A 56971-nucleotide genomic window follows, 5' to 3' on the forward strand; every position below is an offset into this window, starting at 1 on the left:
AGGGGGAACATCGCGTGGGCGAGCTGGCGCTCGTCCAGGACACCGAGGACGTAGCTCTGGTCCTTGGCCATGTCGGAGGCGCGGTGCAGCTCCCGGCCGCCCCGCTCGTTCAGCACGACGGTGGCGTAGTGACCGGTGCAGACCGCGTCGAAGCCGAGGGCCAGCGCCTTGTCGAGCAGCGCGGCGAACTTGATCTTCTCGTTGCAGCGCAGGCAGGGGTTGGGCGTGCGTCCCGCCTCGTACTCCGCGACGAAGTCGTCCACGACGTCCTCGCGGAAGCGTTCCGCGAGGTCCCAGACGTAGAACGGGATGCCGATGACATCCGCCGCGCGGCGGGCGTCCCGAGAGTCCTCGATGGTGCAACAGCCGCGCGCGCCCGTCCGGAAGGACTGCGGGTTCGCGGAGAGGGCGAGGTGCACACCGGTCACGTCGTGGCCCGCCTCGGCGGCACGGGCCGCGGCGACGGCGGAGTCGACTCCGCCCGACATGGCGGCGAGCACACGGAGGGGGCGCTGGGGGGTCTGAGTCATAGCCTCTCCAGAGTACGGGGCGCCGGGAACCGAATGCTCGCCGATATGCGTTGACGACGTCGTGGAGACGAACAGGAGTGCCGGGCCGCCGGGGAAGCCCGGGCGCGGCATCAGCAGACGCGCGCTGCTCATCGGCGGTGGGGCGGCGGCCGTGGGCACGGCCGCGCTGGCCGTGGACGACATCCGCCGCGTCTGGTGGCGGGTTCCGGGCGTGGAGAAGCCCCGCAAGGCCGGTGAGCTGGATTACACGCCCGCGCGCTGGATCGCGGCCTCCGAAGCGAACTGGCGGCGCGCCGACCGCCCCGACGACTACGGCGTGGACCGGGTGATCATCCATGTCACCCAGGGCAGTTACGCCAGCGCGGTCCGTGTCTTCCAGGACCCCGCGCACCAGGCGGCGACGCACTACATCGTGCGGCAGAACGGCCGGGTGACGCAGATGATCCGCGAACTCGACGTGGCGTACCACGCGGGCAACCGGTCCTTCAACGAACGCAGCATCGGCATCGAGCACGAGGGCTTCGTCGACCGCCCGCAGGACTTCACCGCGACGATGTACGAGTCCTCGGCGCGGCTGACCGCGGCGATATGCGAGCGGTACGGCATCCCGGTGGACCGTGAGCACATCATCGGGCACGTCGAGGTGCCCGGCACGGACCACACCGACCCCGGACCGCACTGGGACTGGCCCCGCTACATGAAGCTGGTGCGCGCGGCATCCACAGGCGGTTCGCGGGCCAGCTGAGCCCGGCCCCGGCCCTCTGCCGGCCGGGTCCCGTCCGCGGCCGGCTCACGCGCCTGCGCGGGTCAGGTGAGTCCCGCCGTCCTGGCGCGCTCGACGGCGGGGCCGATCGCCCGCGCGAGTTCCTCCACGTCCCGCGAGGTCGAGGTGTGGCCGAGCGAGAAGCGCAGTGTGCCCCGCGCGAGTGCGGGGTCGGTGCCGGTGGCCAGCAGCACGTGGCTGGGCTGCGCGATGCCCGCCGTGCAGGCGGAGCCGGTGGAGCATTCGATGCCCTGGGCGTCGAGCAGCAGGAGGAGGGAGTCGCCCTCGCAGCCGGGGAAGGTGAAGTGGGCGTTGGCCGGCAGCCGGCCGCCGGGGGCCTGGTCCCCACCCGCGATCGCGTCAGGGACGGCCTTGAAGACCGCGGCGGCCAGCTCGTCACGCAGCGCCCCGATCTCACGGGCGAAGTCCTCACGCCCCTCGGCGGCGTGCCGTCCGGCCACCGCGAACGCGGCCACGGCGGGTACGTCGAGGGTGCCGGAGCGCACGTGCCGCTCCTGGCCGCCGCCGTGCAGGACGGGCACCGGAGTGTGGTCCCGTCCGAGCAGCAGCGCACCGATCCCGAACGGCCCGCCGATCTTGTGCGCGCTGACGGTCATCGCGGCCAGCCCGGAGGCGGCGAAGTCGAGCTCGAGCTGCCCGAAGGCCTGCACCGCGTCGGCGTGCATGGGGACATCGAACTCCTGCGCCACCTCGGTGAGTTCGCGTATCGGCATGATGGTGCCGATCTCGTTGTTGGCCCACATCACCGTGATCATGGCGACGTCACCGGGGTCGCGGAGCAGTGCCTCGCGCAGCGCCTCGGGGTGCACCCGCCCGTACGCGTCGACCGGGAGGTACTCGACGGTGGCGCCCTCGTGCTCGGCGAGCCAGTCCACGGCGTCGAGCACCGCGTGGTGCTCGACGGGACTGGCGAGGACGCGGGTCCGCCGGGGGTCGGCGTCGCGGCGGGCCCAGTAGAGGCCCTTCACGGCGAGGTTGTCGGCCTCGGTACCGCCCGAGGTCAGGACGACCTCGCTGGGCCGGGCGCCCAGCGCCTCCGCGAGGGTCTCTCTGGACTCCTCGACGGTACGGCGGGCCCGGCGCCCGGCGGCGTGCAGTGAGGACGCGTTGCCGGTGACAGCGAGCTGCGCGGTCATCGCCGCGATCGCCTCCGGCAGCATCGGCGTGGTCGCGGCGTGGTCGAGGTAGGCCATGATGGACCCGATTCTACGAGCCCGGGGCGCGGCCCGTGCGAGCGCGGCGCCCCGGCGCCGACGCTCCCGGCCGGAGACGGCCCCCGTGATACCGCCCGGGGCCCCCGGGACCGCACACACACCGGACCCCGACATTCATCCGGGCCACCTGACGCGGACGTGGCCCCGCCCCGGACGCCCGCCGGCCCCGGACGCCCGCCGAACCCTGATCGTCACCGAATCCCGACGGTCATCCGGGCCGCCTGACGAGGACGCCACCGGCCCTCGGACCCCCGCCGCCCTCCGGACAGCCACCGGTCCCGCACGCTCAACCGCCCCGCCGCACGCGAAGGAGCGCCGACTCCCTGGCCGTCCCCCTGCCGGCCCGGCGCCGCCGCAGGCCGGTGCGATGCCGGTCACCGGGCTCCGCCGGGGCGAGCATCGCCGGCGCACTCACCCGTCCGCCCTCAGAAGGCCGTCCAGCGCTGGGAGGCCGAGCCCGAGCAGCGGGTCGTCGTGACGCCCCCGTTGCCCAGGTCGAGACAGCCGCCGGTGCGGACGCTCACGAGGCTGCCTCCCGAGCCCGCGCGGAAGCGGCGGAGGTCGGACTCGTTGCAGGAGAGCATCAGCGTGCCTCCGTTGAGGATGCCCGCGCTCACGCACGACCGGCCCGACTCGTGGCCGAGCTGGAAGGTCCCGTCGGACAGCGGCATGACGGTCCACGTGGTACCCGCGCCGTCGCAGGCACCGGTGGACGCCGCGCCGCTGGACGCGGCGGCGAGACACTCGCTGTTGCCGCCGTTGCGGAAGTGACGGGTTCCGGACGGGGCGGCGCCGCCCCCGGAGCCTCCGGACGTGCTCGAACCGCCGGAGGAGCTGCCCGAGGTGCTCGAACCTCCCGATCCGCCGGAGCCATCGGAGGCAGAGGAACCACCGCTTCCGTCCTGGGAACCGCCCTCGGCATCACCGACCCCCGAAGCGGGGGTGGCCCCGTCGGACGCGTCGGCCCCCTTGCCGGCGTCCTCGTCCTTCTCCTTACGCGTCGGTGACTTCTCCGGCGACGCCGAGCCGGACGGGCTCGCGCCCGGGGAGGACGACCCGGCCACGGCCGGGGCCGTGGCCGTGGCGGTGGCCGACGGCCCGGCGGCGCCGCGGTCGTCCGCCCCGAAGGTGTAGGGCAGGAGCTGGAAGGCGAGGGTCGCTCCGCCCACCGTCACGACGACGGGGACGACGGCGAAGAAGACGCGGGTCCGGCGCCGTCGCTCGCGGGGCTCGCCGGTCGCCGGCGGCTTCCCCGGCCCGGGCGCCCTGCCCTTTCGTCCGAGGCGGCGCGTCTCCACGGACGCGGGCGGCGGCAGCTCGGGCTCCTGGACGTGGGCGGCGAACGCGGCCTTCTCCGCGAGGTCGCCCGCGATGGACTCCGGCCACAGCGGCGCCTCGAACGGCCCGTGCCCGTCCGCCCTGCGTACCAGCTCGGACGCGGTGGGACGGGCCCCCGCGTCCTTGGCGAGACAGGCCGCGACGAGGTCGGCGAGAGCGGGGTCGAGCTGCCGGAGCGCCTCCAGGTCGGGTTCCTCGTGCACGATGCGGTAGAGCACGGCGGGGCCGGACTCGTCGCCGAAGGGCGGGCGGCCACTGGCCGCGTACGCGAGCACCGAACCCAGGGCGAACACGTCGGCGGCGCCGCTCAGGTCCCGCCTGGTCGTCGCCTGTTCGGGAGCCATGTAGGCCGGAGTGCCGACCACCATTCCGCTCCTGGTCAGCTGGCTCTGCTCGGTGGCCCTGGCCACGCCGAAGTCGATGACCGTGGCGCCGTCGACCGTCAGCATGACGTTGGAGGGCTTGAGATCCCGGTGGACCATGCCCCGTTCGTGCACCGGCACCAGCCCCGCCGCGGCCTCGCGCAGCAGCAGCCACAGGGTGGCGGCGGGCAGCGGGCCCTTGTGGAGCTCAAGTGCCCTGCTCAGGGTGAGGCCGGGGACGTACGCGGTCGCCAGCCACGGAGGACTGGCGTCCCGGTCGCTGGCGAGCAGGGGCGCGGTGGCCTCCTCGGGCAGCCGCGCGAGGTTGTCCAGCTCGTGCCCGAAGCGGCGGACGAAGTCCTGCTCCTCACCCGCGACCGAGGGCAGCACCTGCTTGACGGCGACGTACCGCCCCTCGTGAACACCGAGGTACACGCGGCCCATTCCGCCGGAACCGAGCCGGCCCGCGAGCGGGATCCCCCCGATCTCCCGCGGCTCGTCCGGCCCGAGCGGTTCGGCACCGCTGCCCGTCAGGTCCCACACGCCCACACCGTCTCCCCGTGACACGCCTTTTCCGTTCCAGGGGAAGTCAGACCAGTGGATACTTGAGGAGGGAGCGACTTCTGGAAAGTCACTCCGGAAATTCACCCCGGATGACCCCCGCCTCACGAACCACAGGGACGGCCAGTCGATGAGCCCCAAGCAGCACCGCGGCGAGGTCACGTCCGATCTGCTCCTGGACGCCGCGCTGCGGGTGTTCGTCACGTCGGGCGAGCAGGGACTCACGGTCAACGCCGTCGTCCGGGAGAGCGGCGTCAGTCTGGGCAGTCTCTACCACCACTTCGGCAGCCTCGACGGCCTCATCGGCGCTCTCAGCCACCGCTGGCTGGACCGGCTGCTCGGCGAGCTGACCGGGGCCCTCCAGGGCGCGGACGGGGCGCGCGCGGGTGTGGCGGGCGCGGTGCGAGCCTATCTGGCCTTCGTCCAGGAGCACCCCGGTCCCGCCCTGCTGCTGCACTCCCCCCTCGCCGACCGCAAGGGCATGGCGCGGGGCAGGGAGTTCCGCGACGCACAGGAGGCCAGGGTCTCCGAAGTGGCCCGCTGGATACAGCTCGGTATCGATGCGGGGGAACTCGCCCCGCTGCCCGCGCCGTTGATCGAGTCACTGCTCATGGGACCCGTCGTCGCCGTCGCCCGCCGTTCGCTGTCGGGCATCGACGACGTCGACCTCGACGAGGCCGCCCGCCTCCTGCCGGACCGGATCTGGCGGTCGGTCGGCGCGTAGGTCCTCCGGGGCCGTCGCTACGGGGCGCCGGGGCGTCAGCCGGTGAGGCTCCAGGAGACCGTGCCGTTGCCGGTGACGAGGACGGCGAGGACGACCAGGTCGGCGACGCCGAGGGCGAGTCCGAGGAGCGCACGGCCACGGCGGGTGGTGGAGCGCGCGAGCGCGATCAGCGCCATGACGATGGCGACGGGCCCGAGCAGGATGTTCATCACCAGGAGGCCGAGCAGCCCGAGCACGAAGGAGGCGACGGCGAGACCGTCGGCCTCGCGCCCGGTCGTACGGGTACGGGTGGGACGGCTGGTGCGTGCGGTGGTGAGTGTCATGGTGCGGACTCCTTCGTCAGCGGGTGCGACGGGCGAGGTGCTCACGGACGCCGAAGACGGCCAGCCACAGGCCGATCACCGCCGCGGCGGTCAGGGTCAGAGGGAGGGGAAGGTGCGCCACCGCTCCGAGGACGACCCCCAGCAGGAGCAGTGCGGCGACGAGGACGAACATGTCCGGTCTCCTTTCCTCGAACTTTGAGAGTACGACTGTTCACTGACTTACGAGTCTAGACCTCCTACCCCTTCCGAGACTCGGAGAACGGTTGTTTACTGAATGGCATGAGTCACACCATCGGCGTCCGCCAGGCCCAGAAGCTGAAGACGCGTCAGGCACTGCTCGACGCGGCGCTGGGGCTGCTGGAGCACCAGAGCCTGAGCAGCCTGGGCCTGCGCGAGGTGACGCGCGCCGTGGGAGTGGCCCCCACCGCCTTCTACCGGCACTTCGACGACACGGCGGCGCTCGGCGTCGCGCTCGTCGAGGAGACCCTGGGCAGCCTGCACGGCATGATCGGCGCGATCCTCGCCGAGACCGGCGACAGCGAGGAACGGCTGGACCGCAGCGTCGGCCTGATAGCCCGTCACGTCACGGCGCAGCCGGCCCACTTCCGCTTCATCGCCCGTGAGCAGCACGGCGGAGTAAGCCGGGTCCGCGAGGCCATCGCCGCCCAGCTGCGCCTCTTCGCCCAGGAGGTGGCCCAGGTCCTGGGCGAGGAACCGGAGTCGGCGGGGTGGGAGAGGGAGGACCTGCTGATGCTCGGCGGGCTGTACGTCGACCACATGGTGCTCACCGCGTCGGCACTGCTGGACGCGGGCCCCGAGGGCGAGCGGGAGGTCGTACGGGTGGCGCGGCGCAGGCTGCGGCTGGTCACCGTGGGCAGGGCCCACTGGCTGGACAAGCCGTAGGGTCGGCCCCATGAGCGACTGGCCCCTGGACCGGACCTTCAGCAGTTCCTCCGGCGAGGTGCGCTGGGCCGCGCTCGGGCCCGAGCAGGCTCCGCCCGTCGTCCTGGTGCACGGCACCCCGTTCTCCTCGTACGTCTGGCGCTCGGTCGCCAGGGCCCTGGCCCAGGACCACCGGGTGTACGTGTGGGACCTGCCGGGTTACGGCGCCTCCGCGCAGTACGCCGGCCAGGACGTGACCCTGCGGGCCCAGGCCTGGGTGCTCACCGAGCTCCTGGACCACTGGGAGCTGGTGGAACCCGCCGTGGCCGCCCACGACTTCGGTGGCTGCGTCGCCCTGCGCGCCCGACTGCTGCACGGCGCCCGTTACCGGCGGCTGGCCCTCGTCGACCCCGTGGCGCTGGCCCCGTGGGGGTCGCCCGCCTACCGGCTGCTGGGCTCCCGGGCCGAGGTCTTCGAACAGCTGCCGCCCGCCCTGCACCGGGCCCTGGTGGCCGAGTACGTGAGCTCGGCCAGCCACCGGGGGCTGAGCTCTGGCGTGCTGGACCGGCTCGTCTCGCCCTGGTGCACCGCGTCGGGGCAGCCCGCCTTCTACCGGCAGATCACCCAGAACGACATGCGGTTCACGGACGAGATCCAGCACCGCTACGGGGAGCTGGACCTGCCCGTGCTGATCTGCTGGGGGACGGAGGACACCTGGATCCCGGTGGCTCGCGGCCATGAGCTGGCCGGGCTGATCCCCGGGGCGGAGCTGAGGCTGATCGAGGGGGCCGGGCATCTCGTCCAGGAGGACGCCCCGGCCGAGCTGACGGCGGCCCTCACCCGCTTCCTGCGTACAACTCCGTGACGGAGGCAGCGGCTTCGGCGAGGATGCGGCGCGCCCCGGACGGCGAGAGCACTTCGAGGTGGGCACCGAAGGAGAGCAGGGAACGCGCCCACCCGAGCTCGGGCACGGCGAGTTCGGCGCGCACCCACTCCCCCGAGGACTCCGCTTCCGGCTCGGGCGGCCCGGCCAGCACCGCCGTGTGGAGACGTACGAAGAGGTCCGCCCTGGACCGGTGCACCCGCACCCGCAGCCGCACGGCCCCCGGCCGCTCCTCCACCTGCCGGCGCAGCTCCTCCCATACGCCGGCGAGCTCCACGCCCGCCCTGCGCACCACGGGCTCATCGGTGAGGACCGCTCCTCACGCGGTCCGCACGGAAGAGGCGCGGCACACCGTCACGGTCTGCGACCAGGTACCAGACACCGGCCTTCACGACGAGGCCGTACGGATCGACGGTGTGGACGCGCGGGGCGTCCGTGCCGCTGTGCCGGTAGTGGAGCAGCAGCCGCCGGTCGGCGAAGACGGCGTCGTGGAGCTCGCCCACGTCGACGGCCGCGGGCGGGCCGCTCATCCAGCGGACCGGGTCCACCAGGATGCGGCGGCTCGTCTCCTCGGCGGCGGGCCGGTGCGGAGCCGGGAGCGCGGCCATCACCTTGCGCAGGGCGGAGCCGAGCGCGGCGTCGAGGCCGAGGGCGGCATGGGCGCCCTGGGACGAGAGGACGAACAGGGCGCGCGCCTCGTCGGTGGTCAGCCCGGTGACATCGGTGCGGAAGCCCGGCAGCAGCGCGATCCCCCCGTTGCGTCCCCGCTCGGCGTACACGGGCACCCCGGAGGCGGAGAGCGCCTCGACGTCCCGGTAGACGGTGCGTACCGATACTTCGAGGCGCTCGGCCAGCTCGCCCGCGGTCACCTGGCCCCGGGTCTGGAGCAGCAGCAGGATCGAGAGCAGCCGGTCGGACTTCACCGCACCATCATGGCGCGGGGCTCAGCCGCGCGGCGCGCGGGCCAGCTGGCGGGACTGCGCGACGAGCCGGCCCGCGCTGTCCCACACGTCCGCGTCCTCCTCCAGGAAGCCGCCCGCGAGGTTGCGGGTGGTGATGGAGACGCGCAGCGGCCCGGGGGCCGGGCGGCAGCGGACGTGGGTGGTGAGCTCGATGGTGGGCGTCCAGCCCTTCAGCCCGAGCTCGAAGGAGGTCGGCGGCAGCGCGTCCACGGTGAGCAGCAGGGAGAGCGGGTCGGCGTCACGGCCGTCGGCGAGCCCGAACCAGCCCCTCATCTCCCCCTTGCCGGACGGGGCGCCGACGGCCCAGCCGATCGTCGCCGGGTCGATCCGGACGTCGAGCCGTTCGGTGATGGCGGAGCTGCCGGGGATCGGCGCCGTGCCGTCTCCAGAACCGAGGCACTGCTCCAGCGGCGGCATGGCGGGCGGCTGCGCCGAGGTACGGATCTCCTCGCTGAGGCCGTCCAGGTCGCCGTAGGTGGCCAGCACCCGGATGCGCTCGATCTCGGTGCCGTCCTCCGCGAACTGGAAGAGCGAGGCCTCGCCGGTGGAGAGCGTGCGGCCGGTGCGCACGACCTGGGTGCGGATCACCGCGGGGCCCGGGACGGAGGCCGTGAGGTAGTGCGCGGAGACCGAGAAGGGGTCGGGGTGCGGAAGGGCCTGGCCGAGCGCGCGGCCGAGCATGGCCAGCAGATAGCCGCCGTTGACCGCGTGGATGATCGTCCAGCCCGCGGAGAGCTCGGCGTCGTAGACGCCCTCCTCCCGGAGCGTGACGGCGGTGTCGCGGTCGAACTCGCTGTCACCGATGGTCGCCTGTGTGCGCGACTCGTGCGCTGCTGCCTGTGCCATGGAGTGCACGGTACACCGATCGTATTACTGAGCGGTAGCTTTGTGTTGCGGTCAGATGACGGCCGGGCTCTCCTCCGCCCTCGCCGAGCGCCTGTTCCAGGCACGCGGGGCCCGCCAGTGGAACCGCATGGCCAGCAGCCGCAGCACGAAGGCGGTGACGACGGCGGTGCCGCTGGTGTAGGCGTTCAGGGCGTCGAAGCGGATGCAGAGCACCACCGTGGTGGCGCCGACGATCGCGGGCACGGCGTACAGGTCGCGGTCCCAGCGCAGCAGTGACGGCACCTCGTTGGCGAGCACGTCGCGCAGCACACCGCCGCCGACGGCGGTGGCGAGCCCGAGGGCGGCGGACGCGGTGAGGCCGAGGCCGTAGTCGTAGGCCTTGACCGTGCCGGATACGCAGAAGAGCCCCAGCCCCGCCGCGTCGAAGACGTTGACGCCGACCTGGATGCGCTCGACGTGCGGGTGCAGGAAGAAGACCAGCCCCGCGGCGAGCAGCGGCGTCGTGAAGTAGCCGAGATCGGTGAAGGCGGCCGGGGGGATCGCGCCGATCATCACGTCACGGAAGATCCCTCCGCCCAGCGCTGTCACCTCGGCCAGGACCGCGATGCCGAAGACATCGAAGTTCTTGCGTACGGCGAGCAGAGCACCCGAGATCGCGAAGACGAAGATTCCGACGATGTCGAGCGCATGCTGGACGGAGGGGGTGAAGAGTTCGTTGAGCACCGGGCAATTGTGCCGGTCCTACTCCTTGGGTTCCGCCTCGGTACCGGTGGACGGTGCGGCGGGGACCTCGTCCTCGCCGGAGGCAGCGCCGGAAGCCTTCTCCGGTGCGGACGCCTTCTCCGCCTCCGGTGCCTTCTCCGGTGCGGACGCCGCCTCCGTCTTCGCGGGTGCGACGGCCTCCTCGGCTGCCGTGCCCTCCTCGGCCGCGGCGGTCCGCGCGGGCTGCTCCGGAGCGGAGGACGCAGCCGCCTTGTCCGGCTCGACAGGCGCGGACGGCGAGGGCGCCGCCTTCACCGCAGCGGCCTCCTCGGCCACCGCGGCCGGCTCCGGCGCGGGCGTCGACTTCACCGTGATGACGTCGGCCGTCAGCGGCGCGTCCCCCGGCGCCTGGTCCTCGCCGTTCTCCGGGTGGTGGCACGCCACCTGGTGCCCGGTCTTCAGCTGGAGCAGCGGCGGCTCGGTCGTCGCGCAGATCTGCGTGGCCTTCCAGCACCGGGTGTGGAACCGGCAGCCGCTCGGCGGCGAGATCGGCGACGGCACATCGCCCTTGAGCAGGATGCGCTCGCTCTTGGCGCCGCGCCGGCGCGGGTCCGGCACCGGAACCGCGGACATCAGCGCCTTGGTGTACGGGTGCATCGGCGCCTCGTACAGCGAGGTGCGGTCCGCGAGCTCGACGATCTTGCCGAGGTACATGACCGCGATCCGGTCCGAGACGTGGCGGATGACCGAGAGGTCGTGCGCGATGATCATGTACGTGAGCCCGAGCTCCTCCTGGAGGTCGTCCAGGAGGTTCACGACCTGGGCCTGGATCGACACGTCCAGCGCCGAGACCGGCTCGTCCGCGACGACCAGCTTCGGCTTCAGCGCGAGCGCGCGGGCGATGCCGATGCGCTGGCGCTGGCCGCCCGAGAACTCGTGCGGGTAGCGGTTGTAGTGCTCGGGGTTGAGCCCCACCAGCTCCAGCAGCCGCTGGACCTCCGCCTTCACGCCGCCCTCGGGCTTGACGCCCTGGAGACGGAAGGGGGTGCCGACGATTCCGCCGACCGTGTGGCGCGGGTTCAGCGAGCCGTACGGGTCCTGGAAGATCATCTGGATGTCGCGGCGCATCGGCCGGAGCCGCCCCGCGGACATGTGCGTGATGTCGCGGCCCTGGAACTCGACCTTCCCGCCCGTCGGTTCGAGCAGGCGGGTCACGAGCCGGCCCATGGTCGACTTGCCGCAGCCCGACTCACCGACCACGCCCAGGGTCTCCCCCGGACGCACGTCGAAGGTGAGCCCGTCCACGGCCTGCACCGCGCCGACCTTGCGCTTGAGCACGCCCTTGGTGATCGGGAAGTGCTTGACCAGGCCCTCGACCTTGAGGAGCGGCTCCGACCCGGATCCGTCCGACCCGGCCGCGGTGGACGCGGGAGTCTTCTTGTTCAGATCAGTCACAGCTTCGGCGCAATCTCTTCGGTCCAGATACGGTCACGCTGCTCGCGCGACATGTGGCACGCGGAGTAGTGCCCGTCGCTGACCAGTCGCAGCTCAGGACGCTCGGTGCGGGTGATGTTGTCCGGCGGGACGTCGGCGTACGGGCAGCGCGGGTGGAAGGCGCAGCCGGACGGGACGTTGATGAGGCTGGGCGGCGAGCCCTTCACCGGGATGAGCCGCTCGGTCTGCTCCCGGTCGATGCGCGGCATCGACCCGAGCAGGCCCCAGGTGTAGGGGTGCTGGGGCTCGTAGAACACCTTCTCGGCGCTGCCGCGCTCGATGCAGCGTCCCGCGTACATCACGAGCAGGTTGTCCGCGATCTCGGCGACGACACCCAGGTCGTGGGTGATCATGACGACCGCGGAGCCGAACTCCTTCTGCAGGTCGCGGATGAGGTCGAGGATCTGCGCCTGGACGGTGACGTCGAGGGCGGTCGTCGGCTCGTCCGCGATGAGCAGCTGCGGGTTGTTGACCAGGGCCATCGCGATCATGGCGCGCTGGCGCATACCGCCGGAGAACTGGTGCGGATAGTCGTCGTAGCGGCGGTGCGGCTCGGGGATGCCGACGCGGTCGAGCATCTCGATCGCGCGCTTCTTCGCGGTCTTCTTGTCGACCTTGTTGTGGACCCGGTGGGCTTCGACGATCTGCGCGCCGATGCTGTAGTACGGGTGCAGGGCCGAGAGCGGGTCCTGGAAGATCATGGCCATCTTCTGACCGCGCAGCTCCCGCACCCGCTCCGGTCCGGCGCCGATGAGCTCCTCGCCGTCCAGCCAGATCTCGCCCTTGATCCGGGCCCGCTCGGAGGTGTGCAGACCCATGATGCCGAGCGAGGTGACGGACTTGCCCGAACCGGACTCGCCGACGATGCCGAGCGTCTGACCGGCCTTCAGGTCGAAGCTCACGCCGTCGACGGACTTGACCAGCCCGTCGTCGGTGTCGAAGTGGACGCTGAGGTTGCGCACGGACAGGAATTCGTGGCCGTCGCCGGACCGCGGGGCGGGGACCGTGTCCGCCGCCGGGGAGTCCGTCTTGCTTACCTCGCTCATGAGAGCCTCACCCGGGGGTCGATCGCGGCGTACACGAGGTCCACCAGCAGGTTGCAGATGACGATGAAGAAGGCGGCGACCAGGGTCACGCCCATCACCTTGGGCAGGTCGGCGGTGGTCACGCCCTGGATGGCGAAGGCACCCAGCCCCTGGAAGGAGAAGACCCGTTCGGTGATGACCGCGCCGCCGAGCAGCAGCGCGAAGTCCATGCCGAAGATCGTGACGAGGGGGGTGAGCGCCGAGCGGAGCCCGTGCTTCACGACCACCTTGCGTTCCTTGAGGCCCTTGGCCCGGGCGGTTCTGATGTAGTCCTCACCCATCGTCTCCAGCATCCCGGCCCGGGTGAGCCGGGCGTAGAGCGCGGAGTACAGCAGGGCGAGGGTGCACCAGGGCAGGACCAGGCTGCCCGCCCACTCGACCGGGTTCTCCGCGAACGGCACGTACTCGCCGTTGCCGAACAGCGCCAGGACGACGAGGCCGGTGAAGAACATCGGCAGCGAGACGCCGGCGAGCGCGACACCCATCGAGAGGCGGTCGAAGAACGAGCCCCGCTTGAGCGCGGAGACGACGCCGATCGCGACACCGGAGACGACCCAGATGACCGCGGCACCGACGGCCAGCGACAGCGTGACCGGGATGCGGTCGACGATCTGCGGCCAGATCTCGGTGTGGGTCTTGAAGGAGTAACCGAAGCACGGGGCGTTGCAGGTGACCGGGTCGGGGCCGAACTGGTAGTCGGCGCCGACGACGATGCCCTTGATGAAGTTCCAGTACTGGACGTAGAGGGGCTGATCGAGCCCCAGGTTCTTCTTGACCGCGGCGATGACGTCCGGGTCGGGGCTCTTCCCGACGTACTGGGCGGCCATCGAGTCGAGGGTCTGCCCACCGAGCCGGGGGACGAGGAAGAAGATCGCGAACGTGACTGCGCTGACCACCAGCAGCAGCAACACCGCGGCGAATACGCGTCGGATGATGTACGCAGCCACAGCCGTGCGGCGCCGGGCGGGCGGACGGGGTACGCCCGCCGGCCCGGCGCCTTCACCTGCCTTTCAGGGGATGCTGTCGATGAACAGGTGTTACTTGCTGGAGGTCATCAGCACGTAGTCGTACATGCCGAGGTACGCGTCCGTGACCGTGACGTTCGCCGCGGAGTCCGGGCGGTAGAGCAGGTTCTTGCGGTAGACGAGCGGAACGAGGGAGGCGTTCTCCATGACCTTCTGGTCGACCTCGCCCCAGGCGGCGTTACGCGCAGCGGTGTCCACCGTGCCGATGCCCTTGACCAGGGCCTCGTTGACACCCTTGTCGTCGAGCTCCATGAGGTTCGTGCCACCGGACGGCTTGATGGCCGAGCCGTTCACGATCTGGTCCAGGAAGCCGAAGCCGGTCGGCCAGTCGGCGCCCCACTGCATCATCATCATGCCCGCGTTGTTCTTGTGGACCCACTCGGGAACACCCGCGAAGTCGGTGAAGTACTTGTCCGACGGGAACTGCTTGATCTCGGCGGTGATGCCGATCGCCTTCAGGCTGCCCTGGAGCTGCGTGGCGGCGGTGATCTCGTCAGGACGGTCCGAACGGGCCGTCAGCGTGGTCTTGAAGCCCTTGGGCTGACCGCACGCGGTCAGGTGCTCCTTCGCCTTGGCGGCGTCGCCCTTGCTGCCCTCGGTCGGGTACAGGTCGAACTTCTTGTAACCGGCGACGGTCGGCGGGATGACCGTGGTGGCCGGGTCGCCCTTGACGGAGCCACCGATGGAGTCGATGAGGCTCTGCTTGTCCACGGCGTACTGGACGGCCTTGCGGCACTCGATGTTGTCGAACGGCTTCACGTTGACGTTCAGCGCCAGGTACTGCAGGACGCCGGCGTACGGGTTGTCCGTCTTCGCCTTCTCGGCGGCCTTCACCAGGACCTTGGGCTGGGTCTTGGACTGCAGACCCGTGCCCGCGACGTCCGCGGTGGTGACGTCGTTGAGCAGGTGGTCGTCGACCGTGGTGGGGTTGACGTTGAGCTTGAGCTCGATCTTGTCCGGCAGAGCCTTGCGGATCGGGTCCGTCTTCGGGTCCCACTCCGGGTTGCGGACCAGGGTCGCGCCCTTGCTCTCGTCGTACGCCGAGAACTTGTACGGGCCCGAGGAGACCATCTTCTGGACGTAGCTGGCACCCGTGTCGGCCTTCTGCGGGACCGGAGCGGTCTGCGAGAAGGCGGCGAGGTAGTCCATGTCCGCGAACGGCTTGTTCAGCTTGAAGACGATCGTGTAGTCGTCCGGGGTCTCGATGGACTTGAGGCCCTCGGGGGACTTGTCCTTGTACGGACCCTTGTACTTCTCGCCACCGTCGAGGTAGGCCTTGAAGTAGGTCGGGCCGTTGGACAGCGCCTCCGGCGCGAAGTTGGAGCGCTCGACGGCGTACTTGACGTCCTTCGAGGTGATCTCCGTGCCGTCCTCGAACTTCACGCCCTTGCGGATCGTGTACGTCCAGGTCTTGGCGTCGTCGCTGGCCTTGCCGAGTCCGGTGGCGAGGTCCGGGACGATCTCCAGGCTCTCCTTGCCGGCGGCCGGCTTGAAGGTCACCAGGGAACGGGCGTACAGGCGGGAGAAGTTCTGCACCCAGCCGTAGTACGTGTTGCCCGGGTCGAGGGAGTCCGGGCCACTGGAGTGCTCGTACGTGACCGTCCCCCCCTTCTTGTCGGACGCGTTCACGATGCTGGTCAGAGCGGCGTCCGCCTTGGCGTTGCCCCCGCCGCCACTGCCGTCGCTGCCCGAGTCACTGCTGCTGCAGGCCGATGCGCCGAGCGACACCGCTACGGCCACGGCTATGGCAGCCGCTGTCTTTCTGTTCTGCATGCTGAGGAAAGCCCCCTCGCTAGTCCGGTGCGGCACTGCCTGCCGCGATTACTTGCCACGAGGGTCGAGTGCGTCACGCAGCCCGTCCCCCAGCAGATTGAAGGCCAGCACGGTGATGAAGATCGCCATGCCGGGGATGACCATGAACATCGGGTCCACCTCGTAGAGGTCGACCGCCTGGGTGAGCATGCCGCCCCATGACGCCTGCGGCGGAGCGATACCGACGCCGAGGAACGACAGGGAGGCCTCGAACAGGATGTTCGTGGGGATCAGCAGCGTCGCGTACACGAGGATCGGCGCGATCAGGTTCGGCAGCAGCTCGCGGAAGAGGATGAACGGCCCGCGGGCGCCGAGCGACCTGGCCGCCTCGACGAATTCGCGTTCGCGCAGCGACAGGGTCTGCGCGCGGACGATACGGCCGATGTAGGGCCAGCTGAAGAAGCCGATCACGAAGATGAGGACCGCGATCCGCAGCGTGAGCCCTTCCATCCCGAAGGCGTTGCCCTGCAGGGAGGCGGAGATGGAGATCGCGAAGAGGAGCAGCGGGAAGGCGAGGAAGGTGTCCATCAGGCGGCTGATGAAGCTGTCGACCCAGCCGCCGTAGAACCCGGCCACCACGCCCATGACGACGCCGATGACGACGGAGAGCAGTGTGGAGCCGACGGCCACCACCAGGGAGACCCAGGAGCCTTCGAGGATGCGGGCCAGGATGTCGCGCCCGGTCTGCGGTTCCACGCCGAGGGGGTGGTCCCAGCTGATGCCGCCGAAGGAGCCCTTGGGCGCCAGCAGGACGGGGTCCACCAGGCTCTGGTTGAACGCGTTGGGGTCGAGCCCGAGGAGCGACTGGAGCGGCTTGGACAGGACGGCGGTGAGGATCAGCAGCACGACAACGATGCCACCGGCCATCGCGGCCTTGTCCCGCTTGAAGCGGGTCCAGGCGATCCGGCCGAGCGAACGGCCCTCGATCTCCTTGCGCCCGGCGCCTTCCAGCACCGTTTCGGGCCGCGCGTCCGCCCCGGTGGTCTCGATCGGTGCCGTCATTGCGCTGGAGACCCCTCTCGGCCGGCGGATGGCCGGCCTGTGACCGCCGCTGTAGCGGCTCGTACGAAAACGTGACACAAGTGGCGGTGTATGGCCGAACGGACCCTGTTTGAAAGAGGGGTGCGCCGGGCAGGGACCACCTGCTGTGTGGAGTCTTCAACCACTTTGCGATCACCCGCCAGACCTGACGGGGAATGTTTGCATAAACGTGATGCTGCCAAGGGGCTTCCGTTATCCGGACACCCGTGCTTACTGAGCGGACCTCTCGGCCACTAATCCGCTATAACGGACATGGCGCCCAACTGCGTGGATCAGGTCATCAATTGACCGTGCGCCGGGCGGTCCTCAGCTCGCGCGCGGTCCGCCGGACACCGCCGACGGGCGGTCAGTAGGCGCGCGGGGCCTGGCCGGTGGGGGGCGGGTAGCCGTACCCCGGGGCGGCGGGTGCCGGGGCGTGCGCCTCACGGTCGTAGAACGGCCGGGAGTTGGCCTTCAGCCACATCGCGACCGGGTCGTACTCGTCGGACATCGAGACCGTGGAGACGGGCAGCCCGTCGGGGACCGCGCCGATCGACTGCTGCATCATCGCCCGGACCGCGTCGACGGACGGGCGCCCGGTGTCGTAGAGGTCGAGCCCGATGGCGAGGTAGGGGACGCCGAGTGCGGGCTGCACCCAGGCCCGGCGCAGCGCCCTGACGGCGGGGGTGCGGTGGGCGTTCTGCGACAGCAGGGCGTAGAACTGCGGGATCTCGACGGCGGGTTCGGACAGGCGCAGCGGCCCCGCGGGCATCCGGTCGAGGCCGGTGGCGATGCGCCGCAGGTCCAGCCACGGGATGCCGACGCCGCCGCCGGGGGCGTGCGGGTTGAGCCAGATGCCCCAGCGGTCGGGGAAGAGCGAGCGGGCGATGTCACGGCCCGTGGTGACCTCGTGGGCCCTGCTCCAGCCGCTCGCCGAGAGCTCCTGGGCGGAGGTCACGCACGGGGCGTAACCGAGGCCGTCGACCTCCATGTTGCCGTACTGGGCATCGGGGGAACCGGCCGTGCCGTGCCAGAGCAGCATCCAGACCTGGCCGTCCGCGAGGGACCGCAGCAGCGCCTCGTAGGCGTCGATGCGCCCGGGGGTCACTTGGCGCAGCATGTGCTCGACCTGCCCGGCCGCCGCGGTGCCTGACGCACTCACCCTGGGTCCCGCCCCTCTTAGATCCGCTGATGCCGCATGCTTCACGGTGCTGTGGTTCCGCTCCCGGGCACACGGGGCGGCCTCGTCATCCAACCAGCTTATGCGCCGCCTACGACACCTTCCCGGCGTCGCGTGGCGGTGCCGTCCCCCGCCCTCAGTGGCCCTCGCGCCGGTAGAACGGGCGCACCTTGTCCAGCATCCAGTCGCCGACCGGGTCCTGCGCCACGTCCAGCAGGACGAGATTGACCGGCCAGGGCACCTGTATCCGGCCCAGCGCGCGGCCGAGCGCCTCCATCGGGGCACTCTGCCCGGCGCCGTCCCAGGTGGCGAACTCGACGCCGACGAACAGGACGGGGCTGTCACCCTCGATGCTGGCCAGCGCCCTGCGCGCGGTGCTCACCACCCCGGTCGCCTGGAACTCGGCGGAGACCGCGGAGAGGAATTCGACCGGGTCCTCCTTCCAGTCCGGCTCGTACAGCCGGACCCGGCCGCCGCTCGCCGGGCCGTCCAGCGCCGTGCGCCCCGCCCGGCAGAGTTCGGCGACCGCGGAGGGCGGCAGGGGCATGCCGACCGCGCCGCCGGGGTTCACCGCGATGCCGAGCTGCGGCGGCAGACCGCGGGCGAAATCGCGCGCGGGCGCGACGGCGAAGGAGAGGTGGGAGCCGACGCACTGGAGGAACTGCCCCTCGGAGCTGAACACGGGGACGAACGCGGCGCCGCCGATGTCGACCGTCGGCAGATCGAGGTCGGGACTGTCCGGGCCGCCGCCGTTCGGCAGGGGCACCCAGACCTGGCTGCGGCCGAGCACCTCGATCAGCCGGCCGGCCGCCCCGGGGACGCCGAGCGAGGCGCTGAGCACTTCTTCGAGCTCGTTGGCCGGCCATCCCTGCGACGGATGGGACGGTGCCTGGGCCGGAATGTCCACGGTGTCTGAATCCTTTTCTCGCCATGCGGTGCGGCAGAAACCTTAGACCGGCTCGCGCCCCGGCCGCAGGGCCGCAGGCCGGAGCCCCGGAGGGCCCCGGCGTACCGTCCAGATTCCGGACAGGCGGCCGGACGACTGCGAACTGTGCGTATGCGAACGGTGACGCCCGAAGGCTCCGCCGCCGGCCCGCGGGAACCCGCCCCGCGGAGGCCGCGGCCGGCCTCCGGCGGCCCCTCCCCCTACTCCTGCCCCGAACGCGCCTCGGGGAACGAGATCCGACCGACGGCTCCGGCCGTCTCCCGGTCGAGCAGCACCGCCGAGGCGCACCCCGGCGGGAGCAGGCCCTGCTCGGTGTCGCGCAGCAGCCGGCCGACGGCGCGGCGGTGCCGGGCGAAGGCGTAACCGGAGACGCCCCGGCCCCGCTCCCGCTGCCCCTGCCGGGCCACCTCGGGGGTGACGTCGAGCAGGACGAGATGCAGGGTGCCGCCCCGGCGCCGGGCCTCGCGCGCCAGCCAGCGCCGCACCCAGGCCTGCGTACCGCAGTCGTGGACGACGACCGAGGCCCCCGAGCGCAGGGCCCGCCACAGCCCGGCGTAGTGCGCGGCACGCACCAGCGGACGGTAGAGGGCGTACGGGAGCGAGCGGGGCAGGGCGGCGGCCCAGCGGTCCCTGGTGTCCTGGGAGTCGATCGCGTGCCCCTGCACGGCCCGCCGGATCAGTGTCGACTTCCCGCTGCCGGGCAGACCCGACACCACGACCACGTCACCCGCCGCGAAGTCCAGGGCCTTCGGCCCGCGGGAGCCCCCGCCCCGCAGATCACGCACCACCGGAACCGGCCCACCACCCGGCTCCCGGGCGGGCGTGCCCGGCTGCCGGGGCATCGCCCCGCGATCCGCCCCCGCGGTTGCCGCGTAACGCTGCAACGTCATCGTCTTCCCCCTGCCGAGTCACCCACTGACCTGCCCAAGAAGTGTAAAGAAAAGGTAATGCGGCACAACCGCTTCCGTATGTACGTGTCGGGACCGGCGCCGGCCCGCACCTGGACGCCCCACTCTCCCGCAATGCGTGCGATGATGACCCCGCCAACTGCATACCGGCCGTTTGAATCCGCGCGGGAGAGTCCCGGTCACCGTGTGCGCCGGGCGCCGAAGGAGCAAGTTCCTCCCTTGAATCTCTCAGGCCCCGTACCGCGTGGATGAGGCAGATCTGAAAAGCGGGCCGCTTCGCGGCTCCACCCAAGGTGCAAGCCGACCCTGAAGGGGATGCCCCCTCCAGGACCCTTTCAGGGGCTCTCGGCGAACCTCTCAGGTTCCGATGACAGATGGGGAGGGAAATTCCCTGTCGTCATGCCCTGGAGCCATGTCCATGAGCACTGCCCCGAGCGCTGCCCCCCGTCAGACCGCCCTCGACGCCCTGCACCGGTCCCTGGGCGCGACCATGACCGATTTCGCCGGCTGGGACATGCCCCTGCGGTACGCCAGCGAGCGCGACGAGCACAACGCCGTGCGCACGCGGGCCGGGCTGTTCGACCTGTCGCACATGGGTGAGATCACCGTCACCGGCCCGCAGGCGGCGGCCTTCCTGAACTACGCGCTGGTGGGCAACATCGCCACCGTCGGGGAGGGCCGGGCCCGCTACACGATGATCGTCGCGCAGGACGGCGGAATCCTGGACGACCTGATCGTCTACCGGCTGGCCGGCGACGAGTACATGGTGGTCGCCAACGCGGGCAACGCGCAGCTCGTCCTGGACACCCTCACCGAGCGCGCGGCGGGCTTCGACACCGAGGTGCGTGACGACCGCGACGCCTACGCGCTGATCGCCGTCCAGGGGCCCGACTCCCCCGCCGTGCTGAAGTCGGTCACGGACGCCGACCTGGACGGACTGAAGTACTACGCCGGGCTCCCGGGGACGGTGGCCGGTGTTCCCGCGCTCATCGCCCGTACCGGTTACACGGGTGAGGACGGCTTCGAGCTCTTCGTCGCCCCCGCTCACGCCGAGCAGCTGTGGAAGGCCCTGACCGAGGCCGGCGCCCCGTACGGCCTCATCCCCTGCGGCCTCTCCTGCCGGGACACGCTCCGCCTGGAGGCGGGCATGCCGCTGTACGGGCACGAGCTGACCACCGCGCTGACGCCTTTCGACGCGGGCCTGGGCAGGGTCGTGAAGTTCGAGAAGGAGGGCGACTTCGTCGGACGCGAGGCGCTGCTCGCCGCCGCCCGGCGAGCCGAGACCGCCCCGCCCCGCAAGCTCGTCGGCCTGGTCGCCGAGGGCCGCCGGGTGCCGCGCGCCGGTTACCAGGTCGTGGCCGGCGGTGAGGTCGTCGGCGAGGTGACCTCCGGCGCGCCGTCCCCGACCCTGGGCAAGCCGATCGCCATGGCCTACGTGGACGCCGCGCACGCCGCGCCCGGCACCGAGGGTGTCGGAGTCGACATCCGGGGCACGCACGAGCCCTACGAGGTCGTCGCACTGCCCTTCTACACGCGCCGTAAGTGACACCGCGCGCCGCGCACGTGACGCAGTCGTGTCTCACACCGTAAGACCACCGTTCATCAGCACTCCCCCGCGTACAGGAGAATTCAGGTCATGAGCAACCCCCAGCAGCTGCGGTACAGCAAGGAGCACGAGTGGCTGTCGGCCGTCGAGGACGGTGTGGCCACGGTCGGTATCACCGAGTACGCGGCCAACGCGCTCGGCGACGTCGTCTACGCCCAGCTCCCGGAGGTCGGTGACACGGTGACCGCGGGCGAGACCTGCGGTGAGCTGGAGTCGACCAAGTCGGTCAGCGACCTGTACTCGCCGGTGACCGGCGAGGTGACCGCGGCGAACCAGGACGTCGTGGACGACCCGTCGCTGGTGAACTCCGCCCCCTTCGAGGGCGGCTGGCTGTTCAAGGTGCGCGTCGCGGAGGAGCCGAACGACCTTCTCTCCGCCGACGAGTACACCGCGTTCTCCGGCAACTGAGACCCAAGGGACCCACTGATGTCGCTTCTCAACTCCTCCCTCCACGAGCTGGACCCGGACGTCGCCGCCGCCGTCGACGCCGAGCTCCACCGCCAGCAGTCCACCCTCGAGATGATCGCCTCGGAGAACTTCGCTCCGGTCGCGGTCATGGAGGCGCAGGGCTCCGTCCTCACCAACAAGTACGCCGAGGGCTACCCCGGCCGCCGCTACTACGGTGGCTGTGAGCACGTCGACGTGGTCGAGCAGATCGCGATCGACCGCATCAAGGCGCTCTTCGGTGCCGAGGCCGCGAACGTCCAGCCGCACTCGGGTGCGCAGGCCAACGCCGCCGCGATGTTCGCGCTGCTGAAGCCGGGCGACACGATCATGGGCCTGAACCTCGCCCACGGCGGTCACCTCACGCACGGGATGAAGATCAACTTCTCCGGCAAGCTCTACAACGTGGTCCCGTACCACGTCGACGACACCGGTGTCGTGGACATGGCCGAGGTCGAGCGCCTCGCCAAGGAGTCGAAGCCGAAGCTCATCGTGGCCGGCTGGTCCGCCTACCCGCGCCAGCTGGACTTCGCCGCCTTCCGCCGTATCGCGGACGAGGTCGGCGCGTACCTGATGGTCGACATGGCGCACTTCGCGGGCCTGGTCGCCGCCGGTCTGCACCCCAACCCGGTGCCGCACGCCCACGTCGTCACGACCACCACGCACAAGACCCTCGGCGGTCCGCGCGGTGGCGTGATCCTCTCGACGCAGGAGCTCGCCAAGAAGATCAACTCCGCGGTCTTCCCGGGCCAGCAGGGCGGTCCGCTGGAGCACGTGATCGCGGCCAAGGCCGTCTCCTTCAAGGTCGCGGCGACCGACGAGTTCAAGGAGCGCCAGCAGCGCACCCTGGACGGTGCCCGCATCCTCGCCGAGCGCCTGGTGCAGCCGGACGTCACCGAGGTGGGCGTCTCCGTCCTCTCCGGCGGCACGGACGTCCACCTGGTCCTGGTCGACCTGCGCAACTCCGAGCTGGACGGCCAGCAGGCCGAGGACCGGCTCCACGAGCTGGGCATCACGGTCAACCGGAACGCCATCCCGAACGACCCGCGGCCCCCGATGGTCACCTCGGGCCTGCGCATCGGCACGCCGGCGCTGGCCACCCGTGGCTTCCAGGCCGAGGACTTCACCGAGGTCGCCGAGATCATCGCGGCGGCGCTGAAGCCCACGTACGACGCGGAGGCCCTCAAGGCCCGCGTGACCGCGCTGGCCGAGAAGTTCCCGCTGTACCCCGGCCTCAAGTAGTCACCCGCAGTTTGCACACAGGGTGGGGGCACCACGCACACTGAACACAGTGAGCGCGGTGCCCCCACCCCTTTGCCCCGCGCTCCCGGGCCCACCCGGCCCGTCCCGCACCACCCGGGCGGACAACGACGTCCACCAACGCCTTAGGAGTACCCCCGTGGCCCTCTCGGTCTTCGACCTCTTCTCGGTCGGTATCGGCCCGTCCAGTTCCCACACGGTCGGCCCGATGCGCGCGGCCCGCATGTTCGCCCGCCGCCTCAAGAACGAGGGCCTGCTGGCCCACACCGCCTCGGTCCGGGCGGAGCTGTACGGCTCGCTCGGCGCGACCGGCCACGGCCACGGCACGCCCAAGGCCGTCCTGCTCGGGCTGGAGGGCGAATCCCCCCGTACGGTCGACGTCGAGGGCGCCGACACCCGGGTCGAGGAGATCCGTGCCTCGGGCCGCATCAATCTGCTCGGGATGCACGAGATCCCGTTCGACGCGGACGAGCAGCTGGTGCTGCACCGCCGCAAGGCCCTGCCGTACCACGCGAACGGGATGACCGTCCGCGCCTACGACGACACGGGCGCTCCGCTGCTGGAGAAGACGTACTACTCGGTGGGCGGCGGCTTCGTCGTCGACGAGGACGCCGTGGACGGCGAGAACCCGATCGTCCCCGACGACACGGTCCTGAAGCACCCCTTCCGCACCGGTGACGAGCTGCTGAGGCTGGCCCGGGAGACCGGCCTGTCCATCTCCTCCCTCATGCTGGAGAACGAGAAGGCCTGGCGGACCGAGGACGAGATCCGCGCCGGTCTCCTGGAGATCTGGCGCGTCATGCAGGCCTGCATCGCGCGCGGCATGTCCCGCGAGGGCATCCTGCCCGGCGGCCTGAAGGTCCGCCGCCGCGCCGCGAACTCGGCCAGGCAGCTGCGCGCGGAGGGCGACCCCCAGGCGCACGCGATGGAGTGGATCACCCTCTACGCGATGGCGGTCAACGAGGAGAACGCCGCCGGGGGCCGCGTCGTGACCGCCCCGACGAACGGCGCGGCGGGCATCATCCCGGCGGTCCTGCACTACTGGATGAACTTCGCAGCGAGCGGCTGCACGGAGGCCGAGAAGGACGACGGCGTGGTCCGCTTCCTGCTGGCCGCGGGCGCCATCGGCATGCTCTTCAAGGAGAACGCCTCCATCTCCGGTGCCGAGGTCGGCTGCCAGGGCGAGGTCGGCTCCGCGTGCTCCATGGCCGCGGGCGCCCTCGCCGAGGTGCTCGGCGGCTCTCCGGAGCAGGTGGAGAACGCCGCGGAGATCGGCATGGAACACAACCTGGGCCTCACCTGCGACCCGGTCGGCGGCCTCGTCCAGATCCCCTGCATCGAGCGCAACGGCATGGCCGCGGTCAAGGCGGTCACGGCGGCGAAGATGGCGCTGCGGGGCGACGGCAGCCACAAGGTCTCCCTGGACAAGGTCATCAAGACCATGAAGGAGACGGGCGCCGACATGAGCGTCAAGTACAAGGAGACGGCGCGGGGCGGGCTCGCGGTGAACATCATCGAGTGCTGAAGCCGTAGGCCCTGACCAGCGCTTTTGCATCTTTCAGCGCTGTCAGGGCCTTCCCTGCTTGCACGGCGAAAAGTCCCTGGAATCTCCTTGGGACAGACATGAAAGTCCCTGAAAAGGCCCTGGAGAATCTCCCTCCGATGGGCGTGTGGCCTGGAAGTTCGCGGCAACCGCGCAGCGGTGGATGTCCCTCGGGCACAGCAGATCGAACCATCACCCCAGCCAATAACAAGAGTCTTGTTAAACTCGGCCTCATGACTACCTCCCCCGTGCCCGGTGAAGGACCCGTCCGGCCCGTATCGGTCTCGCTCCACGAAGGCACCATCGCTGCCCTCAAGGCACGTACGGGCAAACGAGGCATGTCTGCCTACGTCGAATCCCTCATCCAGCGCCAACTGGAACGGGACCGACTGCGCGAACTCATCGAGGATGCGGAAGCCGAGCATGGCCCGGTCGACCAGTCGGCCGTCGACGCCAAACGTGCGATCCTCCGCGGCGAGACGGCCGGCTCGGCGGACGCCGCATGAGCGGCACGCTCGTCCTGGACTGCGAAGGCCTGTCCAAGCTGGTACGACGCACACCTGAGATCACCGAGTGGCTGACGGCAGCCGAAGCCGAGGACATCCGCGTCGTCACCAGCTCCGTCACCCTCGTCGAAGCACGCGACCCCAAGGTCAACCAGGCGCGCTTCGACCACGCCGTCTCCCGCGTGAACATCATCCCGCCCAACGAAGCCATCGCCCGCCATGCGAGCAAGCTGCTGGCCGCGGCCGGACTACACGGCCACAAGTACGCCCTCGACGCCATCGTGGCCGCCACCGCGCTCGCCTCGCCGGCGCCAGTGACCGTCCTGACGTCGGATCCCGAAGACCTTCTGAGGCTCTGCGGCCCCAGCGTCCAGATCATCAAGATCTGACCTCGAGGCCCTCCCTGAAGAATCCCTCACATGACACAAACGTGCTTGTCGCGCCAAATCCGCAGGTCAGAACCACCAAATGCGGCCGACGTACGCGTCAAGTACAAGGAGACGGCCCGGGGCGGTCTCGCGGTGAACATCATCGAGTGCTGATCGAGTGCTGAGGGGACGGCCCCGGACGGCTGACCGAGGCGCACCCGGAACCGTGCGGGGGTGCCCGGAGGCGTGGGTCTTTCCCGGAGCCCTCGTGGCTCCGCCCGGCGCCGGCCCTGCGCCCGGGAGCCCTCGCGGTGCCGCCCGAGACCCTGGGTACGCACGGCAGGGATGAGGCCGAGCCGCGACGGGCGGTCCCGCGCGGCTCCCGCCACCGTCCGGTGCGTCCCCGTAGAGGTACCGGCGCGCGGTCGTGAAGCGGCGGCGGACGGCGGCGCCGCCGTCCAGGGGCCCGAGGAGCCGGAAGGTCACGGCCGTTCGAAGAACTGGAGGACGCCTGCGGCGGAGAAGCAGAGCGCGCCGGCCAGGGTGCCCCAGTTGGCGATGTCGGCGTTGCTCATGCTACCCGTGGCCGGGCGGGTGTACGCGGCGAGTGCCGAAACCATGAAGAGGGCGGAGCCGAGCTGGTTCACGGCGACGATCCACCAGCCCAGCTCGCGCGGCAGCAGGCGCGGCCGGCCGTGGCAGATCTCGACGACGGCAAGGTGCCCGGAGATCAGGAAGAGCACGCAGCCGATCATGTCGGGCGCCCAGATCAGCCGGTTGATCTGCTGCGCGGTCAGACCTCGCAGGAACGAGTCGAGCAGGTCGACGGCGAAGACCAGGGTGCCGGCGAACAGGACGAACGCGCTCAGCCAGTCGGCCCGCCCCGGCTCGTAGCTCCACCAGCGCCAGCGCCGGGTGACCAGGGCGCCTTCACCCCCTGGCACGTGACGGGGAGCGTTGATCACCTGGAGCAGCGACACATAGCCGCCGGTGTTGAAGCACAGGCCGCCGGCGAAGTAGACCGAGGCGGAGGTCGTGCCGTCCCCGGAGCCGAACTGGGCGACGGCGGCCCCGACGGCGAAGAGCGCTCCGCCGAGGACGAAGGCGGTCGCGGCGATCGCGTTGAGCCTGCGCAGCCGGGCGAGGGCGAGGGCGTCGGCCCTGGCGTGACGGGTCGCCGCCCCGGGTGCGTGGACCGTGATGATTCCACGCCGCCGGGCGGGTCGGGACTCCCAGACCGCGCTACCGCCCCCGGGCGGATGCCAGGTGAGCCGTGTGGTGAACGGTCCGGCGCCCTCGGCGCGCTGCTCGGGCTGTCTCATGCGGGCGGGACGGCGGCGGTCCCGCCCTCCCCCTCGGGGCCGATCGGGGTGGGTCGCCTCACGGCTCGGCGCCACCCCAGCGGGCGGCCGAAGGGGAGGGCGGTGATCGGCGCGGCACCGGTGGTGCCACCCGTGCGCAGCACGACGAGCGGCTGGACGACGCCGCCGCCGAAGGAGAGGGAGCCGCGGTCCGGTGCGTTGCCGCTCCACGGGGACAGACCTACGACCTGGGTGAGCCCGCCCCGCAGCGACCGGGACCGGAAGCCGCCACCGAGGGCGGCGGCGGGCACGAGGACCGCGTAGCCCCTGGCGGTGGGTCCTCCCCGGCCCACGGGCACAGGGGGCCCGGCAGCCCCCTCCGTGTGGGGGCGAGGACCCTCTCCCGCCTCGCTCATGGCATCTCCCCCGACCGCTGAGGTTCGGGCGCCGCGGCCACGGATCCCTGACCCCGCCGACTCTGCCAGAGCTGGCCGGAGGAGGCCCGGCGCCGGAGCCCGCATTGGTCCGATCGGCGGACGGCCGGGCATCGGCGCCGACCACGCCGGCTCCCCGTCGCGCGACGCGTGCGTGGCTCCTCCTCCGGGAACGCGAGCGTCGCGGCCGGGCCGCGACCTCCCCGTGCGGGCTGCCCACCGGGCCGGACCGCGCGGCTTCCCCCCATCCGACTGCCCACCGCCCTCGCCGTCGCGGCAGACGTACGGGACGTCGCGGGCGGGTGCGGTGAGCGGCGCCGAGGGGCGGCCACTCGCACCGGCCATGACCCCGGCGACGAGGGTCTCCCGGATGCGGCACATCCGGGTGGGCGTCGCAGGGGTACGCCTCCGGGCCGGTGCCCGCGGCGCTCACGCGCTCGGCCACCTGGCCGGCTTCCTCCCCCGTGCCGGCCCTCCTTCCCGCCGGGAGGCGTACGTCACACCGGCGCCGTGTCACATCCGCGGGCACCCGATCCGTCGAAGGGGTGTAAGCAGCAACGACGACAGCACGGGAGTGCATCATGAACGCTCGCCTGAACCTCTTCGAGAGCCCTCTCTCCGGCCAGTTCCTGCGGCACATCAACTCGGCCGGCAAGGTGCTCTCGGACTCCGGGCTGCCGGCCGCCACGCAGGAGCTGGTGAAGATCCGCGCCAGCCAGATCAACGGCTGCGGCTTCTGCACCGACATGCACACCAAGGACGCGGCGAAGGCCGGTGAGACCCCCACCCGTCTGCACCTGGTCGCCGCCTGGCGCGAGGCCACGGTGTTCACGGACGCCGAGCGTGCCGCCCTGGCGCTGGCCGAGCAGGGCACCCGGATCGCCGACGCCGCCGGCGGGGTCACGGACGAGGTCTGGGCCGAGGCCGCCGAACACTACGACGAGGACCAGCTCGCCGCCCTGGTCGGTCTCATCGCGCTCATCAACGCCTACAACCGCCTGAACGTCATCGTCCAGCAGCCCGCGGGCGACTACCAGCCCGGCCAGTTCGGCTGACGTCACGGAGACCCGGCGCTGCCCGGGGCACGCGGTCCGCGGACCGGTGCCCCGGGCAGCCGCGCTTGACAGCCCTGTCCTGCGACAACCATCATTCCATTAGTTGACTAATGGAATTGAGGCGAGAACGCGTGGCGGAAACGAGCATTCCGGGCGGGGGCCCCAGCCCCTGGGCCCTGGAGGCCCACGGGCTGGGGAAGCGCTACCGACGCGGCTGGGCGCTGCGCGACTGTTCCTTCCGGCTGCCGGCCGGACGGATCTGCGGACTCGTCGGGCCCAACGGGGCGGGCAAGAGCACGCTGCTCGGCCTGGCGTCCCGGCAGGTGGAGCCCACGGAGGGCGAACTGCGGGTGTTCGGGGTGCCGGTGAGCGACCCGGCGGTGCTGCCCAGGTTCGCCTTCCTGGGGCAGGACAAGCCGTTGTTCAAGCGGTTCACCGTGGCGGAGACACTGCGCATGGGCCGCGAGCTCAACCCCGGCTGGGACGCCGCGGCGGCGGAGCGGATCGTGCGCTCCGGCGACGTGCCGATGCACGCCACGGTCGGGACCCTCTCCGGCGGCCAGCGCACCCGGGTCGCCTTCGCGCTCGCCTTCGGCAAGCGGCCCGGTCTGCTGCTGCTCGACGAGCCGATGGCGGACCTCGACCCGCTGGCCCGGGACGAGATGAGCACCCTGCTGATGGCGGAGGCCGTCGAGCGCGGCACCACGGTGGTGATGTCCTCTCACCTGCTGTCCGAGCTGGAGGACATGTGCGACTACCTGCTGGTCGTCGCCGGCGGCCGGATCCGGATGGCCGGCGACGCCGACGCGCTGGTTCCCGCCCACGCCGTGGTGACCGGGGTGACCAGGGACGGGGACCTGCCCGCGGCCCTGACCCGGCACACGGTGATCGAGAAGCGCGTGACGGGGCGTCAGTTCCAGGCCATGGTGCGGCCCGACGGACCGCTGTCCGGGGACTGGCAGGTCTCCGAGCCCAGCCTGGAGGAAGTGCTGCTCGCGCACCTGCGCTCACCGGACGCACCCGCGCTGTTCACCCCGGGCGCCCAGCCCGGCACCGAGAGGACCAGGACCGCATGAGCACCACCCTGACCGGCAAACCGACCGCGCGGTCCGCTCGCCCCGGAGTGCTGCGCGGACTGACCTGGCTGGTCCTGCGCCAGCACCGGGCCACGCTGGCGTGCGTCCTCGCGCTGACGGTGCTCTGCTCGCTCTGGATCGTCTACCAGCGCGGCCAGCTGAACGACCTGCTCGACGCGAGGGGCTGGCCGGAGAAGACGGTTCCGCAGCCCGTCGTGGGCGACGGGTACCGCAACCTCACCGCCCTGCTGGGGCTGTTGCCCGGCGTCCTCGCCGTCTTCCTCGGCGCCCCGCTGATCTCCGCCGACCACGAGCAGGGCACCGCGCGGCTCGTCACCACCCAGTCGGTGACACGCCGCCGCTGGCTCGTCGCGAAGCTCGGCGGGTGCTTCCTGATCACCCTGGTGGCCTGCTCGGTGCTCTCCGCCGTCTTCACCTGGTGGTGGCGGCCCCACCGTTCGGTGCTGCCGGACATCTGGATGGACGCGTCGGTCTTCGACACCACGGGTCCCGTACTCCCCGCGCTCGCCCTCTTCCTCACCGCGGCCGGCGTCACGATCGGTGTCCTGCTGCGCAGGATCCTCGCCTCCATGGTCGTCACCCTCGTGTTCTCCGTGGTGGCGCAGACCGTGTGGGGCATGTTCCGGGACCGGCTGGCCGCACCCCGCACGATCACCTACCCGCTGGACGCGGACCTCCCCGCGCGCCTGCACGACGCGTACGAGGTGGACCGCTGGGTCGCGAGCGCCGACGGCCGGCTGTACGGGTGGGGGTCGTGCGCCGAGCCGACCGAACAGGCGACGAACGCGTGCATCGAGGAGAAGGGCATCGTCGACAACGTCTTCGAGTACCTGGACTACAGCCAGATGGCCGCCATGCAGTGGACCGGTGCGGGCATCCTCCTCGCCGGCACCGTCGTCCTGACGGCGTTCACCCTCTGGTGGGCGTCCCGGCGCCCGCTGTAGGCCCGGCCCCCGTGGTCTACGTAAAATGTCGGCATTCGAGCGGAGGGTGATGTCCGTGGTCGTGTTCCGCATCGACCGGCGCAGCGGCGTGGCGACGTATCTCCAGATCGTCCGGCAGGTCGAACAGGCCCTGCGGATGGGCGCGCTGGAGGAGGGGGACCGGCTTCCCACGGCCGCGCAGGTCGCCGCCACCACGAAGGTCAACCCGAACACCACGCTCAAGGCCTACCGCGAGCTCGAGCGCGCGGGTCTGGCGGAGGTCCGCCAGGGAGCGGGGACCTTCATCACCCGCACGCTCGTGGAGCCGGGTTCCGGCCCGGAGTGGCCGCTGCGCGGCGCCCTGGACGAGTGGCTGCACCAGGCGCGGGCGGAGGGGCTGGGGGGCGAGGAGGTCCAGGCCCTTTTCCGGACGTCCTTCGAGGCCGTCTACCCTCCGGCGCCGGACGACTGAGCACGCCGGTCCCACCGGGCGCGCCCGCCCCGGACCGCCCTGCCCCAAGGGCCGGGGCGGTCCGGGGCGTCCGTTTCTCCGCGCCCGGCAGGCCGGCGGCCCTCGCGGCAGTCCCCCCGTCCCGGCGGTCCGGCCCGGCACGATCCGGACGAAAGACCGGGCCCGGCTTCCCTCGGCAACTCCCGGCGCGTTCACTGGTGGTGACGCATGGTGACTTCGACGAGGGGTGCCGATGGGCCAGATCGTTCTGCCGGTGCTCCACATGCCGTTCCGCGGGGCGGGGTGCAACCCGGGTGCGGCGCAGGCCGGCGAGGCCGCGCACCGGTGGGCCGGGGAGCAGGGGCTCGTCCTGTCCTCCGTCGCCCGTACGAGGATGCTGCGCGCCCGTCCCGAACTGCGGGCCTCGCTGCTCTTCCCCGAGGCCCCGCCGGACCGGCTCGGACTCGTGTGCCGGTGGATCTTCTGGGCGCTCCTGGTGGACGACGAGTTCGACGACGGGCCGGCGGGTCACGATCCGCGTCTGTGCGGGGACACCGTCGGCCGGCTGGTGGAGGTCTTCGACGGCGCGGTGCCGCGCAGCCCCGTGGAGCGCGCGCTGAACGACCTCCGGGAGCGGACCTGCACGGGCAGGTCTCCGGAGTGGGTCCGGAGGTTCGGGAGCCACACCGTCCGCTGGCTCTGGACGCGTTACGCCGAGGCCGCCGAGCGGGCCGCCGGGCAGTTGCCGAGCCGGGCCGACTTCGCGCGGCACCGGCGGGACTCGGGGATGATGCCCATGCTCCTGGACCTGCACGAGGTCGTCGCCGGGGTGGATCTCCCCGGGACCGCACGCAGTCTGCCCGCCTACATCGCCCTGCGTGAGGCGGTCATCGCCCATGCCGGCCTGTGCAACGACATCTGTTCCGTGGAGAAGGAGGCCGTCGTCGGCCACGGCCACAACGCCGTCGTCCTCGTCCAGCGGGACCGGGGCTGCACGCTCCAGCAGGCGGTCGACGAGGCGGGCGTCCAGCTGTCCCGCATCGCCGAACGCCAGCAGCGCGCCGAGAAGGAGCTGGCCCGGCAGATCCGGGCCGCCGGCGTCGAGGGCCCCGCGCGGCTGGCTCTGGAACGCTGCGTACGGGACTACCGCGCCCTGGTGCGGGGGGACTTCGACTACCACGCGCGTGCGGAGCGCTACACGCGTCCCGATCTGGCCGAGGTCGACCGGCAGGGGCCCCTGTCCCGCTCCTTCACCGTCTGACCCCGGCCGCAGGCGAGAACCGCAGATACGGGGGGCGGTACGCCGGCAATCGTGACCGGTCCGAGTCCGGAATGCGGGCACGGCCCGGGGGCGATGCGCGAAGATCGGGCGGTGGTCCGGCAGTGAGCCGGTCACGTCCTGCCCACTGCCGCACCGGCAGTCATTCATCCTCGGGGATTTGACGTGCGAGTGAAGCGAAGAATATGGGCCACGGCCGCCGTCGCGACGACGGCCGTGGCAGGTGTCCTGGTGTTCGAGGGGGTCACCGGCACCTCCCACGTACCCGACGACGCGGGGCCCTCGTCGGGCCCGGCACGGACCGAGGTGCACCATTCCGCGCTGAAGGTGTCCAAGGACGGCACGAGCGCCTCGCTGCGCCGGTCCGGCACCGACCCGTTCAGCATGCTCGGCGTCACCTGGACCGACCCCTCGGCGAAGATCACCGGCACGGTCGAGGCCCGCACACGGGCCCTGCCGAGCGGTGACTGGTCGGCCTGGCTGCCCATCGACACCGAGGTGGACGGGCGCACCGAGGCCGGGCGCACCGGCACCCGCGGCACCACCGAGCCCCGCTGGGTCGGTCTCTCCGACGGCGTCGAGGTACGCGTGTCCTCCGGGGGCGGCACCTCCGCGGGGCTCCCCGCCGGCCTGCGGCTCGACACCGTCGACCCGGGCCGGGTGGGCTCGGAGCCCGCCGCATACGCCGTGGACGCCACCGACGAGCCGTCCGCCGAGCCCACGGACCCGACGTCGGACCCCGCCGTCCCGTCCACGGAACCGAGCGAGTCGGCAGGCGGCGAGACCACCGGGCCTGCGACCGAGACCCCGACGCCCGGGACCACGGCGGACCCCTCCACGACGGCGGACCCAGGAACCTCGCCCTCGGCTCCCACCGAGTCGCCGTCCGCGACCGTGACCGCCGAGCCCACCGCGACGCTGCCGCCCCCGCTGCCGTCCACGGCACCGAAGCCCCCGATCGTTTCCCGGGCCGAATGGAACGCCGACGAGTCACTCGACGACGAGTCCCCTGACTACATGGACACGGTCAAGGCCGTGTTCGTGCACCACACCGCGCAGACCAACGCGTACTCCTGCGCCGACTCGGCCGCGATCGTCCGGGGGCTGCACGCCTACCACGTCCAGTCGAACGGCTGGAAGGACCTCGGCTACAACTTCCTCGTCGACAAGTGCGGCACCGTCTTCGAGGGCCGCAAGGGTGGCGTCGACCGGGCGGTGCTCGGCGCGCACACCTACGGCTTCAACCGTGAGACGGCGGGCATCGCCGTGATCGGTCTGTACACCGACTCGGCGGCGGCGACCGCCGCGACGACCGCGGTGGCCAGGGTCGCCGCGTGGAAGCTCGGCCAGTACGGCGTCAGCCCTTCGAGTACGACCACGCTGACCGCGGGCGCCACCGGCACCAACTACGCCGGGACGCGGTTCACCGCCGGTACGGCCTACACGTTCGGCCGGATCTCCGGGCACCGCGACGGCTACAACACCGAGTGCCCCGGCACGAAGCTCTACGCCCAGCTGCCCACGATCCGCGGTTACGCGGCCGGGCCCGTCACGGGTCTGGCCGTCACCTCGGTGACCGGCGCCGCGCTTTCGGGCACCACGTACTACACCAAGGCCGACATCACCGTCGGCTGGTCCGCGACGACGCCCGCCGTGTTCGTCACGAAGTACGAACTGCTCGTGGACGGGAAGCCGGTCGCCGCCACCACGGGCAGCGCCACGTCCGCCAGGACCGCCCTGGCCGCCGGAAGCCACACGGTGCAGGTGCGGGCGACCCACCAGTCGGGGAAGACCTCCGTCTCCGCGGCGGCGACCGTCGTCGCCGACCGGACCGCTCCGGTCTTCTCCACGAAGCCGAATCTCGCGCTGCGCACCGGCACGGTGAACACCGCGGCCGTCCCGCTCACCCTCAAGTGGAAGGCGTCCGACGCCGTACAGCTGCGGGACGTACGGCTGAGCGCTCCGGTCGCCAAGACCTACGGCCCGACGACCACGAGCGCGTCGCACACGGCGAAGTCCGCCGTGGCGACGACCTGGAAGATGACCGCGTACGACCGGGCGGGCAACAGCCTGGCCGCCTCCGTCGCCGGCACCCCGGTCATCCTGCAGGAGTCCTCGGCGACGAAGAGCGGCAGCTGGACCACCAAGTCGTCGTCCAGCTATCTCGGCGGCAGGTCCTATTCGAGCGGCACCAAGAACGCCGCCCTCACCTGGACGTTCACCGGCCGCTCGGCGGCCTGGGTGGTGTCCAGGGCGTCGACGTCCGGACAGGCGTACGTCTACGTGGACGGCGTCAAGGCGGCGACGGTGGATCTGAAGTCCTCCACCACCGCGTACCGCCAGGCGATCTGGACGAAGTCCTGGTCGGCCTCCGCCAAGCACACCGTCAAGATCGTGGTGGTGGGTACGAGCGGCAGGCCCACCCTCACCACCGACGGCCTGGTCTACCTCAAGTAGCCGGGCCTCCGCGCCGGACCGGCACCCGCCGGTCCGGTGCGGGTCAGGCCTTGTTCTGCGAGGCCCAGAACTCGTCGAAGGTGAGCTCGCCGTCACCGTTGGCGTCGTGGGCGTTGATGACGGCCTGCGCCACGGTCTCGGTGACGTAGGGGTCACCCAGCTGAGCCATGGCGCTCTTGTACTCGGACGCCGTTATGCTGCCGTCGCCGTTCTGGTCGAAGCGCTCGAATGCCTTGCGTGCCGACTCGATGTCCGCCACTGTTCCGCCCCTTCGTTGTGCGTTGCTGACGAAGGTCAGATTATCCGGCCGCCCGGGCGGCAACGGCAGCGCTCCGCCCGTGGGCGGACTCCGCCGCGCGGGCGCGGGCGCCGGCGCGCGGGGCCGCGGGCCTCAGGTCAGCAGCTCCGTGGCGGTGACCGCGCGCATGCGGCGCCGGCGGATCTCGGTCAGGAGGAGGGGCAGGGCGGCGACGGTGTCCCGGTAGCCGAAGTGCAGGCTCACCACGGAGCCGTTGCGGAGTTCGCCCGCGACCTTACGGGTCACCGCCGCGGTCCCGGGCGAGGTGAAGTCGAGGGATTCCACTCCGTAGGACAGGACGTGCGGGTACCCGGCGCGGAGCGCGAGCTCCTGGACGAGCGGGGTGGCGTACCGGGCGCGTGAGGGCCTGAACCAGGTGCCGATCGACCCGGTGAGCCGCCGCAGGCGCTGGGCGCAGCCGGTGATCTCCGCGTACGCCCGCCTCTCGTCCAGCGCGTTGATGTCGAGGTGGCTCTGGGTGTGGTTCCCCAGGTCGTGGCCGCCGTCGAGGATCCGGCGCGCCATGCCGGGGTGCCGGTCGAGCCAGCTGCCGACGGCGAGGACGGTGAGCCGTGCGCCCGCCCGCTCCGCCTCGGCGAGCACGGCCACGGCCAGGGCGGGGTCGCCCCGGCCGTGGAAGGTGAGGGCGACGCGCGGGCGATCGGCGGGGCCACGCTCGATCTGGACCGGCTGCCCGGGGAATCGCCGCGGAGCCGGGGCGGGGCGTACGGCGCGGTGTCCACGCAAGGCCTCGCGGGCCTGTGCACCCTGTTCGTCCCGGCCCTCACGGGCGGCCTGCGCACCCGGCGGCTTCTCCGCCGTGGCCGTGGGCGACGCGGCCCCGGGCGCGCACCCGGGGGTGAGGGCGCCCGTCACGAGCGCTCCGCCCGCCGCCCGCAGGACACCCCGGCGGGGCATCCCCACCCTGCGACCGTTCATGCCGTCCACCTCGCGGGTCGGTTCGGGCTTCCTGCCCCCGGACCTCGCCAGAGTAGGACGGGACGCACGCGAGGGGAGGAGAGACACCCTCGGGCGGTGATCGATGAATCACGCGGCGAAGTTGCGGAATGTGTGAAGAATGCCAGGCAAGTGACCCATCACACCTATGATTCAGAAGCGATACGTCAGGCTTTACTGATAAATGACCGTTTTGCCACTTTGGCCCCCGGGTCGCCCGTCTGCCATAGTCGGTGACACGACCTCCTCCGACCCGAGCCAGGTCCCCCGTGCGGCCGTGGACACACCCCCCATTCCACGGCCCCCTCAGAAGCCCCCGACGCGCCCCACCCCGGCCGACCGGGGGCTTCTGCGTGTCAGCGGTCGGAGGTGCGCATCTCGAACCAGGTGGTCTTGCCGCGCGGTAAGAGGTCGACGCCCCAGCGGTCGGAGAGCTTGTCGACGAGGAAGAGCCCTCGCCCGCTGACGTCCGTCTCCCGGACCGGCATCAGGCACGGCAGCCCGCGCGAGGGGTCACGCACCTCGATCCGGACCCAGCCGCGGCGCCGCAGCATCCGCAGACCGAAGACCCGCGCCCCGGTGTGCCGGACCGCGTTGCCCACGAGCTCGGAGACCAGTAGCACTCCGTGTTCGGCGGTCTGGGCGGGCAGCTGCCACTGACGCAGCATCACGCACGAGGTGATGCGCCGAGCGGTGGCGGCGGACTCCGGGCGGGACGGCAGCCGGACTTCGTCCTCCGTCGGATTACCGAACAACTCCAGCGCTTTGAACGCCTGTTCGTCTTCGCCGGCAGTCATCCAGCGTGCCGCCGTCGCGCTGCTGCGCGGTCGCGGCTGCTCCACACCCTCCAGGCCCGCCATGTCCCCCATCATGGCCGCACAGAACGCTCTCTGTGACCGTTCCGGCGGAATCCCTTACCCGGAACCAGTCATTCCGGGTTGGTTCTCCGGCATATGCCAGGGGCAGAAAGGGGGGTCTCGCACCCCGCCCCACCTGCGTCGACACAGGTGGGGCGAGTAATTGCACGGGCGGTAGGGGCGCCCGGCCTTAAGGTTCCCTTAAGGTTCCACTCATCCGCCCACACGGATGAACGGGCGCGCCCCTGTGCGTAACTGACGTTCGGTCAGAGAAATGTGGCCTTGCCCGGACCCTCCTCCACGAAGCTGCGCATCCCCCGCTCCCGGTCCTCGGTCGCGAACAGACCGGCGAACCAGTTGCGTTCGATCGTCAGCCCCGTGTCGATGTCCGTCTCCAGACCCGCGTCCACGCACTCCTTGGCGGCGCGCAGCGCCATCGCGGGCCCACGGGCCAGCCGGGCGGCCCACGCGTGCGCCTGCTCGTACACCTCCGCCGCCGGCACCACGCGGTCCACCATGCCGATCGCCAGGGCCTCGTCGGCCCTCACCTGACGGCCCGTGAAGATGAGGTCCTTGGCCTTGGACGGGCCGACCAGCCGGGCCAGCCGCTGGGTGCCTCCGGCGCCCGGGATCAGGCCGAGCAGGATCTCCGGCTGGCCGAGCTTGGCGTTGTCGGCGGCGATCCGGAAGTCGGCGCAGAGCGCCAGCTCGCAGCCGCCGCCCAGGGCGTAGCCGGTGACGGCGGCGACCACGGGCTTGGGGATGCGCGCCACGGCGGTGAAGGACTCCTGGAGGGCCCTGGAGCGCGCGACCATCGCCGCGTGGTCCATCACCTGCATCTCCTTGATGTCCGCGCCCGCGGCGAACACCTTCTCGCCGCCGTAGAGGATCACCGCCCGTACGTCGTCGCGCCGGCCGGCCTCCTCGGCGAGCTCGCGCAGCCGGTCCTGGACCGCGATGTCCAGGGCGTTCATCGGCGGGCGGTCCAGGCGGATCGTGCCGACGTTGTCGCTTACTTCGAGGGTTACGGTCATGGGGGCAGGTTAACCGTCGCTAACGGGAGCGGGCCCGGTGCCGTTGGTCACAGCACCGGGCCCGCTCCCGCGTTCGGGCGGGGGATCTACTTGATCCACTCCGACCAGTCCATGTTCCAGCCGTTGAGGCCGTTGTCGGGCTGGATCACCTTGTCCTCGGAGTTCTTGACGATGACGACGTCGCCGATCAGCGAGTTGTCGAAGAGCCACGCGGCGGGCGTCTTGCTGTCCCACGCACCGCGCACGTCCCGCAGGCCCACGCAGCCGTGGCTGGTGTTCGTCGTGCCGAAGATGCCGGACGCGCCCCAGTAGTTGCCGTGGATGAAGGTGCCCGAGGTCGACAGACGCATCGCGTGCGGGACGTCCTTGATGTCGTACTCGCCGCCGAAGCCGACGGTGTCACCGTTCATCCGGGTCACCTTGAGCTTCTCGCTGATGACCATCTGCCCGTTGTACGTGGTGGTGGCCGGGGCGCCCGCGGAGATCGGGATGTCCTTGATCTGCTTGCCGTCCCGGACCACCTTCATCCGGTGGGAGCTCGCGTCGACGGTGGAGACCTGGCTGCGCCCGATGGTGAACTTCACGGTCTTGGCCTGCTTGCCGTAGACGCCCGGCCGCCCCTCGACACCGTCGAGGTCGAGGCGCAGGGTCACCTCGGTGCCGGCCGCCCAGTACTTCTCGGGACGGAAGTCGAGGCGGTCGTTGCCGAACCAGTGCGGCTCGATCTGCACGGCCGGCTCAGCGGTCACGCTGATCGCCTTCTCCACGGCCGCCGGGTCGGTGATGCCACGGGTGAAGTGGATCGAGACCGGCATGCCGACGCCGACGGTCGAACCGTCCTCCGGCGTGTACTGGCCGATGAAGGTGTTCTGCGGGACCAGCGTGGTGAAGCTGGTGTCCTTCGCGGACTCGCGGCCCTCGGAGTCCTTGGCGACGGCGTGCACCGTGTACTTCGTCGCGGCGGCGAGGTGCCGGTCCGGGGTCCAGCTGAGGCCGTCCCCGGCTATCTTGCCCTCGACCTCCTTGCCCTTGGGATCCGCGACCTTCACCGTGCTCAGCTTGCCCTGGGCGGCCGAGATCTTCAGCGCCCCGCTCGTCGCCACGTCGTCGGCGCCGTCCTTCGGCGCGATGGTCACCACCGCCTGCGACGCGCTGGTGTCGTCCACCTTCGCGCCGGCCCCCTTGCCCTTGTCGTCGTCACCGGCGTTCGCGTTCCCGCCGCAGGCGGTCACCAGCAACAGCAGCACCCCCAGGACCGGGGCGAGAAGGACGGGGGCCCTGCGCCCGCGCCGTCCTCCGCCCGTGCCGGTCCGTTCCCCCGATATCGGCTGCCCGTTCAATGTGGTCGTCTCCCCTCGCACGGCCCTGGCCCCGCCATGGCCCGCACCCCCGCGCGCTGTACGTGCGCGCTCGGCGCTAGACAATCACACCGGGCGTGGGGAGAACTCCCCCGGAATGTCACTGTTCGGTCCCAAGTCGCCCCAGGGCTCGCACGGGTGGTCCCGGAGAGGGGATCTCCGGGACCTTCGCAGGTCGGACCGGGGGTCACCGCAGGGCGGAGCCCGCCTTCCACTCGGGCCAGCCGAGGTTCCAGCCACCGAGGCCGTTGTCCGGCGCAACCGTCTTGTCCGCGGAGTTGACCACCTCCACCACGTCGCCGACGAGGGTCCGTTCGAAGAACCATCCCGCCGGGGTGTCGGAGCTGCCGCCCTTCACGTCACGCAGCCCGATGCAGCCGTGACTGGTGTTCTCGGAGCCGAAGACGTCCGGGGACTCCCAGTAGTTGCCGTGCAGGAAGGTGCCCGACTTGGTCAGCCGGACGGCGTGGGGCACGTCCTTGATGTCGTACTCCCCGCCGAAGCCGACGGTGTCCCCGTTCATCCGCGTCACGTCGTGCAGTTCGGAGACCACCATCTTGCCGTTGTACGTGGTCCGCTTCTCGGCGCCCGCCGAGATCGGGACGGTGCTGACGAGCTCGCCGTCGCGCCGTACCTCCATGGTGTGCGCGGCGGCGTCCACCAGCGAGGTCTGCGACCGGCCGACCCGGAAGGTCACCTTCTTGCGCTGACTGCCGTAGATCCCGGGCGCGCCCTCCACGTCGCGCAGGCCCACGTCGACGGTGACCTCGGTGCCCGGTTCCCAGTACGAGGCGGGGCGGAAGTCCAGCCGGTCCTTGCCGAACCAGTGACCGACCACCTCGACCTCGGGCTCCGTGGTGATCCTGATGGCCTTCTCCACCGCGGCACGACGGGTGACGGGCCGGCTGAAGTCGAAGGAGACGATCATTCCGGTGCCCACCGTGGAGCGGTTCTCCGGCTTGAAGTAGCCGATGAAACGGTCCTTGGGGACCAGCGTGGTGAAGGTGGTGCTGCGGGCCGAGCGGCGGCCGTCCCCGTCGACGGCGACCGCCTCGACGCTGTACTTGCCGGCCAGCCCGAGCCGGTACCCCTTGTCCCGGGGCGCCCAGGAGCGGCCGTCGTCCGCGATCCGGCCCGGCACCTCCCGCTGTTCCGCGTCCTCGATCCGTGTGACCTTCACCCGTTCGAGCCGCCCGTCGGGGACGGTGACCCCGAGTCGGCTGCCGGGGCCGACGTCGCGTGCCCCGTCCTCGGGGAGGATCCGGATCGCGTCCCCGGGTGCGCGGTCGTCCCCGAAGAACGACGTCGCCTCGGTGCAGCCCGTGAGTACGGCCAGCACGGTGAACAGTCCTGCCCATGTCAGCACGGCGGCCGAACCCGCCCGTGCTCTCTTCGCTTCGTGGTTCACGCTCCCCCAACGACGGGGCAGCCCTCGGGAAACGTGAGTGCGGGCCCCGCCGTGGGCAGAACAAAGGGGGAGGACCCCACCAGGAAGGCCGCGGCCGGGACGCCGTACGCCCTCTCCCCGGGTACCGGTCCGACGAGCCGCAGGAGGCCCAGAGGTGTCGAGTACAGCCGAGCAGGAGGAAACGCCGCGCACCGCGGGGCGGAGGGGGGCGCCCGTTCCGGCCCCGGTGCACGGACCCGGCGAACCACCCGTATGGCCGGGTGCACCGATGCCGCTGGGTGCCCGCTTCAGGGTGGGCCCGGACGGTGTGGCCGGCACGAACTTCGCCCTCTGGGCGGGCGGGGCCGAAGCCGTCGAACTCTGTCTCTTCGACGAGCACGGCGGTGAGATCCGGCTCCCGCTGACCGAACTCACCCACGAGATCTGGCACGGTTTCCTCCCCGGGGTACGCCCGGGCCAGCGGTACGGCTACCGGGTGCACGGCCGCTGGGACCCCTGGACCGGCGCCCGCTGGAACGCGGCGAAGCTGCTCCTCGACCCGTACGCCCGCGCGGTGGACGGTTCCTTCACCCTGCCGCCCGAGGTCTACGGGCACATGCGGGACTGGCCCGACCAGCACGTGGCGGACACCGTGCGGGACGACCGGGACTCGGCTCCGTTCGTGCCCAAGGCCGTCGTGGTGCACGACGACGACGACTGGGCGGAGGACCGCAGGCCCAAGACCCCCTGGGCGGACTCCGTCATCTACGAGCTGCACGTGCGCGGCTTCACCAAGCTCCACCCGGACATCCCCCCGGAACTGCGCGGCACCTACGCCGGGCTCGCCCATCCGGCCGCCGTGGGCCACCTGCGGCGCCTCGGGGTGACGGCGGTCGAGTTGCTCCCGGTGCACCAGTTCGCCCACGAGGACCACCTCCTGCGGCGCGGACTGCACAACTACTGGGGCTACAACTCCATCGGCTACTTCGCCCCGCACGCCGGTTACGCCGCGAACGGCACGGCGGGGGCGCAGGTCGGGGAGTTCAAGCAGATGGTGCGCGCCCTGCACGACGCGGGGATCGAGGTGATCCTCGACGTGGTCTACAACCACACGGCCGAGGCCGGCGAGCTCGGCCCGACGCTGTCCCTGCGCGGCATCGACAACCGCGGCTACTACCGCCTCCAGCAGGACGCCCGCCGATACGCGGACTACACGGGGTGCGGCAACACCCTGCACGTGGTGCAGCCGCAGGTGCTGAGGCTCATCACGGACTCGCTGCGCTACTGGGTGACGGAGATGGGCGTCGACGGCTTCCGCTTCGACCTGGCGGCGGCGCTCGCCCGCTCGATGCACGACGTCGACATGCTCTCCCCCTTCCTCGCGGTGATCGCGCAGGACCCGGTGCTGCGCCGGGTCAAGCTGATCGCCGAACCGTGGGACGTCGGCAACGGGGGGTACCAGGTGGGGGCCTTCCCGCCCCTGTGGACCGAGTGGAACGACCGCTACCGCGACGCCGTGCGCGACTTCTGGCGCGGTGCCCTGCCCGACGTGCGCGACATCGGCTACCGGCTCACCGGATCGAGCGACCTGTACGCCTGGGGCGGCAGGCGCCCGTACGCCTCGGTCAACTTCGTCACCGCGCACGACGGCTTCACCCTGCGCGACCTGGTGAGTTACGAGCACAAGCACAACGAGGCCAACGGTGAGGGCAACCGCGACGGCACGAACGACAACCGTGCCTGGAACTGCGGCGCCGAGGGCGAGAGCGACGATCCGGACGTCAACGCCCTGCGCCGCAGGCAGTTGCGCAACCTGCTGACCACCCTGCTCCTGTCGACCGGGGTGCCGATGCTGGTGGCCGGCGACGAGATGGGCCGCACCCAGGGCGGAAACAACAACGCCTACTGCCAGGACAACGAGGTCAGCTGGGTGGACTGGTCGCTCCTGGAGGACCCCCGGTGGCGCGGGCTGACCGAGCTGACCGCCCGGGTGCTCGCCCTGCGCCACCGCCATCCTGTGCTGCGCCGGAGGGCGTTCTTCGCCGGGACACCGCAGGCCCCTGACGGGCTGCGGGACCTGGCCTGGTTCACCGACCGGGGCGCGGAGATGACGGAGGCCGACTGGTACGCCCCGGCGGCCACCCTCGGTCTCTACCTGTCCGGGCGTGACATCCCGGGCCGTGACGCCCGGGGCGGGCAGATCACCGACGACAGCTTCCTGGCGGTGCTCCACGCGGACCACCGGCCCTGCGACTTCACGCTTCCCGGACCGCCCTGGGCCCAGTCCTACGAACTGGTGCTGGACACCTCGCGCGAGGAGCAGGCCACAGCCCCGGGGACGGTCCACCAGGGCGGTACGGCGCTCACGGTGCCGGGGAGGACGGTGCTGCTGCTGCGGGTGGCGGAGTGAGGGGCACCCTCAGCCGAGGATGCCGCGCTCGTAGGCGACGGCGACGGCCGCCGCGCGGTCCTTCGCGCCCAGCTTGGCGAAGACGTGGGTGAGGTGGGTCTTCACGGTCGCCTCGCTGATGAAGAGTTCGGCGGCGATCTCCCGGTTCGAGGTCCCCCGGGCGACGAGTCCCAGCACCTCGCGCTCGCGCGCGGACAGCGACTCGTTGCCCGGAGCCGTGGGGGTGCGCACCCGCGACACGAGGCGGGAGGCCACCGCGGGGGACAGTACGGTGCGGCCGTCGGCGGCGGCCCGTACGGCGGTGAAGAGCTCGTCGCGGGGCGCGTCCTTGAGCAGGTAGCCGGTCGCGCCCGCCTCGATGGCGGGCAGCGTGTCGGAGTCGGTGTCGTACGTGGTGAGGACGAGCACCCTGGACCGGGCGCCGAGCCGGGCCAGCCGGGCGATGGCCGCCACGCCCCCGCCGCCCGGCATCCGCAGGTCCATCAGCACGACGTCGGGGTCGAGACGGAGGGCGAGTTCCACCGCCGCCACCCCGTCCGCCGCCTCGCCGAGGACCTCGAAGCCGGGCGCGGAGGCGAACATGCCGCGCAGGCCGTCGCGTACGACGGGGTGGTCGTCGACGACGAGGAGGGTGATGACGCGCGCGGTGCCCGTGGCCTCAGTCATATCGCCGCAGGCTACTGCCCGTCAGGTACGCCGTACCAGCGGTACCCGGGCGGAGACGGCCGTGCCCTGTCCGGGTCCGGTCTCGATCTCCACCGTGCCCGCGATCTGTTCGGCGCGGGCCCGCATCCCGCGGAGGCCGAAGCCGCCGGCGCCGCTGTGCGGGGGCAGGGCGGCCGGGTCGAAGCCGCAGCCGTCGTCGCGGACGTCCAGGGTTATCTCGTCGCCCATGTAGGAGAGCGTGACGCCCGCCCGTGTCGCGCCGGAGTGCCGGGCGGCGTTGGCGAGGGCCTCCTCCGCGATGCGCAGCAGGGTGGCCCCGACCTCGTCGTGGAGCGGCTCGACGGTGCCGGTGACGGTGAGATCCGCCCGTGCGCCGCTGCGTTCCGCGTAGCCCGTGACGGTCCTGCCGAGCGCCACGGGGAGGTCGTCGTGCTCCAGCGCGGCGGGCGCCAGGTCGTGGACGGAGCGCCGGGCCTCGCCGAGGCTGTGGCGGGCCAGGGCCGCGGCCCGCTCCAGGTGGACGCGGGCGGTCGGGGGGTCGGTCTCCCGGGTGGAGGCGACGGCCTGGAGCTGGGTGATGATGCCGGTGAGCCCCTGGGCGAGGGTGTCGTGGATCTCGGCGGCGAGCCGGCGCCGCTCGTCGTCGACCCCGGCCTCGCGGGCCTGGACGAGGAGCTGGGCGTGCAGGGCCGCGTTCTCCGCCATGGCCTCCTCCAGCCGGATGTTGGTGCGTTCGAGCTCATCGATGGTCTCGGCCTGGACCCGGGCCTTCTCCACCTCGCGCAGCCCGGCGTGCCAGAAGAAGAGGGCGAGGCCGGCGTTGAGGCCGTACAGCGCCCCGAACGCGACCCAGTTCATCAGGGAGGCCGGTGGCAGGCCGCCGCTCTGCGACCCTGCCAGGGTGGCGGCCGTGGTGAGCAGCCCGACGCGCACGGCGGGCTTGGGCAGCAGCGGCTCGACGTCGAAGTAGCCGAGGGCCGCGTAGATCGCGAAGAACGGGTTGAGCCAGGTCAGGGCGAAGGCGAGGACGGTCCGCAGCGCGTAGTAGGCCACCGCCGCCGGCGCGGCCGGTGCGGTGCGCGGGCGGGCCCGGCCCCACCAGGCCTGGAGCCCGTACGCCGCGGCGACCAGCGCACCGGCCGTGTACATCTCGTCGCGCGTCATGAGCAGCCCGGCGGCGACAGCCGAGACGAGGGTGGCCAGGGTGAGCACGACATAGGGCCCGTAGCGGTAGAACTGCTCCCAGCGGTGTTCCACGGTGCGGGGCGCCACCGGGACGCGGGGGTGCGGGGGGCGCGGCGGCTGCGTCATGCGCGCAGTCTCCCCCGGCCGCCGCCCCGCGTCACTGCCACCGGAAGAGGCGGCTCGCCGCGAAGCCCAGCAGCACGGTCCACCCCGCGACGACGCCCAGGCAGGCCCAGCTCGGCCAGTCGCCGGAGGCGGCCTGGTCCAGTGCCTGCGCGGCGGCGCCGAACGGGGTGAACCCGACGATGCGGCGCAGGGTGTCGGGCATCGCCTGGACAGGCACCCAGACTCCCGCGGTGAACATCATCACGAGGTACGCGACCGAGCCGGCCGCGGTGGCCGCCTTCGTCGTGCGGGACAGGGCGCAGATGGTGGCGCCCATGGCGAGGACGACGGCGACGGCGAGCAGCAGCGCCAGGACGTAGCCGGTCAGGTGCCCGGGGAGCGGGACGCCGTGGAGGAGACCGCCCACCGTCACGACGAGGAGCGCAGAACCGAGCGCCGCGGCTCCGTGCAGGGTGATCTGGGCGGTGAGGAGTGCCCCGGGCCGCACCGGGGTGGTGGACATGCGGCGCAGGACGCCGCGCTCGCGGTAGGAGGTGAGGACCGGAGGCATCGCCTGGAGCCCGGCCATGATCATGGCGAGGAGGATCGAGACGGGGACGTAGAGGTCGATGACCCGGCGTCCCGCGAGGTCGTCCTGCGGCTCCGCGAAGGCCGGGACGAAGCCGAGGATCACGAGCAGGACGGACGGGAAGGCCAGGATCCAGAAGAGACTGCCGGGTTCACGGAGGAAGAGCCGGGTCTCCGCCCTGAGGACGGCGACGGCGGGGGCCGTGCGGGAGGCGGTAGTGGGCGTGGTCGTGGTCATGAGGCCTGCTCCGTGAGGTCGAGGAAGACGTCGTCCAGGCCGGCGTCGACGACGCGGAGCTGACGGGCGGTGACGTGGTGGCGGGCCAGGAGCGTGATGACGGCGTTGGCGGTGTCGTCGGTACCGTGGATGACGACCCGGCCCCCGGGGTCCGCGACCTCGACGGAGACCGCTCCGGGCAGGCCGGCGAGGTCGCCGGGCGGAAGCGGGGCAGACGGCGTGAAGGAAATGGCGGTGGATCCCGCAGAGCTGCCGATGAGCCCGCCGGGGGTGTCCAGCGCCACGACCCGGCCCTTGTCGATCACCGCGATCCGGTCGCAGAGCCGCTGGGCCTCCTCCATGAAGTGGGTGACGAGCAGGACGGTCACCCCGCCGTCCCGGGCCTCCTCGATGAGGTGCCAGGTGTCGCGCCGGGCCCGGGGGTCGAGGCCGGTGGTGAGCTCGTCCAGGACGACCACGCGGGGGTTGCCGATGAGGGCGAGCGCGATGAAGAGGCGCTGCTTCTGCCCACCGGAGAGCGTGGCGAAGGGACGGCCGAGGTGGCCGTCCAGCCCGAGCCGTGCGGCGAGCGCACGCCAATCGGCGGGCCTGGGGTAGAAGGCGCTGTAGAGCTCCAGCGCCTCCCGCACGGTCAGTTTGGGCTGGAGTTCGCTCTCCTGGAGCTGGGCGCCCAGCAGCTGGGTGACCTCGTGGCGGTCGGTGGCCGGGTCGAGGCCGGCGACCCTGACGGTGCCCGCGTCGGGTGTCCGCAGCCCTTCGACGCACTCCACGGTCGTGGTCTTACCGGCGCCGTTGGGGCCGAGTATCCCGAAGATCTCCCCTTCCTCGACGGCGAAGCTCACCCCGTCGACGACGGGACGGCCCCCGTAGGCCTTGCGGACCCCGTTCACTTCGATGACTGCCATGCCCGCAAGGATTGCGCCGGGCGTACGGCGCCGGTATCCACCGTCACGCTCGGACCGGCATCAGCCGATCGGTTGACCCGGCGGTACGACCCGGCAGGCGTGACCGGAAATTCACGTGAGCGATGTCAGTGGTGAACCATAGGCTCGCTCCTGATGCCCGAAAAACCTGCAGAGCCCACGGACCGGTCCGCCGTGCGCTCCCTCCTGCGCCTGTGGCCCTACGTCAGACCGGTGCGAGCCCGCTGGATCAGCGCCGCCCTCGTGGCGGTGCTGGCCTCCTGTCTCGCCCTGGTGATCCCCCTGGTCCTGAAGTGGATGGTGGACGGCCCGGTCGCCGACCGCGATCCGGGCGGGGTCTGGCTGGGCGCGCTCTACCTGCTGCTCCTGGGCATCGCGGAGGCGGGCCTCTTCGGCCTCCGGCGATGGCTGGTGGCCCGGCCGCTGGCCGGGGTCGAGGCGTCCATGCGCGCCGATCTCTACCGCCATCTCCAGCGGCTGCCCGTGGCGTTCCACGACCGCTGGCCCTCGGGTCAGTTGCTGTCGCGCGGCACCACCGATCTGATGCTGCTGCGGATGTTCCTGGCCTTCCCGCTGACGTTCCTCCTGGTCAACGGCACGACCATCGTGGTCGGTTTCGTGATCCTGTTCGCCCAGGAGTGGTCGCTGGGGCTGGTCCTCCTCGCGCCCGCCGTGCCCCTGATGATCCTGTGCTCGCTGTTCGAGACGAAGTACGCGGTGGTGGCGCGCAGGGCCCAGGACCAGGTCGGCGATCTGACCACGGTCGTCGAGGAGAGCGTGCTCGGCATCCGTGTCGTCAAGGGCTTCGGACGCAACCGCAGCCAGGCACTGGCCTTCCGTGCGCTGGCCCGGCGGCTGCGCACCACGGAGCTGGGCAAGGCCCGGCTGCTCGCCGGGATCTGGGCGCTCATCACCGCCATCCCCGAGCTGGCGATCGGGGCGGCGCTGGTGCTCGGGACGATCGAGGTGGCGGACGGGAATCTGTCGGCCGGGACGCTCGTCGCGTTCCTCTCGACCGCCCTGGCGCTGCGCTGGCCGGTCGAGTCGATCGGTTTCCTGCTGGCGATGAGCCAGGAGTCCGCGACGGCCGCCGACCGCTACTTCGAGGTGATGGACGTCCCCGAGGAGGCGGAACCCGCGCCGCGGGCGAGGACGGAGGCCCGGGGCGAAGAGGGCCTCGTCTTCGACGGGGTGGAGTTCCGCTACCCCGACGCCGACCCCGGCTCCCCTCCTGTGCTGGCCCGGATCGATCTGCGGATCCGTCCCGGCGAGACCCTGGCCCTGGTGGGGGCCACGGGCTCCGGGAAGACGACGCTGACGGCGCTCGTCCCCCGGCTGCACGACGTCACGGCGGGCCGGATCCTGCTGGACGGCGAGGACATCGCCGCCATGGAGCGCCCCCGGCTGCGTGAGCTGGTGTCGGTGGCCTTCGAGGAGCCGACCCTCTTCTCCGCGACCGTGGGCGAGAACGTGCTGCTGGGGGCCGAGGACGCGGGCGAGGAACACCTGCTGCGGGCGCTGTCCGTCGCCCAGGCCGATTTCGTCCACGACCTTCCGCAGGGTGTGGGCACCCAGGTAGGCGAGCAGGGCCTGAGCCTCTCCGGGGGGCAGCGGCAGCGTCTCGCGCTGGCCCGCGCGGTGGTCGGCGAGCCTCGCTTCCTGGTGCTCGACGACCCGCTCTCCGCGCTGGACGTGCACACGGAGGCCCTGGTGGAGGCGGCCCTGCGGCGGGTGCTGGAGGGGACGACCGCCCTGGTCGTCGCCCACCGGCCGTCCACGGTGATGCTGGCGGACCGGGTGGCCCTGCTGTCCGGCGGCCGGATCAGGGCGGTCGGCACCCATCAGGAACTCCTGCGCACCGACGCGGAGTACGCCTGGCTGATGTCCGGTGACCGGGGCGCCGGTCTTCCCGTCCCCGAGGAGGGCGGTATCCGATGACCAGTACCACTGCCGACGGCCCCGCCCTCACCGGCGACGACCTGCCCGAGGGGGAGGCGGGGCGGCCACCGGGTGACGGTGACCTGTTCGACCGCGACGCCCTGCCCGCCCCGCGCGGGGCCACCTGGGCCCTGCTGACGTCCCTGCTCGGTCCGCTGCGTGCCAGGGTGGCCGTGGCCGCCCTCGTCCTGGTGTTCCAGCAGGCCGCGGTACAGGCGGGCCCGCTGCTCGTCGCGTACGCCATCGACAGCGCGGTGCCCGCCTTCCGGGACCACGACTACGGTCCGCTGGCCGCCGTGGGCGCCGGGTACGCGGTGTGCTCGGTGGGCGCCGGGCTCCTCCAGTACGCCTTCATCCGGGCCGCCGCGCGGATCAACCAGGACGTCCTGCTCGACCTGCGCGGACGGATCTTCCGGCACGCCCAGGCGCTGAGCGTGGACTTCCACGAGCGCTACACCTCGGGCCGGCTCATCTCCCGGTCGACCACCGACGTGGAGTCCCTGCGCGAGCTGCTGAGCGAGGGACTCCAGGAACTGATCGGCGTGGTCCTGTCGTTCGTGTCCATCTCCCTGATGCTGCTCTGGCTCGACCTCGGCATCGGCGCCATCGCGGTGGCCTCCTTCGTGCCGCTGTACCTGCTGGTGCGCAGCTACCGCCGGCGCGCCTCCACGGCGTACTCGGCGCGCTCCTCGGCGATCGCCGCGGTCATCGTGAAGTTCGCCGAGACGATGAACGGGATCAGGCCCGTGCAGGCCTTCCGCAGGGAGCGTGCCAACGACACGGAGTTCGCGGTGCTCAACCGCCGCCACGAGCGGACCAACGGCGACGCCCTGCTGGAGATGGCGCGCTACGTCGTCGGTTCCCGCCTGGTGGCCAACACCGCCGTGGCGGCGATGGTGCTCTGGGGCGCCTACCGGGTCGCGTCGGGCACGCTGGCGCTCGGTGTGCTGGCCGCCGCGGTGCTCTATCTGCGGCGGCTGTACGACCCGATCGACCGGCTCGCGATGTTCCTCAACTCCTACCAGTCGGCGGCTGCTTCGCTGGAGAAGATCGCCGGCCTGCTGGCGCAGACGCCCACCGTGCCCGAGCCGGTCGCGCCGAAGGTCCTGCCCGCCCTGACCGGTGAGCACCCGGGCCGCGAGGTCGTCTTCGACGAGGTGCGTTTCGCGTACCGGACGGGTGGAGAGGTCCTCCCCCGGTTCGCGCTGACGATCCCGGCGGGGCAGACCGTGGCCGTGGTCGGCTCGACGGGCGCGGGCAAGTCGACGCTCGCCAAGCTGCTGGCGCGCTTCTACGACCCCACCGAGGGGCGCGTGCTGCTGGACGGCACCGATCTGCGCGATCTGGCGACGCCCGAACTGCGCCGGGGTGTGGTGATGGTGACCCAGGAGGCGTTCCTGTTCTCCGGGACGATCGCCGAGAACATCGCGATCGGCCGCCCGGAGGCGGGTCCCGAGGAGATCGAGCGCGCCGCCAAGGCCATCGGGGCGCACGACTTCATCACCGCGCTGCCCGACGGGTACGAGACGGACGTCCGCAAGCGGGGCGGGCGGATCTCCGCAGGTCAGCGTCAACTCGTCGCCTTCGCGCGCGCTTTGCTCGCCGACCCGGCCGTGCTGATCCTCGACGAGGCCACGAGCTCGCTCGACGTCCCCGGCGAGCGGGCCGTGCAGCGGGCCATGGACACCGTCCTGCACGGGCGTACGGCGGTCGTCATCGCCCACCGGCTGTCGACGGTCGAGATCGCGGACCGGGTGCTCGTGATGGAGCACGGCCGGATCGTCGAGGACGGGACGCCGGCCGAACTCATCGGGGGCGACGGCCGTTTCGCCGGGCTGCACAAGGCGTGGCGGGAGAGCCTGGCCTGACGGCTTCCGCCGGCCCCGGGGCCACGACGGCGGAGACAGGCCACAGGGGACGGCGCGGAACTGGCCACAGTTCCGCGCCGTCTCAGCACGTGGTCCCCCTCCGCTTCGCATTCCGCCCGCCGTTCGGCGCGAGCGAGGGCTGAACCTCAACGCACCCTGCGAATACAGGGTTCCCGGCGCCTCGGCGGGATCCCGGCCACCCTCGGGCGACACACGGGGAAACGTTCGCTTAACGAACACGGCACTTCCGGCAACGGACGACTTCCGGCCAATGTGTTGACGCGCTCCTGACACACACCTGGTTCTGCTGGCACTCTTCCCCCGTTCCGCGCACCGCCTGCTCTGCCGGCCGGCTCTACCCCGCCGACCGTGACCCCCCTCGCAGAAGGAGTCCGCGTGAGACCCACGCCCAGCCGTCGTGCCACAGCGACCGGCGCTCTGATAGCCGCAGCAGCACTCCTCGCCGTCGGAATGCAGGGCGGTGCCGCCACGGCCGCCCCCGAGGCCGCGACCGCCGCCCCGGCCGCCGCGGTGAAGGGCGCCGACCCGGGCGCCCTTCCCGCGAAGCTCTCCCCGGCGCAGCGCGCCGAGCTGCTCAGGGAGGCGAACTCCACCAAGGCGGCGACCGCCGAGGAGCTCGGTCTCGGAGCCACGGAGAAGCTCGTCGTCCGCGATGTCGTCAAGGACGTCGACGGCACCACCCACACCCGCTACGAGCGCACGCTGGACGGCCTCCCCGTCCTCGGCGGCGACCTGGTCGTCACCGCCTCGAAGGCGGGAGCGACCGAGGCGGTCACCAAGGCCTCCAAGGCGACCGGTGCGCAGCTGAAGGCCGTCGGCAGCACGGCCGCCGTCGCCCCGGCCACCGCCGAGAAGCAGGCGCTCACCGCGGCCCGTGCCGACGGCTCGAAGAGCACCGAGGCCAGCAAGGCCCCGCGCAAGGTCGTCTGGGCCGCGAGCGGCACCCCGCAGCTGGCGTACGAGACGGTGGTCGGCGGCCTCCAGCACGACGGCACGCCGAACGAGCTGCACGTCATCACCGACGCCTCGTCCGGCGCCAAGCTCTACGAGTGGCAGGCCATCGAGAACGGCACGGGCAACACCCAGTACAGCGGTCAGGTCACCCTGGGGACCTCGGGCTCCGGCAGCTCCTACAACCTGACGGACACCGCGCGGGGCAACCACAAGACGTACAACCTGAACCGCGGCACCTCGGGCACGGGGACGCTGTTCTCGGGCACCGACGACGTCTGGGGCAACGGCAGCGCGTCCAACACCGAGACCGCCGCGGCCGACGCGCACTACGGCGCCGCGGAGACCTGGGACTTCTACAAGAACGTCATGGGCCGCAGCGGTATCAAGGGCGACGGCGTGGGCGCGTACTCCCGTGTCCACTACGGCAACAACTACGTCAACGCCTTCTGGTCCGACAGCTGCTTCTGCATGACGTACGGCGACGGCAGCGGCAACCTCGCGCCCCTGACCTCGCTGGACGTGGCGGCGCACGAGATGACGCACGGCGTCACCTCCAACACCGCCGGCCTCAACTACAGCGGTGAGTCGGGCGGTCTCAACGAGGCCACCTCGGACATCTTCGCGGCGGGCGTGGAGTTCTACTCCAACACGGCGACCGACCCGGGCGACTACCTCGTCGGCGAGAAGATCGACATCAACGGCGACGGCACGCCGCTGCGTTACATGGACAAGCCGAGCAAGGACGGCGCGTCCAAGGACTACTGGTACTCCGGCCTCGGCTCGGTCGACGTCCACTACTCCTCGGGCCCGGCGAACCACTTCTTCTACCTGCTCTCCGAGGGCAGCGGCGCCAAGACCGTCAACGGGGTGTCCTACAACTCCCCGACGTCCGACGGCCTCCCGGTGACCGGCATCGGCCGGGACAAGGCGCTGCAGATCTGGTTCAAGGCGCTCACCACGAAGTTCACCTCCACCACGAACTACGCGGCGGCCCGCACCGGCACCCTCGCCGTGGCCGGTGAGCTGTACGGCACCACGAGCGCCGAGTACACCGCGGTCGCCAACGCGTGGGCCGGCATCGCCGTCGGCTCCCGCCCCGGTGGCGGCACCGACCCGGACCCGGGCGGCACGGTCTTCCAGAACACGACCGTCAAGGCCATCGCCGACCGGAGCACCACCAACATCCCCGTCGTCGTCAGCGGTGTCACCGGCAACGCGCCCAGTGACCTCTCGGTGGCGGTCAACATCACGCACACCTACCGCGGTGACCTGGTGCTCGACCTCGTCGCCCCGGACGGCACGGCGTACCGGCTGAAGAACTCCTCGTCGAGCGACTCCGCGGACAACGTGGTGGCGACCTACACGGTCAACGCCTCGTCCGAGGTGGCCAACGGCACGTGGAACCTGAGGATCCAGGACGCCTACTCGGGCGACACCGGCACCTTCAACAGCGTCAAGCTCACGTTCTGATCCTCCGCCGGCGCTGAGCGGGCGCCGCGCGGACCACGGAACGGACGGCCCGGGGGAGCGTGCTCCCCCGGGCCGTCGGGCGTTCAGCCGGGAAGGTTCTGCTCGGCCCAGACGACCTTGCCGGTCGCCGTGCGGCACGAACCCCATCTGCGGCACAGCAGGTTGATGAGCTGAAGTCCCCGCCCGCCCTCGTCGCTGACGCCGGCGTGCTGGATCTGCGGCAGATCGGGCCCGGTGTCGGAGAGTTCCACCTGGAGCCGCTCGTCGTACAGCAGCCTGAGCCGGCCGGGACCCCCGCCGTAGCGCAGGGCGTTGCCGACCAGCTCGCTGACGACCAGCTCCGTCACGTCGGCGAGCTCGTCGAGGCCCCACCGGCCGAGCTGCTCGGTGACCAGCTTGCGCGCGGTGGAGGCCGGGTTGCCCACCGTGGGCAGGTCCCACTCCCGCAACCGCAGTTCGTGCGGCGGAGTATGGCCCCCCGCGACCAGCAGCACCGCCTCGTCGAAGCGCCCGTCGTCCTGGCGCGGCGAGGTGAGCGGGCCCCCGGCGTCGAGCTGCCCGGGCTCCATCGCGGCCACCGACGTACGCAGCCGCTCCAGCTGGACGTCCACGTCGTCGGTCCTGGTCTTGATCAGCCCGTCGGTGTAGAGCACCAGCCGGCCACCCGCCGGTCCCCGCAGCCGCAGGGGGTCGTACGGGATGACCCCGGCGCCCAGCGGCGCCCCGACCGGTACGTCGACGTAGCGGGCGGCACCGTCGGAGCCGACGAGCAGCGGCGGCGGATGCCCCGCGCTCGCGATGGTGTAGCTGGAGTCCGCCGGGTCGTAGACCGCGCACAGGCAGGTGGCGACCTGGTCGTCCTCCAGGTCGCGGGTCGCCAGGTCCAGCCGGGCGAGCACCTGGTGGGGCGCGATGTCCAGCATCATCAGGGTGCGGGCGACGGCCCGCAGCCGGCCCATCGTCGCGGCGGCGGGCAGCCCGTGGCCGGTGACGTCGCCGACGACCAGCGCCGTCCGCCCGCCGGGGAGCGCCACCACGTCGTACCAGTCGCCGCCCACCCCGTGCGCGTCGACCGCGGGGGCGTAGTGGGCGTGGACGGCCAGGCCGGGCGTGTGGGGTGTGGCGCGCGGGAGCAGGCTCCGCTGGAGCGAGACGACGTGCTGGCGTTCGCGTCCGTAGAGCCGGGCGTTGTCGATGAACACGGCGGCCATGGCGCCCAGCTGTCCGGCCAGGTCGAGGTCGGCGCGGTTGAAGGGCGGGCTGCTCCCGGCCCGTACGAAGTCGGCGGAGCCGAGCAGGACGCCCCGGGCGATCAGCGGCACCGCCATGTAGCTGTGGACCCCCTGCCGCCGCATCGCGCGGGCCGCGCTGTCGGTGGGCGTGACGCGCCGGTAGTCCTCCAGGGTCATCCTGCTGACCAGCACGGGCCGGCCGTTGCGCAGGCACTCCGTGGTCAGCAGCGTCTCGCGGCGCTCCCTGCGGTCGACCACCTCGCCGACCGGGGAGGGTTCGAGCTCGTTCAGCGCGTCGATGGCCCGGACGGCCATGGCCCGGGTGACGGGGACCGCCGCGCCGGTCACGCGCTCGCCCTCCTCACCGCGCAGCACCGACTCCAGCACGTCGACGGCGGCGCCGTCGGCCAGCCGCGGGACGCTGAAGGCGGCCAGCTCCTCGGCCGTCCGTTCCAGGTCGAGGGTGGTGCCGATGCGGGTGCTCGCCGCGTTGAGCCAGCGCATACGGGCCGCGGTGGTGAAGCGGTCGCCGCGCAGCGGGGCGGAATCCGGGCGGCGGACGTGCAGCGGCCGGGAGGCGCCGTTCCGCGTGGCCAGCCGACGGGTCAGGCGTCTTGCTCGGCCTCCGCCGCCGTTCACCGTGCTGACCTCCACTCGCGTTCCCGTGCGGGAACGCCTCGCTGTCACGTCGGTGGCTGCAGGGGCACACCGGCACGGCTGTCATGTTAGCGAGATCACGGCGAAAACACCCCTGCCGGTTCTGCGGTGGTACGGGCGTCGCGCGGGTGGGCCCGGCGCCGCGGACACGCGCCGGGCCCACCGGTAACCGTGACGTCAGCGCAGGAGCACCCCGCCGCCGTCGACCGTGGCCGCGTTCGGCACCGCGACGAGGCCGAGCTCGGCGCCCGAGGCGAGCAGCGGATGCGAGGGCAGCACGCGCACGGTGTAGCCGTACGGACCCGTGCGGTCCAGGGCGAGCGGGCCCTCGTACAGCCAGCGGTCCTCCAGGTCGTGCCCGCCGGCCGGCTTCAGTGGGAACGTCTGGGCCTCCGCGATCGCGTCGCCGGAGTCGACACGCCCGGCGACCACCTGCACCTCGACGTCGTCCGGGTCGAGACCGCCGAGGGCGATCCGGACCCGGAGCGCCAGGGTGGACCCCAGCTCGGCCGAGCCGCCCACGACCGTGTCGGCCGAGGCCTCCACATGGTCGACGGCGACCTGGGGCCAGGCCGCGCGGATCCTGGCCTTCCAGGCGGCGAGCTCACGCGCCGTCGCGGGCTCCAGCGCCCGGCGCGCGAGCGCCGCGGGAGCGTAGAGGCGCTCCACGTACTCCCGCACCATCCGCCCCGCGAGCACCTTGGGGCCCAGGGTGACCAGGGTGCGGCGGACCATCTCGATCCACCGCTCGGGCAGGTCCTGCGCGTTGCGGTCGTAGAAGCGCGGCGCCACCCGGTCCTCGATCAGGGAGTACAGGGCGCCCGCCTCCAGCTCGTCGCGCCGCTCCTCGTCGGTGGCGGAGCCGTCGGCGGTGGGGATCGCCCAGCCGAAGTCCGGCTCGAACCACTCGTCCCACCAGCCGTCCCGCACCGAGAGGTTGAGGCAGCCGTTGAGCGCCGCCTTCATCCCGCTCGTACCGCAGGCCTCCAGGGGGCGCAGCGGGTTGTTGAGCCACACGTCGCAGCCCGGGTAGAGCTTCTGCGCCATCCCCATGCCGTAGTCCGGCAGGAAGACGATGCGGTGGCGCACCTTCGGGTCGTCCGAGAAGCGCACCAGTTCCTGGACCAGCCGCTTGCCGCCGTCGTCGGCCGGGTGGGCCTTTCCGGCGACCACGATCTGGATGGGGTGGGTGGGGTGCAGCAGCAGGTCCCGCAGCCGGTCGCGGTCGTGCAGCATGAGGGTGAGCCGCTTGTACGAGGGAACCCGGCGCGCGAATCCGATGGTGAGCACGTCCGGGTCGAGGACCCCGTCGATCCAGCCGAGTTCGGCGGTGCCCGCGCCGCGCCTGCGCCAGGAGGCGTAGAGCCGTTTGCGGACCTCGGCGACGAGCTGCTCGCGCAGCCCGCGGCGCAGGTCCCAGATCTCACGGTCGGGGACACCGGTCACCGCGTCCCAGCGCCGGGGTGTGGCGCCCGCCCCGCCGCCGGTACGGTCCGCCCGGCCGCCCCCGGCGCCGGCGAGCGCGTCCTCCGCGCGTTCGGATCCGACGGTGAGGGCGCCGAGCCGGAGGACTTCGGGGGCGACCCAGGTCGGGGCGTGCACCCCGTTGGTCACCGAGGTGATCGGCACCTCGGAGGGGTCGAATCCCGGCCACAGCCCGGAGAACATCTCCCGGCTGACGGACCCGTGCAGGGTGGAGACCCCGTTGGCGCGCTGGGCGAGCCGCAGGCCCATCACCGCCATGTTGAAGAGGTCGGGCTCGCCACCGGGGTAGGTCTCCATCCCGAGGCGCAGGATCCGGTCGACCGGGACCCCGGGGAGCTCGCCGTCGTCACCGAAATGTCGGGCCACGAGCTGGCGTTCGAACCGGTCTATGCCGGCGGGCACCGGCGTGTGGGTGGTGAACACCGCCCCCGCCCGGACGATCTCCAGCGCGGCGTCGAAGTCCACACCGGCCTCGGCGAGTTCCCGGATGCGCTCCAGGCCGAGGAATCCGGCGTGGCCCTCGTTGGTGTGGAACACCTCGGGAGCGGCGTGCCCGGTCAGCCGGCAGTAGGTCCGCACGGCGCGCACCCCGCCGATGCCGAGCAGCATCTCCTGGAGCAGCCGGTGGTCGCTGCCGCCGCCGTAGAGCCGGTCGGTGACGTCGCGTTCCCCCGGCGCGTTCTCCTCGACGTCGGAGTCCAGGAGCAGCAGGGGGACGCGGCCGACCTGGGCCTGCCAGACCGAGGCGTACAGGGAGCGCCCGCCGGGCAGGGCGAGCACCACCCTGCTGGGCGTGCCGTCGGCCTCCCGCAGGAGGGTGAGCGGCAGCTCGTTGGGGTCCAGTACGGGGTAGTGCTCCTGCTGCCAGCCGTCCCTGGACAGACTCTGGCGGAAGTACCCGTGGCGGTAGAGCAGGCCCACCCCGATGAGCGGCACGCCCAGGTCACTGGCGGCCTTCAGGTGGTCCCCGGCGAGGATGCCGAGCCCTCCCGAGTACTGGGGCAGGGCCGCGGTGACCCCGAATTCGGGTGAGAA

Annotated in this window: 49 protein-coding genes, 1 pseudogene and 1 riboswitch (2 of these 51 only partly in view); of the genes and pseudogenes, 20 read left to right on the forward strand and 30 right to left on the reverse strand. The window is 71.8% G+C overall.

Going from position 1 to position 56971, the window contains the following annotated elements; translation table 11 throughout:
• Positions 1–530, reverse strand: partial view of a tRNA 2-thiouridine(34) synthase MnmA gene (mnmA, locus tag ACFY8O_RS01300; protein WP_387897675.1) — the 5' end (the start) only. The gene continues 601 nt to the left of window position 1, outside the view; the window shows 530 of its 1131 coding nt (coding positions 1–530); its start codon is at positions 528–530; its stop codon lies off the left edge, out of view.
• A gap of 61 nt (positions 531–591) precedes the next feature.
• Between mnmA and ACFY8O_RS01305 the strand changes: the two genes are divergently transcribed.
• A complete protein-coding gene (locus tag ACFY8O_RS01305; protein WP_387897678.1) occupies positions 592–1275 on the forward strand; it encodes an N-acetylmuramoyl-L-alanine amidase in 684 nt (227 codons plus the stop codon).
• A 62-nt stretch (positions 1276–1337) separates the two neighbouring features.
• Here ACFY8O_RS01305 and ACFY8O_RS01310 read toward each other — a convergent pair whose 3' ends face one another.
• Both ACFY8O_RS01310 and ACFY8O_RS01315 read right to left on the reverse strand, forming a co-directional pair.
• The gene (locus ACFY8O_RS01310; RefSeq protein ID WP_387897680.1) at positions 1338–2507 is read right to left on the reverse strand and encodes a cysteine desulfurase family protein; all 1170 of its coding nucleotides are present in this window, start codon (positions 2505–2507) and stop codon (positions 1338–1340) included.
• Positions 2508–2953: 446 nt separating this feature from the next.
• Entirely contained in the window at positions 2954–4771 is a 1818-nt protein-coding gene (locus tag ACFY8O_RS01315) for a serine/threonine-protein kinase (RefSeq protein WP_387899512.1), read from the reverse strand.
• Between the two features lie 148 nt (positions 4772–4919).
• On the opposite strand from ACFY8O_RS01315, the gene ACFY8O_RS01320 reads away from it, so the two are divergent.
• Entirely contained in the window at positions 4920–5513 is a 594-nt protein-coding gene (locus tag ACFY8O_RS01320; protein WP_145802944.1) for a TetR/AcrR family transcriptional regulator, read from the forward strand.
• A 35-nt stretch (positions 5514–5548) separates the two neighbouring features.
• On the opposite strand, the gene ACFY8O_RS01325 is transcribed toward ACFY8O_RS01320, so the two are convergent.
• On the reverse strand, positions 5549–5836 hold the full coding sequence (locus ACFY8O_RS01325) for a DUF4190 domain-containing protein (RefSeq protein ID WP_387897683.1): 288 nt from the start codon (positions 5834–5836) through the stop codon (positions 5549–5551).
• A 16-nt stretch (positions 5837–5852) separates the two neighbouring features.
• On the reverse strand, positions 5853–6008 hold the full coding sequence (locus ACFY8O_RS01330; RefSeq protein WP_167526132.1) for a hypothetical protein: 156 nt from the start codon (positions 6006–6008) through the stop codon (positions 5853–5855).
• Positions 6009–6115: 107 nt separating this feature from the next.
• On the opposite strand from ACFY8O_RS01330, the gene ACFY8O_RS01335 reads away from it, so the two are divergent.
• Positions 6116–6739, forward strand: coding sequence for a TetR family transcriptional regulator (locus tag ACFY8O_RS01335; protein ID WP_387897686.1), 624 nt, complete (start codon positions 6116–6118; stop codon positions 6737–6739).
• Positions 6740–6749: 10 nt separating this feature from the next.
• Positions 6750–7583, forward strand: coding sequence for an alpha/beta fold hydrolase (locus ACFY8O_RS01340; protein WP_387897689.1), 834 nt, complete (start codon positions 6750–6752; stop codon positions 7581–7583).
• Here the strand turns inward: ACFY8O_RS01340 and ACFY8O_RS01345 are convergent.
• From ACFY8O_RS01345 to ACFY8O_RS01395, 11 genes and pseudogenes are all read right to left on the reverse strand, one after another.
• Positions 7555–8524, reverse strand: a pseudogene (locus ACFY8O_RS01345) (helix-turn-helix transcriptional regulator). The gene ACFY8O_RS01340 and the pseudogene ACFY8O_RS01345 overlap by 29 nt on opposite strands.
• A 21-nt stretch (positions 8525–8545) precedes the next feature.
• Positions 8546–9409, reverse strand: a complete 864-nt coding sequence (locus ACFY8O_RS01350) for a thioesterase family protein (RefSeq protein WP_145802952.1) — start codon at positions 9407–9409, stop codon at positions 8546–8548.
• Between the two features lie 51 nt (positions 9410–9460).
• Positions 9461–10132 (reverse strand): trimeric intracellular cation channel family protein, encoded by a 672-nt coding sequence (locus tag ACFY8O_RS01355; RefSeq protein ID WP_145802954.1) that lies wholly within the window; start codon positions 10130–10132, stop codon positions 9461–9463.
• Between the two features lie 18 nt (positions 10133–10150).
• Entirely contained in the window at positions 10151–11566 is a 1416-nt protein-coding gene (locus ACFY8O_RS01360; protein WP_387897694.1) for a dipeptide ABC transporter ATP-binding protein, read from the reverse strand.
• On the reverse strand, positions 11563–12651 hold the full coding sequence (locus tag ACFY8O_RS01365; protein ID WP_387897697.1) for an ABC transporter ATP-binding protein: 1089 nt from the start codon (positions 12649–12651) through the stop codon (positions 11563–11565). The genes ACFY8O_RS01360 and ACFY8O_RS01365 overlap by 4 nt, the downstream gene beginning before the upstream one ends.
• A complete protein-coding gene (locus ACFY8O_RS01370) occupies positions 12648–13637 on the reverse strand; it encodes an ABC transporter permease (RefSeq protein WP_145802960.1) in 990 nt (329 codons plus the stop codon). The genes ACFY8O_RS01365 and ACFY8O_RS01370 overlap by 4 nt, the downstream gene beginning before the upstream one ends.
• A gap of 90 nt (positions 13638–13727) precedes the next feature.
• The gene (locus ACFY8O_RS01375) at positions 13728–15488 is read right to left on the reverse strand and encodes an ABC transporter substrate-binding protein (protein ID WP_387897700.1); all 1761 of its coding nucleotides are present in this window, start codon (positions 15486–15488) and stop codon (positions 13728–13730) included.
• 48 nt (positions 15489–15536) lie between these two features.
• The gene (locus ACFY8O_RS01380) at positions 15537–16529 is read right to left on the reverse strand and encodes an ABC transporter permease (protein ID WP_145802964.1); all 993 of its coding nucleotides are present in this window, start codon (positions 16527–16529) and stop codon (positions 15537–15539) included.
• A 385-nt stretch (positions 16530–16914) separates the two neighbouring features.
• Positions 16915–17709, reverse strand: a complete 795-nt coding sequence (locus ACFY8O_RS01385) for an enhanced serine sensitivity protein SseB C-terminal domain-containing protein (RefSeq protein WP_145802966.1) — start codon at positions 17707–17709, stop codon at positions 16915–16917.
• 154 nt (positions 17710–17863) lie between these two features.
• A complete protein-coding gene (locus tag ACFY8O_RS01390) occupies positions 17864–18634 on the reverse strand; it encodes an enhanced serine sensitivity protein SseB (protein ID WP_145802968.1) in 771 nt (256 codons plus the stop codon).
• A 239-nt stretch (positions 18635–18873) separates the two neighbouring features.
• A complete protein-coding gene (locus ACFY8O_RS01395) occupies positions 18874–19563 on the reverse strand; it encodes an AAA family ATPase (protein WP_387897704.1) in 690 nt (229 codons plus the stop codon).
• A gap of 173 nt (positions 19564–19736) precedes the next feature.
• A riboswitch (glycine riboswitch) is annotated at positions 19737–19834 on the forward strand.
• 165 nt (positions 19835–19999) lie between these two features.
• On the opposite strand from ACFY8O_RS01395, the gene gcvT reads away from it, so the two are divergent.
• The 6 genes from gcvT to ACFY8O_RS01425 all read left to right on the forward strand — a co-directional run bounded on the left by gcvT (position 20000) and on the right by ACFY8O_RS01425 (position 25329).
• A complete protein-coding gene (gene gcvT / locus ACFY8O_RS01400; protein WP_387897706.1) occupies positions 20000–21127 on the forward strand; it encodes a glycine cleavage system aminomethyltransferase GcvT in 1128 nt (375 codons plus the stop codon).
• A gap of 90 nt (positions 21128–21217) precedes the next feature.
• Positions 21218–21595 (forward strand): glycine cleavage system protein GcvH, encoded by a 378-nt coding sequence (gcvH, locus tag ACFY8O_RS01405; protein WP_145802974.1) that lies wholly within the window; start codon positions 21218–21220, stop codon positions 21593–21595.
• An 18-nt stretch (positions 21596–21613) separates the two neighbouring features.
• Complete coding sequence (glyA, locus tag ACFY8O_RS01410; RefSeq protein WP_387897709.1) at positions 21614–22873, forward strand: serine hydroxymethyltransferase; 1260 nt, start codon at positions 21614–21616, stop codon at positions 22871–22873.
• A 157-nt stretch (positions 22874–23030) separates the two neighbouring features.
• Positions 23031–24416 (forward strand): L-serine ammonia-lyase, encoded by a 1386-nt coding sequence (locus ACFY8O_RS01415; RefSeq protein WP_145802978.1) that lies wholly within the window; start codon positions 23031–23033, stop codon positions 24414–24416.
• A gap of 251 nt (positions 24417–24667) precedes the next feature.
• Positions 24668–24940 carry a hypothetical protein gene (locus tag ACFY8O_RS01420; protein ID WP_145802980.1) on the forward strand — a complete coding sequence of 91 codons (273 nt, stop codon included), beginning with the start codon at positions 24668–24670 and terminating at the stop codon, positions 24938–24940.
• Entirely contained in the window at positions 24937–25329 is a 393-nt protein-coding gene (locus ACFY8O_RS01425) for a type II toxin-antitoxin system VapC family toxin (RefSeq protein ID WP_387897712.1), read from the forward strand. Before ACFY8O_RS01420 ends, ACFY8O_RS01425 begins: the two co-directional genes overlap by 4 nt.
• Positions 25330–25790: 461 nt before the next feature.
• On the opposite strand, the gene ACFY8O_RS01430 is transcribed toward ACFY8O_RS01425, so the two are convergent.
• Both ACFY8O_RS01430 and ACFY8O_RS01435 read right to left on the reverse strand, forming a co-directional pair.
• A complete protein-coding gene (locus ACFY8O_RS01430) occupies positions 25791–26630 on the reverse strand; it encodes a hypothetical protein (RefSeq protein WP_387897714.1) in 840 nt (279 codons plus the stop codon).
• Positions 26627–27025, reverse strand: a complete 399-nt coding sequence (locus ACFY8O_RS01435; RefSeq protein WP_387897717.1) for a hypothetical protein — start codon at positions 27023–27025, stop codon at positions 26627–26629. The genes ACFY8O_RS01430 and ACFY8O_RS01435 overlap by 4 nt, the downstream gene beginning before the upstream one ends.
• 599 nt (positions 27026–27624) lie before the next feature.
• On the opposite strand from ACFY8O_RS01435, the gene ACFY8O_RS01440 reads away from it, so the two are divergent.
• From ACFY8O_RS01440 to ACFY8O_RS01465, 6 genes are all read left to right on the forward strand, one after another.
• The gene (locus ACFY8O_RS01440; RefSeq protein ID WP_387897720.1) at positions 27625–28098 is read left to right on the forward strand and encodes a carboxymuconolactone decarboxylase family protein; all 474 of its coding nucleotides are present in this window, start codon (positions 27625–27627) and stop codon (positions 28096–28098) included.
• A 131-nt stretch (positions 28099–28229) separates the two neighbouring features.
• Positions 28230–29174 carry an ABC transporter ATP-binding protein gene (locus tag ACFY8O_RS01445; RefSeq protein WP_387897723.1) on the forward strand — a complete coding sequence of 315 codons (945 nt, stop codon included), beginning with the start codon at positions 28230–28232 and terminating at the stop codon, positions 29172–29174.
• Positions 29171–30139 (forward strand): ABC transporter permease subunit, encoded by a 969-nt coding sequence (locus ACFY8O_RS01450; protein WP_387897726.1) that lies wholly within the window; start codon positions 29171–29173, stop codon positions 30137–30139. The genes ACFY8O_RS01445 and ACFY8O_RS01450 overlap by 4 nt, the downstream gene beginning before the upstream one ends.
• Before the next feature lie 25 nt (positions 30140–30164).
• Complete coding sequence (locus ACFY8O_RS01455; RefSeq protein WP_387897728.1) at positions 30165–30590, forward strand: GntR family transcriptional regulator; 426 nt, start codon at positions 30165–30167, stop codon at positions 30588–30590.
• A 232-nt stretch (positions 30591–30822) separates the two neighbouring features.
• Positions 30823–31830 (forward strand): terpene synthase family protein, encoded by a 1008-nt coding sequence (locus ACFY8O_RS01460; RefSeq protein ID WP_387897731.1) that lies wholly within the window; start codon positions 30823–30825, stop codon positions 31828–31830.
• Positions 31831–32013: 183 nt separating this feature from the next.
• Positions 32014–34305 carry an N-acetylmuramoyl-L-alanine amidase gene (locus tag ACFY8O_RS01465; protein WP_387897734.1) on the forward strand — a complete coding sequence of 764 codons (2292 nt, stop codon included), beginning with the start codon at positions 32014–32016 and terminating at the stop codon, positions 34303–34305.
• Positions 34306–34348: 43 nt separating this feature from the next.
• On the opposite strand, the gene ACFY8O_RS01470 is transcribed toward ACFY8O_RS01465, so the two are convergent.
• The 6 genes from ACFY8O_RS01470 to ACFY8O_RS01495 form a co-directional block, all read right to left on the reverse strand.
• Positions 34349–34564, reverse strand: a complete 216-nt coding sequence (locus ACFY8O_RS01470; RefSeq protein ID WP_073745401.1) for an EF-hand domain-containing protein — start codon at positions 34562–34564, stop codon at positions 34349–34351.
• Positions 34565–34696: 132 nt separating this feature from the next.
• Complete coding sequence (locus tag ACFY8O_RS01475) at positions 34697–35542, reverse strand: polysaccharide deacetylase family protein (RefSeq protein WP_387897738.1); 846 nt, start codon at positions 35540–35542, stop codon at positions 34697–34699.
• 374 nt (positions 35543–35916) lie between these two features.
• On the reverse strand, positions 35917–36432 hold the full coding sequence (locus tag ACFY8O_RS01480) for an ATP-binding protein (RefSeq protein ID WP_387897741.1): 516 nt from the start codon (positions 36430–36432) through the stop codon (positions 35917–35919).
• A gap of 251 nt (positions 36433–36683) precedes the next feature.
• Positions 36684–37451 (reverse strand): enoyl-CoA hydratase/isomerase family protein, encoded by a 768-nt coding sequence (locus tag ACFY8O_RS01485; protein ID WP_145803003.1) that lies wholly within the window; start codon positions 37449–37451, stop codon positions 36684–36686.
• Positions 37452–37537: 86 nt separating this feature from the next.
• Positions 37538–38791: a L,D-transpeptidase gene (locus ACFY8O_RS01490; protein WP_387897744.1), complete on the reverse strand. Its 1254-nt coding sequence runs from the start codon at positions 38789–38791 to the stop codon at positions 37538–37540.
• A gap of 205 nt (positions 38792–38996) precedes the next feature.
• Positions 38997–40217, reverse strand: a complete 1221-nt coding sequence (locus tag ACFY8O_RS01495; RefSeq protein WP_145803006.1) for a L,D-transpeptidase — start codon at positions 40215–40217, stop codon at positions 38997–38999.
• 268 nt (positions 40218–40485) lie between these two features.
• On the opposite strand from ACFY8O_RS01495, the gene glgX reads away from it, so the two are divergent.
• Positions 40486–42606 (forward strand): glycogen debranching protein GlgX, encoded by a 2121-nt coding sequence (gene glgX, locus ACFY8O_RS01500; RefSeq protein ID WP_387897747.1) that lies wholly within the window; start codon positions 40486–40488, stop codon positions 42604–42606.
• Positions 42607–42615: 9 nt separating this feature from the next.
• Here glgX and ACFY8O_RS01505 read toward each other — a convergent pair whose 3' ends face one another.
• From ACFY8O_RS01505 to ACFY8O_RS01520, 4 genes are read right to left on the reverse strand one after another with little or no spacing between them, the layout of a single operon-like run.
• Positions 42616–43272 (reverse strand): response regulator, encoded by a 657-nt coding sequence (locus tag ACFY8O_RS01505; protein WP_145803010.1) that lies wholly within the window; start codon positions 43270–43272, stop codon positions 42616–42618.
• Between the two features lie 21 nt (positions 43273–43293).
• Positions 43294–44583 carry a sensor histidine kinase gene (locus ACFY8O_RS01510; protein WP_387897751.1) on the reverse strand — a complete coding sequence of 430 codons (1290 nt, stop codon included), beginning with the start codon at positions 44581–44583 and terminating at the stop codon, positions 43294–43296.
• A gap of 31 nt (positions 44584–44614) precedes the next feature.
• Entirely contained in the window at positions 44615–45388 is a 774-nt protein-coding gene (locus ACFY8O_RS01515) for an ABC transporter permease (protein WP_387897754.1), read from the reverse strand.
• Positions 45385–46293 carry an ABC transporter ATP-binding protein gene (locus tag ACFY8O_RS01520; protein ID WP_387897757.1) on the reverse strand — a complete coding sequence of 303 codons (909 nt, stop codon included), beginning with the start codon at positions 46291–46293 and terminating at the stop codon, positions 45385–45387. Before ACFY8O_RS01520 ends, ACFY8O_RS01515 begins: the two co-directional genes overlap by 4 nt.
• 153 nt (positions 46294–46446) lie before the next feature.
• On the opposite strand from ACFY8O_RS01520, the gene ACFY8O_RS01525 reads away from it, so the two are divergent.
• The 3 genes from ACFY8O_RS01525 (at position 46447) to ACFY8O_RS01535 (ending at position 52562) form a co-directional block, all read left to right on the forward strand.
• On the forward strand, positions 46447–48249 hold the full coding sequence (locus ACFY8O_RS01525; RefSeq protein WP_387897760.1) for an ABC transporter ATP-binding protein: 1803 nt from the start codon (positions 46447–46449) through the stop codon (positions 48247–48249).
• On the forward strand, positions 48246–50117 hold the full coding sequence (locus ACFY8O_RS01530; protein WP_387897763.1) for an ABC transporter ATP-binding protein: 1872 nt from the start codon (positions 48246–48248) through the stop codon (positions 50115–50117). The genes ACFY8O_RS01525 and ACFY8O_RS01530 overlap by 4 nt, the downstream gene beginning before the upstream one ends.
• Positions 50118–50513: 396 nt before the next feature.
• Positions 50514–52562 carry a M4 family metallopeptidase gene (locus tag ACFY8O_RS01535; RefSeq protein ID WP_387897766.1) on the forward strand — a complete coding sequence of 683 codons (2049 nt, stop codon included), beginning with the start codon at positions 50514–50516 and terminating at the stop codon, positions 52560–52562.
• Between the two features lie 83 nt (positions 52563–52645).
• Here the strand turns inward: ACFY8O_RS01535 and ACFY8O_RS01540 are convergent, their stop codons facing one another.
• On the reverse strand, positions 52646–54448 hold the full coding sequence (locus ACFY8O_RS01540) for a SpoIIE family protein phosphatase (protein ID WP_387897769.1): 1803 nt from the start codon (positions 54446–54448) through the stop codon (positions 52646–52648).
• Positions 54449–54628: 180 nt separating this feature from the next.
• A protein-coding gene (gene glgP / locus ACFY8O_RS01545) for an alpha-glucan family phosphorylase (protein ID WP_387897772.1) crosses the window boundary here: on the reverse strand, positions 54629–56971 show its 3' portion. Its footprint extends 336 nt past the window's final position; 2343 of the gene's 2679 nt are visible here — the last part of the coding sequence; its start codon lies beyond the right edge, outside the window — the gene reads right to left on this strand; it ends in the stop codon at positions 54629–54631.

It is taken from the genome of Streptomyces argenteolus (assembly GCF_042902585.1).
Lineage (GTDB): Bacteria > Actinomycetota > Actinomycetes > Streptomycetales > Streptomycetaceae > Streptomyces > Streptomyces argenteolus.

What these genes read in the sequence shown, in the direction of transcription:
- ACFY8O_RS01310 (WP_387897680.1), bottom strand. Translation starts at nt 2,507, where the DNA reads ATGGCCTACCTCGACCACGCCGCGACCACGCCGATGCTGCCGGAGGCG.
- ACFY8O_RS01320 (WP_145802944.1), top strand. Translation starts at nt 4,920, where the DNA reads ATGAGCCCCAAGCAGCACCGCGGCGAGGTCACGTCCGATCTGCTCCTG.
- ACFY8O_RS01325 (WP_387897683.1), bottom strand. Translation starts at nt 5,836, where the DNA reads ATGACACTCACCACCGCACGCACCAGCCGTCCCACCCGTACCCGTACG.
- ACFY8O_RS01330 (WP_167526132.1), bottom strand. Translation starts at nt 6,008, where the DNA reads ATGTTCGTCCTCGTCGCCGCACTGCTCCTGCTGGGGGTCGTCCTCGGA.
- ACFY8O_RS01335 (WP_387897686.1), top strand. Translation starts at nt 6,116, where the DNA reads ATGAGTCACACCATCGGCGTCCGCCAGGCCCAGAAGCTGAAGACGCGT.
- ACFY8O_RS01340 (WP_387897689.1), top strand. Translation starts at nt 6,750, where the DNA reads ATGAGCGACTGGCCCCTGGACCGGACCTTCAGCAGTTCCTCCGGCGAG.
- ACFY8O_RS01350 (WP_145802952.1), bottom strand. Translation starts at nt 9,409, where the DNA reads ATGGCACAGGCAGCAGCGCACGAGTCGCGCACACAGGCGACCATCGGT.
- ACFY8O_RS01365 (WP_387897697.1), bottom strand. Translation starts at nt 12,651, where the DNA reads ATGAGCGAGGTAAGCAAGACGGACTCCCCGGCGGCGGACACGGTCCCC.
- ACFY8O_RS01375 (WP_387897700.1), bottom strand. Translation starts at nt 15,488, where the DNA reads ATGCAGAACAGAAAGACAGCGGCTGCCATAGCCGTGGCCGTAGCGGTG.
- ACFY8O_RS01380 (WP_145802964.1), bottom strand. Translation starts at nt 16,529, where the DNA reads ATGACGGCACCGATCGAGACCACCGGGGCGGACGCGCGGCCCGAAACG.
- ACFY8O_RS01395 (WP_387897704.1), bottom strand. Translation starts at nt 19,563, where the DNA reads ATGACGTTGCAGCGTTACGCGGCAACCGCGGGGGCGGATCGCGGGGCG.
- gcvT (WP_387897706.1), top strand. Translation starts at nt 20,000, where the DNA reads ATGAGCACTGCCCCGAGCGCTGCCCCCCGTCAGACCGCCCTCGACGCC.
- gcvH (WP_145802974.1), top strand. Translation starts at nt 21,218, where the DNA reads ATGAGCAACCCCCAGCAGCTGCGGTACAGCAAGGAGCACGAGTGGCTG.
- glyA (WP_387897709.1), top strand. Translation starts at nt 21,614, where the DNA reads ATGTCGCTTCTCAACTCCTCCCTCCACGAGCTGGACCCGGACGTCGCC.
- ACFY8O_RS01420 (WP_145802980.1), top strand. Translation starts at nt 24,668, where the DNA reads ATGACTACCTCCCCCGTGCCCGGTGAAGGACCCGTCCGGCCCGTATCG.
- ACFY8O_RS01425 (WP_387897712.1), top strand. Translation starts at nt 24,937, where the DNA reads ATGAGCGGCACGCTCGTCCTGGACTGCGAAGGCCTGTCCAAGCTGGTA.
- ACFY8O_RS01430 (WP_387897714.1), bottom strand. Translation starts at nt 26,630, where the DNA reads ATGAGACAGCCCGAGCAGCGCGCCGAGGGCGCCGGACCGTTCACCACA.
- ACFY8O_RS01435 (WP_387897717.1), bottom strand. Translation starts at nt 27,025, where the DNA reads ATGAGCGAGGCGGGAGAGGGTCCTCGCCCCCACACGGAGGGGGCTGCC.
- ACFY8O_RS01440 (WP_387897720.1), top strand. Translation starts at nt 27,625, where the DNA reads ATGAACGCTCGCCTGAACCTCTTCGAGAGCCCTCTCTCCGGCCAGTTC.
- ACFY8O_RS01450 (WP_387897726.1), top strand. Translation starts at nt 29,171, where the DNA reads ATGAGCACCACCCTGACCGGCAAACCGACCGCGCGGTCCGCTCGCCCC.
- ACFY8O_RS01455 (WP_387897728.1), top strand. Translation starts at nt 30,165, where the DNA reads ATGTCGGCATTCGAGCGGAGGGTGATGTCCGTGGTCGTGTTCCGCATC.
- ACFY8O_RS01460 (WP_387897731.1), top strand. Translation starts at nt 30,823, where the DNA reads ATGGGCCAGATCGTTCTGCCGGTGCTCCACATGCCGTTCCGCGGGGCG.
- ACFY8O_RS01475 (WP_387897738.1), bottom strand. Translation starts at nt 35,542, where the DNA reads ATGAACGGTCGCAGGGTGGGGATGCCCCGCCGGGGTGTCCTGCGGGCG.
- ACFY8O_RS01480 (WP_387897741.1), bottom strand. Translation starts at nt 36,432, where the DNA reads ATGATGGGGGACATGGCGGGCCTGGAGGGTGTGGAGCAGCCGCGACCG.
- ACFY8O_RS01485 (WP_145803003.1), bottom strand. Translation starts at nt 37,451, where the DNA reads ATGACCGTAACCCTCGAAGTAAGCGACAACGTCGGCACGATCCGCCTG.
- glgX (WP_387897747.1), top strand. Translation starts at nt 40,486, where the DNA reads ATGCCGCTGGGTGCCCGCTTCAGGGTGGGCCCGGACGGTGTGGCCGGC.
- ACFY8O_RS01505 (WP_145803010.1), bottom strand. Translation starts at nt 43,272, where the DNA reads ATGACTGAGGCCACGGGCACCGCGCGCGTCATCACCCTCCTCGTCGTC.
- ACFY8O_RS01510 (WP_387897751.1), bottom strand. Translation starts at nt 44,583, where the DNA reads ATGACGCAGCCGCCGCGCCCCCCGCACCCCCGCGTCCCGGTGGCGCCC.
- ACFY8O_RS01515 (WP_387897754.1), bottom strand. Translation starts at nt 45,388, where the DNA reads ATGACCACGACCACGCCCACTACCGCCTCCCGCACGGCCCCCGCCGTC.
- ACFY8O_RS01520 (WP_387897757.1), bottom strand. Translation starts at nt 46,293, where the DNA reads ATGGCAGTCATCGAAGTGAACGGGGTCCGCAAGGCCTACGGGGGCCGT.
- ACFY8O_RS01525 (WP_387897760.1), top strand. Translation starts at nt 46,447, where the DNA reads ATGCCCGAAAAACCTGCAGAGCCCACGGACCGGTCCGCCGTGCGCTCC.
- ACFY8O_RS01530 (WP_387897763.1), top strand. Translation starts at nt 48,246, where the DNA reads ATGACCAGTACCACTGCCGACGGCCCCGCCCTCACCGGCGACGACCTG.